At 65.0% G+C, this 55099-nt stretch carries 60 protein-coding genes, 3 tRNA genes and 1 pseudogene (2 of these 64 running past the window's edge); 44 read left to right on the top strand and 20 right to left on the bottom strand.

All coding sequences use genetic code 11. From position 1 onward, the window contains the following. The 6 genes in view from ACQE2J_RS11670 to ACQE2J_RS11645 are tightly spaced (each overlapping or abutting the next) and all read left to right on the top strand, a layout consistent with a single transcriptional unit that may run on beyond the window. On the top strand, window positions 1-602 hold the 3' portion of the coding sequence (locus tag ACQE2J_RS11670) for a DUF4040 family protein (protein WP_135538533.1). The gene continues 2431 nt to the left of window position 1, outside the view; 602 of the gene's 3033 nt are visible here — the last part of the coding sequence; its start codon lies beyond the left edge, outside the window; its stop codon occupies window positions 600-602. Next, entirely contained in the window at window positions 599-931 is a 333-nt protein-coding gene (locus ACQE2J_RS11665; RefSeq protein ID WP_135538531.1) for a sodium:proton antiporter, read from the top strand. Before ACQE2J_RS11670 ends, ACQE2J_RS11665 begins: the two co-directional genes overlap by 4 nt. After that, complete coding sequence (locus ACQE2J_RS11660) at window positions 928-2445, top strand: monovalent cation/H+ antiporter subunit D family protein (protein ID WP_135538528.1); 1518 nt, start codon at window positions 928-930, stop codon at window positions 2443-2445. Before ACQE2J_RS11665 ends, ACQE2J_RS11660 begins: the two co-directional genes overlap by 4 nt. Continuing rightward, the gene (locus ACQE2J_RS11655; RefSeq protein WP_346763078.1) at window positions 2442-2813 is read left to right on the top strand and encodes a Na+/H+ antiporter subunit E; all 372 of its coding nucleotides are present in this window, start codon (window positions 2442-2444) and stop codon (window positions 2811-2813) included. Before ACQE2J_RS11660 ends, ACQE2J_RS11655 begins: the two co-directional genes overlap by 4 nt. Then, complete coding sequence (locus tag ACQE2J_RS11650) at window positions 2810-3070, top strand: monovalent cation/H+ antiporter complex subunit F (RefSeq protein ID WP_135538526.1); 261 nt, start codon at window positions 2810-2812, stop codon at window positions 3068-3070. The genes ACQE2J_RS11655 and ACQE2J_RS11650 overlap by 4 nt, the downstream gene beginning before the upstream one ends. Then, window positions 3070-3453 carry a cation:proton antiporter gene (locus ACQE2J_RS11645; protein ID WP_135538524.1) on the top strand — a complete coding sequence of 128 codons (384 nt, stop codon included), beginning with the start codon at window positions 3070-3072 and terminating at the stop codon, window positions 3451-3453. The genes ACQE2J_RS11650 and ACQE2J_RS11645 overlap by 1 nt, the downstream gene beginning before the upstream one ends. Before the next feature lie 12 nt (window positions 3454-3465). Here ACQE2J_RS11645 and ACQE2J_RS11640 read toward each other — a convergent pair whose 3' ends face one another. Continuing rightward, window positions 3466-4188: an alpha-ketoglutarate-dependent dioxygenase AlkB family protein gene (locus ACQE2J_RS11640; protein ID WP_135538522.1), complete on the bottom strand. Its 723-nt coding sequence runs from the start codon at window positions 4186-4188 to the stop codon at window positions 3466-3468. A gap of 54 nt (window positions 4189-4242) precedes the next feature. Further along, window positions 4243-5454 (bottom strand): NAD(P)/FAD-dependent oxidoreductase, encoded by a 1212-nt coding sequence (locus ACQE2J_RS11635; RefSeq protein ID WP_135538520.1) that lies wholly within the window; start codon window positions 5452-5454, stop codon window positions 4243-4245. 151 nt (window positions 5455-5605) lie between these two features. On the opposite strand from ACQE2J_RS11635, the gene ACQE2J_RS11630 reads away from it, so the two are divergent. The 4 genes from ACQE2J_RS11630 (at window position 5606) to ACQE2J_RS11615 (ending at window position 8801) form a co-directional block, all read left to right on the top strand. Then, a tRNA-Ala gene (locus ACQE2J_RS11630) sits at window positions 5606-5678 on the top strand. A 38-nt stretch (window positions 5679-5716) separates the two neighbouring features. Further along, entirely contained in the window at window positions 5717-6070 is a 354-nt protein-coding gene (locus ACQE2J_RS11625) for a DoxX family protein (protein WP_135538518.1), read from the top strand. A gap of 92 nt (window positions 6071-6162) precedes the next feature. After that, entirely contained in the window at window positions 6163-7515 is a 1353-nt protein-coding gene (locus tag ACQE2J_RS11620; RefSeq protein ID WP_205683316.1) for a glycoside hydrolase family 1 protein, read from the top strand. Then, the gene (locus tag ACQE2J_RS11615) at window positions 7512-8801 is read left to right on the top strand and encodes an MFS transporter (RefSeq protein ID WP_240689650.1); all 1290 of its coding nucleotides are present in this window, start codon (window positions 7512-7514) and stop codon (window positions 8799-8801) included. The genes ACQE2J_RS11620 and ACQE2J_RS11615 overlap by 4 nt, the downstream gene beginning before the upstream one ends. Before the next feature lie 14 nt (window positions 8802-8815). Here ACQE2J_RS11615 and ACQE2J_RS11610 read toward each other — a convergent pair whose 3' ends face one another. The 4 genes from ACQE2J_RS11610 to ACQE2J_RS11595 all read right to left on the bottom strand — a co-directional run bounded on the left by ACQE2J_RS11610 (window position 8816) and on the right by ACQE2J_RS11595 (window position 12814). Then, the gene (locus ACQE2J_RS11610) at window positions 8816-9364 is read right to left on the bottom strand and encodes a YdeI/OmpD-associated family protein (protein ID WP_135538517.1); all 549 of its coding nucleotides are present in this window, start codon (window positions 9362-9364) and stop codon (window positions 8816-8818) included. Between the two features lie 128 nt (window positions 9365-9492). Continuing rightward, the gene (locus ACQE2J_RS11605; protein ID WP_135538515.1) at window positions 9493-11013 is read right to left on the bottom strand and encodes a 3-hydroxyacyl-CoA dehydrogenase NAD-binding domain-containing protein; all 1521 of its coding nucleotides are present in this window, start codon (window positions 11011-11013) and stop codon (window positions 9493-9495) included. Next, complete coding sequence (locus ACQE2J_RS11600; protein WP_135538513.1) at window positions 11010-11921, bottom strand: 3-keto-5-aminohexanoate cleavage protein; 912 nt, start codon at window positions 11919-11921, stop codon at window positions 11010-11012. The genes ACQE2J_RS11605 and ACQE2J_RS11600 overlap by 4 nt, the downstream gene beginning before the upstream one ends. After that, window positions 11918-12814 (bottom strand): TetR family transcriptional regulator, encoded by an 897-nt coding sequence (locus ACQE2J_RS11595; protein ID WP_135538511.1) that lies wholly within the window; start codon window positions 12812-12814, stop codon window positions 11918-11920. Before ACQE2J_RS11595 ends, ACQE2J_RS11600 begins: the two co-directional genes overlap by 4 nt. Window positions 12815-12975: 161 nt before the next feature. Between ACQE2J_RS11595 and ACQE2J_RS11590 the strand changes: the two genes are divergently transcribed. Continuing rightward, entirely contained in the window at window positions 12976-14349 is a 1374-nt protein-coding gene (locus ACQE2J_RS11590; protein ID WP_135538509.1) for a pyridoxal phosphate-dependent decarboxylase family protein, read from the top strand. 79 nt (window positions 14350-14428) lie between these two features. Here ACQE2J_RS11590 and ACQE2J_RS11585 read toward each other — a convergent pair whose 3' ends face one another. Continuing rightward, the gene (locus ACQE2J_RS11585) at window positions 14429-15094 is read right to left on the bottom strand and encodes a YczE/YyaS/YitT family protein (RefSeq protein WP_135538507.1); all 666 of its coding nucleotides are present in this window, start codon (window positions 15092-15094) and stop codon (window positions 14429-14431) included. A 156-nt stretch (window positions 15095-15250) separates the two neighbouring features. Between ACQE2J_RS11585 and ACQE2J_RS11580 the strand changes: the two genes are divergently transcribed. From ACQE2J_RS11580 to ACQE2J_RS11565, 4 genes are all read left to right on the top strand, one after another. Continuing rightward, window positions 15251-16030, top strand: a complete 780-nt coding sequence (locus ACQE2J_RS11580; protein ID WP_135538505.1) for a YggS family pyridoxal phosphate-dependent enzyme — start codon at window positions 15251-15253, stop codon at window positions 16028-16030. A gap of 14 nt (window positions 16031-16044) precedes the next feature. Further along, window positions 16045-17004 (top strand): arsenic resistance protein, encoded by a 960-nt coding sequence (locus ACQE2J_RS11575; protein ID WP_167854368.1) that lies wholly within the window; start codon window positions 16045-16047, stop codon window positions 17002-17004. Between the two features lie 32 nt (window positions 17005-17036). Then, window positions 17037-18488, top strand: a complete 1452-nt coding sequence (locus tag ACQE2J_RS11570) for an AlkA N-terminal domain-containing protein (RefSeq protein ID WP_135538501.1) — start codon at window positions 17037-17039, stop codon at window positions 18486-18488. An 82-nt stretch (window positions 18489-18570) separates the two neighbouring features. After that, on the top strand, window positions 18571-19179 hold the full coding sequence (locus tag ACQE2J_RS11565; RefSeq protein WP_240689648.1) for a methylated-DNA--[protein]-cysteine S-methyltransferase: 609 nt from the start codon (window positions 18571-18573) through the stop codon (window positions 19177-19179). A gap of 116 nt (window positions 19180-19295) precedes the next feature. On the opposite strand, the gene ACQE2J_RS11560 is transcribed toward ACQE2J_RS11565, so the two are convergent. Beyond that, a tRNA-Ala gene (locus ACQE2J_RS11560) sits at window positions 19296-19368 on the bottom strand. A 114-nt stretch (window positions 19369-19482) separates the two neighbouring features. After that, complete coding sequence (locus tag ACQE2J_RS11555; protein WP_135538499.1) at window positions 19483-19710, bottom strand: hypothetical protein; 228 nt, start codon at window positions 19708-19710, stop codon at window positions 19483-19485. Window positions 19711-20521: 811 nt separating this feature from the next. On the opposite strand from ACQE2J_RS11555, the gene ACQE2J_RS11550 reads away from it, so the two are divergent. Both ACQE2J_RS11550 and ACQE2J_RS11545 read left to right on the top strand, forming a co-directional pair. Next, a complete protein-coding gene (locus ACQE2J_RS11550; protein WP_135538497.1) occupies window positions 20522-21418 on the top strand; it encodes a universal stress protein in 897 nt (298 codons plus the stop codon). After that, window positions 21415-22284, top strand: a complete 870-nt coding sequence (locus ACQE2J_RS11545; protein WP_240689646.1) for an alpha/beta fold hydrolase — start codon at window positions 21415-21417, stop codon at window positions 22282-22284. Before ACQE2J_RS11550 ends, ACQE2J_RS11545 begins: the two co-directional genes overlap by 4 nt. A gap of 121 nt (window positions 22285-22405) precedes the next feature. Here ACQE2J_RS11545 and ACQE2J_RS11540 read toward each other — a convergent pair whose 3' ends face one another. Beyond that, a complete protein-coding gene (locus ACQE2J_RS11540; RefSeq protein ID WP_135538495.1) occupies window positions 22406-22636 on the bottom strand; it encodes a hypothetical protein in 231 nt (76 codons plus the stop codon). A 73-nt stretch (window positions 22637-22709) separates the two neighbouring features. After that, window positions 22710-23129, bottom strand: a complete 420-nt coding sequence (locus tag ACQE2J_RS11535) for a phage holin family protein (protein WP_135538493.1) — start codon at window positions 23127-23129, stop codon at window positions 22710-22712. Window positions 23130-23372: 243 nt separating this feature from the next. Here ACQE2J_RS11535 and ACQE2J_RS11530 point away from each other — a divergent pair, with 243 nt between their 5' ends. Both ACQE2J_RS11530 and ACQE2J_RS11525 read left to right on the top strand, forming a co-directional pair. Further along, entirely contained in the window at window positions 23373-24671 is a 1299-nt protein-coding gene (locus tag ACQE2J_RS11530; RefSeq protein WP_135538491.1) for an MFS transporter, read from the top strand. Window positions 24672-24818: 147 nt separating this feature from the next. After that, the gene (locus ACQE2J_RS11525; protein WP_135538489.1) at window positions 24819-26288 is read left to right on the top strand and encodes a peptide MFS transporter; all 1470 of its coding nucleotides are present in this window, start codon (window positions 24819-24821) and stop codon (window positions 26286-26288) included. 148 nt (window positions 26289-26436) lie between these two features. On the opposite strand, the gene ACQE2J_RS11520 is transcribed toward ACQE2J_RS11525, so the two are convergent. Then, the gene (locus tag ACQE2J_RS11520; protein WP_240689644.1) at window positions 26437-27285 is read right to left on the bottom strand and encodes a CPBP family intramembrane glutamic endopeptidase; all 849 of its coding nucleotides are present in this window, start codon (window positions 27283-27285) and stop codon (window positions 26437-26439) included. A gap of 68 nt (window positions 27286-27353) precedes the next feature. Here ACQE2J_RS11520 and ACQE2J_RS11515 point away from each other — a divergent pair, with 68 nt between their 5' ends. Further along, window positions 27354-28577: a molybdopterin molybdotransferase MoeA gene (locus ACQE2J_RS11515; protein WP_426936381.1), complete on the top strand. Its 1224-nt coding sequence runs from the start codon at window positions 27354-27356 to the stop codon at window positions 28575-28577. Between the two features lie 83 nt (window positions 28578-28660). Further along, window positions 28661-29821 (top strand): ThiF family adenylyltransferase, encoded by a 1161-nt coding sequence (locus ACQE2J_RS11510; RefSeq protein ID WP_135538484.1) that lies wholly within the window; start codon window positions 28661-28663, stop codon window positions 29819-29821. 18 nt (window positions 29822-29839) lie between these two features. Here ACQE2J_RS11510 and ACQE2J_RS11505 read toward each other — a convergent pair whose 3' ends face one another. Further along, complete coding sequence (locus ACQE2J_RS11505) at window positions 29840-30085, bottom strand: MoaD/ThiS family protein (RefSeq protein WP_135538482.1); 246 nt, start codon at window positions 30083-30085, stop codon at window positions 29840-29842. After that, window positions 30086-31174 carry a GTP 3',8-cyclase MoaA gene (moaA, locus tag ACQE2J_RS11500; protein ID WP_135538480.1) on the bottom strand — a complete coding sequence of 363 codons (1089 nt, stop codon included), beginning with the start codon at window positions 31172-31174 and terminating at the stop codon, window positions 30086-30088. A gap of 40 nt (window positions 31175-31214) precedes the next feature. On the opposite strand from moaA, the gene ACQE2J_RS11495 reads away from it, so the two are divergent. From ACQE2J_RS11495 to gluQRS, 13 genes are all read left to right on the top strand, one after another. Then, window positions 31215-32528 (top strand): molybdopterin molybdotransferase MoeA, encoded by a 1314-nt coding sequence (locus ACQE2J_RS11495; RefSeq protein WP_426936380.1) that lies wholly within the window; start codon window positions 31215-31217, stop codon window positions 32526-32528. Further along, a complete protein-coding gene (gene moaC, locus ACQE2J_RS11490; RefSeq protein ID WP_426937515.1) occupies window positions 32525-32995 on the top strand; it encodes a cyclic pyranopterin monophosphate synthase MoaC in 471 nt (156 codons plus the stop codon). The genes ACQE2J_RS11495 and moaC overlap by 4 nt, the downstream gene beginning before the upstream one ends. Then, entirely contained in the window at window positions 32977-33426 is a 450-nt protein-coding gene (locus ACQE2J_RS11485) for a molybdenum cofactor biosynthesis protein MoaE (protein ID WP_426936379.1), read from the top strand. The genes moaC and ACQE2J_RS11485 overlap by 19 nt, the downstream gene beginning before the upstream one ends. Further along, complete coding sequence (locus tag ACQE2J_RS11480; RefSeq protein WP_426936378.1) at window positions 33423-33824, top strand: TOBE domain-containing protein; 402 nt, start codon at window positions 33423-33425, stop codon at window positions 33822-33824. The genes ACQE2J_RS11485 and ACQE2J_RS11480 overlap by 4 nt, the downstream gene beginning before the upstream one ends. Window positions 33825-33941: 117 nt before the next feature. Then, window positions 33942-34706, top strand: coding sequence for a molybdate ABC transporter substrate-binding protein (modA, locus tag ACQE2J_RS11475; protein ID WP_426936377.1), 765 nt, complete (start codon window positions 33942-33944; stop codon window positions 34704-34706). Window position 34707: 1 nt separating this feature from the next. Next, window positions 34708-36450: an ABC transporter permease gene (locus tag ACQE2J_RS11470; protein WP_426936376.1), complete on the top strand. Its 1743-nt coding sequence runs from the start codon at window positions 34708-34710 to the stop codon at window positions 36448-36450. 29 nt (window positions 36451-36479) lie between these two features. Next, entirely contained in the window at window positions 36480-38168 is a 1689-nt protein-coding gene (locus tag ACQE2J_RS11465; RefSeq protein ID WP_426936375.1) for an AMP-binding protein, read from the top strand. 124 nt (window positions 38169-38292) lie between these two features. Then, window positions 38293-39042, top strand: a complete 750-nt coding sequence (locus ACQE2J_RS11460; RefSeq protein WP_426936374.1) for an amino acid ABC transporter ATP-binding protein — start codon at window positions 38293-38295, stop codon at window positions 39040-39042. A gap of 44 nt (window positions 39043-39086) precedes the next feature. Further along, window positions 39087-39986 carry a transporter substrate-binding domain-containing protein gene (locus tag ACQE2J_RS11455; protein ID WP_426936373.1) on the top strand — a complete coding sequence of 300 codons (900 nt, stop codon included), beginning with the start codon at window positions 39087-39089 and terminating at the stop codon, window positions 39984-39986. 70 nt (window positions 39987-40056) lie between these two features. Then, entirely contained in the window at window positions 40057-40719 is a 663-nt protein-coding gene (locus ACQE2J_RS11450; protein ID WP_135809182.1) for an amino acid ABC transporter permease, read from the top strand. Beyond that, complete coding sequence (locus ACQE2J_RS11445) at window positions 40716-41558, top strand: amino acid ABC transporter permease (RefSeq protein WP_426936372.1); 843 nt, start codon at window positions 40716-40718, stop codon at window positions 41556-41558. Before ACQE2J_RS11450 ends, ACQE2J_RS11445 begins: the two co-directional genes overlap by 4 nt. Before the next feature lie 84 nt (window positions 41559-41642). After that, window positions 41643-41963, top strand: coding sequence for a GNAT family N-acetyltransferase (locus tag ACQE2J_RS11440; protein ID WP_426936371.1), 321 nt, complete (start codon window positions 41643-41645; stop codon window positions 41961-41963). Next, window positions 41960-42898: a tRNA glutamyl-Q(34) synthetase GluQRS gene (gene gluQRS / locus ACQE2J_RS11435; protein ID WP_426936370.1), complete on the top strand. Its 939-nt coding sequence runs from the start codon at window positions 41960-41962 to the stop codon at window positions 42896-42898. Before ACQE2J_RS11440 ends, gluQRS begins: the two co-directional genes overlap by 4 nt. 13 nt (window positions 42899-42911) lie before the next feature. Here gluQRS and ACQE2J_RS11430 read toward each other — a convergent pair whose 3' ends face one another. Next, on the bottom strand, window positions 42912-44081 hold the full coding sequence (locus tag ACQE2J_RS11430) for a glycosyltransferase (protein WP_426937514.1): 1170 nt from the start codon (window positions 44079-44081) through the stop codon (window positions 42912-42914). Between the two features lie 42 nt (window positions 44082-44123). Next, window positions 44124-45035, bottom strand: coding sequence for a DMT family transporter (locus ACQE2J_RS11425; RefSeq protein WP_240688654.1), 912 nt, complete (start codon window positions 45033-45035; stop codon window positions 44124-44126). A gap of 271 nt (window positions 45036-45306) precedes the next feature. Here ACQE2J_RS11425 and ACQE2J_RS11420 point away from each other — a divergent pair. Continuing rightward, window positions 45307-45379 (top strand) — tRNA-Asn (locus ACQE2J_RS11420). Between the two features lie 419 nt (window positions 45380-45798). After that, complete coding sequence (locus tag ACQE2J_RS11415) at window positions 45799-46053, top strand: LLM class flavin-dependent oxidoreductase (protein ID WP_426936369.1); 255 nt, start codon at window positions 45799-45801, stop codon at window positions 46051-46053. Between the two features lie 143 nt (window positions 46054-46196). Here ACQE2J_RS11415 and ACQE2J_RS11410 read toward each other — a convergent pair whose 3' ends face one another. From ACQE2J_RS11410 to ACQE2J_RS11400, 3 genes are read right to left on the bottom strand one after another with little or no spacing between them, the layout of a single operon-like run. Beyond that, entirely contained in the window at window positions 46197-46817 is a 621-nt protein-coding gene (locus ACQE2J_RS11410; RefSeq protein WP_426936368.1) for a dihydrofolate reductase family protein, read from the bottom strand. Then, window positions 46817-47326: an SRPBCC family protein gene (locus ACQE2J_RS11405; protein WP_426936367.1), complete on the bottom strand. Its 510-nt coding sequence runs from the start codon at window positions 47324-47326 to the stop codon at window positions 46817-46819. The genes ACQE2J_RS11410 and ACQE2J_RS11405 overlap by 1 nt, the downstream gene beginning before the upstream one ends. Beyond that, window positions 47327-47668, bottom strand: a complete 342-nt coding sequence (locus ACQE2J_RS11400) for an ArsR/SmtB family transcription factor (protein ID WP_426936366.1) — start codon at window positions 47666-47668, stop codon at window positions 47327-47329. Window positions 47669-47822: 154 nt separating this feature from the next. On the opposite strand from ACQE2J_RS11400, the gene ACQE2J_RS11395 reads away from it, so the two are divergent. The 5 genes and pseudogenes from ACQE2J_RS11395 to ACQE2J_RS11375 all read left to right on the top strand — a co-directional run. Next, window positions 47823-49232: a recombinase family protein gene (locus ACQE2J_RS11395; RefSeq protein ID WP_426936365.1), complete on the top strand. Its 1410-nt coding sequence runs from the start codon at window positions 47823-47825 to the stop codon at window positions 49230-49232. A 397-nt stretch (window positions 49233-49629) separates the two neighbouring features. After that, the gene (locus tag ACQE2J_RS11390) at window positions 49630-49887 is read left to right on the top strand and encodes a hypothetical protein (RefSeq protein ID WP_426936364.1); all 258 of its coding nucleotides are present in this window, start codon (window positions 49630-49632) and stop codon (window positions 49885-49887) included. A 318-nt stretch (window positions 49888-50205) separates the two neighbouring features. Continuing rightward, on the top strand, window positions 50206-51630 hold the full coding sequence (locus tag ACQE2J_RS11385; protein ID WP_426937513.1) for a Rep family protein: 1425 nt from the start codon (window positions 50206-50208) through the stop codon (window positions 51628-51630). Continuing rightward, a complete protein-coding gene (locus ACQE2J_RS11380; protein ID WP_426936363.1) occupies window positions 51627-52157 on the top strand; it encodes a plasmid mobilization protein in 531 nt (176 codons plus the stop codon). Before ACQE2J_RS11385 ends, ACQE2J_RS11380 begins: the two co-directional genes overlap by 4 nt. Continuing rightward, window positions 52154-52573, top strand: a pseudogene (locus ACQE2J_RS11375) (relaxase/mobilization nuclease domain-containing protein); the annotation flags it as partial. The gene ACQE2J_RS11380 and the pseudogene ACQE2J_RS11375, both read left to right, overlap by 4 nt. A 186-nt stretch (window positions 52574-52759) precedes the next feature. Here the strand turns inward: ACQE2J_RS11375 and ACQE2J_RS11370 are convergent. Beyond that, a complete protein-coding gene (locus tag ACQE2J_RS11370) occupies window positions 52760-52981 on the bottom strand; it encodes a hypothetical protein (RefSeq protein ID WP_426937539.1) in 222 nt (73 codons plus the stop codon). On the opposite strand from ACQE2J_RS11370, the gene ACQE2J_RS11365 reads away from it, so the two are divergent. From ACQE2J_RS11365 to ACQE2J_RS11355, 3 genes are all read left to right on the top strand, one after another. After that, entirely contained in the window at window positions 52974-53834 is an 861-nt protein-coding gene (locus ACQE2J_RS11365) for a hypothetical protein (RefSeq protein ID WP_426936362.1), read from the top strand. The genes ACQE2J_RS11370 and ACQE2J_RS11365 overlap by 8 nt on opposite strands. A gap of 184 nt (window positions 53835-54018) precedes the next feature. Further along, complete coding sequence (locus ACQE2J_RS11360; RefSeq protein ID WP_426936361.1) at window positions 54019-54690, top strand: polysaccharide deacetylase family protein; 672 nt, start codon at window positions 54019-54021, stop codon at window positions 54688-54690. Beyond that, window positions 54687-55099 carry the 5' portion of a TetR/AcrR family transcriptional regulator gene (locus ACQE2J_RS11355; protein ID WP_426936360.1) on the top strand. 142 nt of this gene lie beyond the right edge of the window, so 413 of the gene's 555 nt are visible here — the first part of the coding sequence; the start codon lies at window positions 54687-54689; its stop codon lies beyond the right edge, outside the window. Before ACQE2J_RS11360 ends, ACQE2J_RS11355 begins: the two co-directional genes overlap by 4 nt.

Genomic DNA, 55099 nt, shown 5'->3' with positions numbered 1-55099 from the left:
CTCTGCTGGCGGTGACGTCGCTGGTCGTGTTCTGGCGCGGACACAATTCGCCCGGCGGCGGGTTCATCGCCGCGCTCATCGGTGCGGCTGTCATCGGCTTGGCCTACCTGTCCACACCGAAGGACCGGCCGATCGGTCCGCCGCGCGCACCCCTCTACCTCATCGGTTCCGGCGTCGGCGTCGCCGTGGTCACCGGCATCATCGGTCTGCTCTTCGCCGGATCGTTCCTCAAGCCCATGCACACCGAATTCGCCGGACAGCATTGGACGACGTCGATGCTCTTCGACCTCGGCGTCTACCTCGCGGTGCTCGGACTCATGCTGCTGTCGTTCAACCTCCTCGGCGTCTCGGACTCCGCTGCGACGCCGGCCGGCGATGATGTGCTCACCAACGGCATCATCCGCCGCGACGTCGAACGCACCCGCGAACGCGCCGACGAGCTGCTCTACGGTGAGCTCAGCGGGCCGATGGAAGCCATCCGCGGGGAGCGGCCCGACCGCAGCCGCCGCAGTGTGGAGACCGCGCAGGAGAAGAAGGTGCGCGCCACCTCGACGCATATCCTCCACGGGGACCCACCCGTCGACGGAGAGGAGGAAGCATGATTCTGGCACTGACGATCGGCGTCCTCACCACCGGCGGCGTCTACCTCATGATGCAGCGGTCGATGGTCCGGGGAGTCTTCGGGCTCACCCTCATCTCGCATGCCGCGAACTTCATTCTGCTCTCGGCCGGAGTCGGAGCATGGCGAGGCGAACCGCTCGCCGGCCGCAGCGGCCTGGCGGAAGCGGCCGACCCTCTGCCCCAGGCCTTCGTCCTCACCGCCATCGTCATCACCTTGGCGGTGACGATCTTCATGCTCGCCCTGGCCGTGCTCGGTCATGACGACGATCAGAAACGCAGCCCCGAGACAGGGGAGGAGCGCGACTCATGAACTCCGCCCTGCTTCTCCTCCTCATCGGGGTGCCGCTGCTCGCCTCGGCGCTGAGCGTGCTCATCACCTCACGCACCTTCGACCGGCTGCTGCTCCTGGCGGTTCCGGCCTTCGTGGGCATCAGCGGCATCGTGCTGCTCGGCCTCCACCGGTCCACCCCGGTGCTCGCGCATTCGGTGGGCGACTATGTGCCCGGCCTGGCGATCGTGTTCGTCTCGGACACCTTCACCGCGCTCATGCTCGCGCTCACCTCCCTGGTCGCGTTCATCAGCTGTCTGTTCCTCATCACCACGGGAGAGGACCAGTATCGGTTCGTTCCCGCGCTCATCCTCATGATGCTCACCGGTGTCTATGGGGCCCTGCTGACGGGGGACCTGTTCAACTTCTTCGTCTTCGTCGAAGTGATGATGCTGCCGGCCTACGCCCTCATCGCCGTGACCGGCACCTGGCGCAGGCTCGGCATCGGTCGGCTCTATGTCATGGTCAACCTGCTCACCTCCACGATGCTGCTCATCGGAGTCGGCTTCGTCTACGGTGCCACCGGTACGGTCAACCTCGCGGTCCTCGCCGACCAGGGCAGACCGACCGGTCAGGCGGGAATCGCCCTCGGAGTGGTGCTGCTGTCGCTGCTCATCAAAGCCGGTGGCGCGCCCTTCCACGGTTGGCTGGTCCGCACCTACCCGAACACCTCGGCGGGGATGATGTCCCTCTTCTCCGGCCTGCATTCGAAGGTCGGACTCTACGCCGTCTACCGCATCTACACCACGGTCTACGGTGAACCCGCCCCGTGGGTGAACGTGCTGCTCGTCGTCGCCGTGGTCAGCATCCTCATCGGTGCGCTCTCCGGATTCGGGCAGGCGCGCGTGCGCAACGTCCTCGGGTTCCAGATGACCGCGGGCGTCGGGCACATCCTTCTCGGCGTGACCCTGCTGAGTTCAGCGGCACTCGGGGCCGGTGCCTTCTACATGATCCATCACATGATCACGATGTCCGGGCTGCTGCTCATCATGGGGGCGGTCGAACAGACGTACGGAACGGGGTCCTTCCGGAAGCTCTCCGGGCTGGCGTCCCGTGAGAGGTGGGCCACCGTGCTCATGATCCTCGGCCTGTTCTCCCTCGTCGGTCTTCCGCCGACATCGGGGCTGTGGGGCAAGGTCGGGCTCATCACCGCGGCCACGGATTTCGGCGGGGGAATCGGCTGGGTCCTCGTCGCTGCGATCGTCATCGGTGCTCTGATCAGTCTCCTGGCGCTGCAGCGGACCTGGCGCAACACCTTCTGGGGACCGCCGATGCAGACCTATCGGCCCGACTCGGCCGAGACCGGCCGTGCCCCGGCCGAACCGATCCTGCGCAGCGTGCGCATCCCTGCTCGGCTGCTCGCGCCCGCCACGGTGATGATCGGCGTCTCCGTCGCCCTGTTCGCCTATCCGGAGCCTCTGCTCGACCTCACGCATCGGGCGGCGACCGGACTGCTCGACCACAGTGACTACATCCAGGCGGTGCTGACACCATGATGCGTCTCGTCCACGGAGTGTTCTACCTCGGCTTCATCGTCTGGGCCATCATCACGGGTTCGCTCACCATCGTCGCCCGGCTCTTCCGTGCCGACTATGCGGAACCGATGATCGTCGAACTGCCGATGCGCTGCGCCACCGACCTCGAAGTCACCCTCTTCGCCTCATCGATCACGATCACTCCGGGCACCCTGGTCGCCGCGATCGCGGCCGGTACCAGTACGACACCTCCCGCGATCTTCGTCCACGCTCTGTTCGAGGATTCCGAAGAGGATGCCCTGGCCGGTCTGGTCGATATGGAATCACGTCTGCTCGCCATGACCCGGGGCCGGGCGCCGCGGGCCGAGCCGGAAGGAGACCTGTCGTGATCGTCGTCGTCGGCATCTGCGCCGTCATCTTGGCCGCCGCCATCATCATCGGCCTGATCCGGGTGCTCACCGCCCGCGATCAGGGTTCACGGGCAGTGGTCTCCGACCTCATCTACTTCTCCGCCATCGCGATCGTCACGATGCTCGGCATCGCCGTGTCGTCCTCGGTCGTCCTCGACGTGGTCTTTCTGGCTTCCATGGTCGGCATCCTCGCGACCATCGCCCTGTCGCGCATCCTCACGAGGGGGCACCGCTGATGAACGAAACTCTGGCCACCTCCCTCGTCGGGATCTTCGGCATCACCGGGTCGCTGCTGCTGCTCGGCTCCGCCCTGGCGATGTTCCGCGTCCGTGACGCTCTGTCCCGGATCAACGTGTTCTCACCGGCTACAGGGCTGGGTATGCCGCTCATCGTCGCCGCCGCCTACGTCTTCGACCTGCATTCCGCAGGCTTCTCCTGGTCATCCCTGCTCATGGCCGTCGTTGCCGTGCTGTGCCTGATCATCGTGTCCTCGGTGGCGAGCAATACGCTTGCCCGGTCGACCGTGCTGTCGGGGCAGCCCGTGTTCCGCAAGACCTCTCCGAACCGGTTGGCCTTCCCACCGGAAGGCGTGATCGACGTCGACTCCGAAGAGGGGTGAAGCCGGTCGTCGTCAGTCTCGACCGGTCGTGCGCATGGTGATGTTGATTCTGCCCCCGCCGAGGTGGTCCAACCGTCCGTGGTCCGGCGCGGTTGCCGCACGGATCGACTGCACCCCATGGAAGGCGAAGCGGGCCGGCCCGCCGAAGACGAACGCATCGCCGGACGCTAAGCGCAGGTCTGTGAACGGGCGGTTGCGGGTCTCCGAGTTGCCGAACCTGAACAGGCAGGTGTCGCCGAGGGACAGAGAAACGACCGGGGCGGGATCGATTTCGTCCTTGTCCTGGTGCATGCCCATCTTCGCGTGCGCATCGTAGTAGTTCACAAGCGCCACATCCGGGTGGTAATCCTCGGGAACGAACCCCCAGACCCCGGCCGCATCCGGCCCGAATCCCGCGCTGTCGTCGACGACCTCCGTCGCCGCCTGCAGCACCTGACGGCCCAGCCGCTTCATCCAGTCGGGAAACGGCAGCACGAATTCTCTGTTGACATCGTCGGCCCGGCGATCGTAGCGTCCCGGCCGCCAGTGCCAGCCCAGTCCGATCGTCTGCACACTCATCGGGTGACCGGCGATCACCGTGGCATGCGGCGGGACCGGACCGGCCTGCCACTCGGCGTAGCGGGCGATGATCCATGACTGCGCCTCGGGACCGAGGAAACCCGGCAGCCAGACCGCTCCGGGGGCGACGATCTCGGGCCGGCGGTCGAAGGCCTCATCGGCGAAGAGCGATTCCATGCCTACCAGGATGCCAGAGGCAGCTCCAGGGCGTGTTCCTCCGGCAGGGACGGTTCACAGCTCGCCGACCGGCACCTGCTCATCGGCCAGGCGTTCGGCTGAGACCTCCTTGCCGATGAGAGCCCGCAGCTCATCACCGAAGTCCCAGATGTTGACATTCATCGCCGCCGAGACGCGGCCGTCGCGGAGCCAGAACACGATGAATTCTCCGCCGGCCCGGTCACCGCGGATGACGACTTCGTCATCGGCGCCGCCCCGACCCACGTATTCCATGCCGAGGTCGAACTGGTCGGTGTAGAAATACGGCTGCCAATCATAGGCCTTGGATCCGCCGGTGATCGTCGAGGCCGCGACCTCGGCCTGCCGCACCGCGTTGTCCCAGTGCTCGATCCGCAGTCGCTCTTCGCGGAGAACATTGTGCGCATTCGCGATGTCGCCGATGGCCAGGATGCTGCCGTCGGAGGTGCGCATGTGTTCGTCGACGATCACCCCGTCGTCGACCGTCAACCCCGCCGAGGCGGCCGGACCGGTGGCCGGATCCGCACCGATGCCGACGACAACGAGGTCGGCAGGGACGCTGCCCGCGCTCGTCTCGACGACTTCGACGGAATCGGAACCGGTGAAGGCGGTCGTCTCCGCCTCCTTGATGAACTTCACCCCGTTCTTCCGGTGCAGCTGTTCGAAGTGCTCACCGATCTCATGGCCGAGAACCGAAGACAGCGGGGGAGCGTCGGTGTGGAGGATGACGGTGACGTCGCAGCCCCGGGTCTTCGCCGCGGCCGCGACCTCGAGGCCGATCCACCCTCCGCCGATGACGGCGACTCTCTTGCCCTCGCCGAACTGGGAGCGGATGGCCACGGCATCGCCGGCGTCGCGGAGTGTGTGGATATTGCCGAGCTGGGTCCCCGGAACGTCGAGTGTGCGCGGTGTCGATCCAGTGGCGAGGATCGCCTGCCCGTACTTCAGTTCTTCACCGGAGTCCAGAGTCACCGTCTGTCCGGTGGGGTCGAGTGCGGCGACGGGGGAGCCGAAGAATGTCGACACATCATGTGCTGCGTACCAGTCGTCGCCGCGCAGTGCGGACTCGGCTGGGTCCGAGTTTTCGAGCATGACTTTCTTCGACAGGTCAGGACGGTAGTAGGGAGCGGCGGGATCGGCTCCTACCAGAGCGACGGACCCTGCGTATCCGGAGTCTCGCAGCGACTCGACGACGGTTCCTCCGCCGATGCCTGCGCCGATGACGACGGTTCCGAATTCCTCTGCCATAACACGTCCTTTCATAGAGGGGACCTGCTCACGACTGTACTCGTCTCACCGAGCAGTCTCCAGGGATCCGTGCCCAGGTGAGGCGGTGTTCGAACAAGACAGTCGTCGTTTTGATCTGCGGCGGGCAGGAGGCGTAAGCTGAAGAGCGCAAGGGGCTATAGCTCAGTTGGTAGAGCGCTTCGTTCGCAATGAAGAGGTCAGGGGTTCGAATCCCCTTAGCTCCACTCGTCGTCCCGACACCAGCCGCAGAGGTGGCCCATCAGTGAAGATCCAGACAGCGATCATGGCAGGGCTCCTCGGCACGGCGGGAATCATCCATTTCGCCCGGCCGAAGCCTTTCGACGCCATCGTTCCGCCCCGGCTGGGCAATCCGCGATTCTGGACCTATGCCAGCGGTGTCGCCGAACTCGGATGTGCCGGACTCCTGGCCGTTCCGTCTACGCGGCGCCTCGGCGGTGCCGCGTCCGCAGCGCTCATGATCGGTGTGTTCCCCGCCAACATCTACACCGTGGTCAAACATCGGGACGAGCCGAAAGCCCGCGCGATCGCACTCGCGCGCCTGCCGCTGCAGATCCCGTTGGTCTGGATGTCGAAGGGCATTGCAGCCGGCTCCTGAGCACTCCGTCTCAGCGCATATCGGCGGCGCTGACCGGTGCTCACCCTGGTGAAGGCATTGCGGCAGTGATGCGTCCGTGACATATTCTGGTTATGGAAGACATGGATGTCGCTGGTGCGGCTGTGCACGGTCTGCGGTTCTCGGCGGCCACTGCCGCCTTCCAGATCGAAGGCGCCAGATGCGAAGACGGTCGCGGACGATCGATCTGGGATGACTTCGTCGATAAACCCGGCGCGGTGATCGACGGCAGCAGCGCAGAACCGGGACCCGACAGCTATCACCGCAGTTCAGAGGACGTCGGACTGCTGGCCGGACTCGGCGTCGACCGATACAGATTCTCGATCTCCTGGCCTCGCATCATCCCCGACGGCGGGCCCCACACCGCGGTCAACCGACCCGGACTCGACTACTACGATCAACTCGTCGACGAACTGCTCGATGCCGGGATCACCCCGGAGCCGACCCTCTACCATTGGGATCTTCCCTCGCCCCTCGAAGCCGCAGGCGGGTGGCTCAACCGGGATACGGCCGACCGGTTCGGCGAGTATGTCACCGCCGTCGCCGATCGTCTCGATGATCGGGTCCGACATTGGTACACGATCAACGAACCCGCCTCGACCTCTCTGCAGGGCTATGCCCTCGGCGAACTCGCTCCCGGGCATACGATGCTCTTCGACGCCTTGCCGACGGTCCACCATCAGCTGCTCGCCCACGGACTCGCCGCAGCGATCCTGCGCGAACGCGGTGCAGTGCAGGCCGCGCCGACCATCAACCACAGCCTCATCCTCCCGGAGACTGACGCCGATGCCGACCTCGAGGCAGCCGGGATCCTCGATGTCATCATGAACCGGCTCTTCGCCGAACCGCTGCTGCTGGGCGCGTATCCCGATCTCGGCGCCTTCGGCGTCGACATGCCCATCCGGGACGGGGATATGGATGTGATCTCGGCGCACAACGAGATCTACGGATTCAACTATTACAATCCGATCACCGTCCGCGCCGCCTCCGCAGGTCCGCTGCCCTTCGACATGGTGCCCACGCCCGGGGCCCCGACCACGGGGTTCGGCCCGCAGTGGCCGATCCGGCCCGACACCATGCGCGACTTCCTCATCGATCTGCGCAACCGGTACGGTCAGGCGCTGCCGCCGATCGTCATCGCCGAGAACGGTGCCTCCTTCCCAGAACCGGACTCCGCTGCCGGGCAGATCGAGGATCGAGAGCGCATCGCCTATCTGCGTGACCACCTCGGCGCCGTCGCCGAGGCACGAGCCGCGGGAGTCCGGATCGACCAATACACCGTCTGGTCGCTGCTCGACAATTTCGAATGGGCCGACGGGTGGACCCAGCGCTTCGGCCTCGTCCATGTCGACATGCACACCGCCCGACGCAGTCCGAAAGCCTCCTACGACTGGTATCGCGAACTCATCGCTGCCGCTCGATCATGAGCTTCGGGATCGAGTCGAGTCCCGCCTCCGGTGATGGGACCGCGAAACGGGTCGGACCCGGGTGGATGGCATGGTTCACGCTGGCGTGGCTGGCGATCTGGACTGTGCAGCTCACCCCGGTCCAACTGCTCCTGCCGATGCAGCTCGATACTCAGAGTGGTCACTGGATCGACGGCGTCGTCTGGTCCGGACTCGTCCTCTCCGCCGGCGGGCTGGCCGGAATCGTCATCGCCCCGATCGCCGGTCGGTTCTCCGACCGCACGCGTTCTCGTCTCGGTCGCCGGCGACCGTGGGCGATCGGCGGTTCGCTGTGTGCCGCTCTCGGCCTCGTCCTCACCGGCGTCGCCGAGGGCCCGGTCAACGTCGGCGGCGCCTGGGTGATCACCTCTGTGGGCATTTCGACTGCGTCTGCGGCGCTGACGGCACTCATCGCCGATCAGCTCGACGCTCAACGGGGTGCAGCCTCGGCGGCGGCCAGCTCGGCCCAGGCCATCGGCATAGTCGTCGGCGTCGGCGCTGTCGTCCTGCTCGGCCTCGGTCTCGGCACAGCCTATGTCGTGCTCGCCGGCCTCATCGCCGTGATCGGGGTGGGCACGGCACTGCTGCTGCCCGATCCGCCGCCGCTGCACCCGGCAGTGCAGGCGCTGCATGAGCGGACATCGCTGACGCGGGCGCGGGTGTCCTCGCTCCTCGACCCGAACTTCACGAGACTGCTCGTCAGCCGCTTCATCGTCAATGTGGGCAATGCCTGCGGCACATCGCTGCTGCTGTTCTTCCTGCTCTACGGCATCGGGGTGCCGTCGGCGACGGCCGAGGACAAGCTGCTGGTGCTCATCGTCATCTACACGGTCTTCGTCGTCATCGCCTCGATCATCGTCGGGATGATCTCCGACCGCAGCGGGAACCGACGGCTGTGGACGGTGACGACCGCCCTGATCCAGGCTTCATCGGGCGTCATCATCCTCATCAGTCCGAGCTACCCGGTGACCGCGGTCGCGGCCGCCTTCATGGGGACCGGCTACGGCGCGTACATGGCCGTGAGCCTCGCATTCGCCACCGATCTGCTGCTCGATCCCGAGGACCACGCCCGCGATCTCAGCCTCGTCAACAGCGCAGCGAACCTCGGACAGCTGGTCGGACCCCTGCTGGGGGCAGGACTCGTGGCCCTCGTCGGGGGCTTCTGGCTGCTGTTCGCCTCAGCAGCTGTCGTCTCAGTCGTCGGCGCCCTGCTCACGCTCACCGTCCGCCCGAAGCAGTCGGTGCTCCGCGACCCCGCACCCGAATGAGGTCGGAGACCGGTTCAGGACTGCCCGAGCAGCTTTCCGCTCTTCGACACCTCGGGGTCCGTGCACGATGACCTGTCGAAGCAGCAGGGTCGACGCAGGCCCGACTCGAGCTTCGAGAGAGTGACTTCGACGCGGCGGGCCCGAGTGGCTGCGTTCTTCGTGGACTTCACCCAGCGCACCCACTCCCAATGGGCCATCGGGGTGAGTTCCTGCCAGACCTCGGCCAGCGCAGGAGCATCGGCGAGCGCCGATTGCATATCAGCGGGGACGACGACCTCGGGCCACCGGCTCTGCGGAGTCAGTGTCGCGGCGACCTCGTCACCGGGGGAGAGGCCGAGCCGGTTCCACAGTTCCTCGTCGAGGCCGATCCAATGACCGCGCAGGCCATCGGGCTCGACGACGGTGGAGAACTCGACTGCGTTGAGCGATCCCTGCACCGCGACCTGACCGCGTGAGGGAAGCTGCCCGCTGGCATCGGCGGGCAGACGCAGGATCGGGCGCTCGTTGAGCAGCTCGGCGACGGCTGTGAATGCGATCTCGGTGGTGGCTGTCGTGGTGGACATGGTCTCTCCTCTGCGGGCCTGGCCCCGTGAGTGCGGGACCGGTGTGAGCACCAGGATAACTCCGTCGAGACGCCGCGACTTCTCGAATCCTGATGACTGTGCACCTGATGTCTGCGGTCCACGGGGTCTCAGCCGATGTGGCGCCCTGACCAGTCCGGTTGGGACCGCTTCACCTCGTCGATGCGATCGAGGATCGTGTCCGGGAAGGCCACAGCACCTCCTGCCTGTTGGTCGACGTGAAGGGCGACGATCTCCTCGGTGGCCACCAGGCGCTGGTCCACGTGCATCTCGTACGCCAGGTGCAGCTTCTTCTCACCGGCACTGACCAGCTGGGGTGTCACGGTCAGCTGGGCGCCGAGAGCCACCTCGTCGAGGTATCGGATATGGGATTCGACGGTGTACAGCGAGGCGTTCGCCGTGTTTCGGTAGCCCGCGTCGAGCCCGAGCTCATCCATCACCTGATCGGTGGCGAAGCCGAAGACGAGGACATAGAACGCCTCAGACATATGCCCGTTGTAGTCGATCCACTCCGGTGCCACTTCCGTGGTGTAGCGCGCGAGGCAGGGGGAGGGCTCGGCGCTTCGAGCGCTCGATTCGGTTGCCGAACCGTTCGCCTCTGCCGTATCCGCTGCGGTGGCCGACCCGGTCCCTGAGGTGGGGTCAGTGCCGACGGTCTCGGTTCCGGCCGTCGACAGTTGGGCGGTGAGCCGGCGCAGAGCGATGATCCCGGCATCGCGGTGTGCGACGAGATCGGCGATGGTGCGCGGGCCGGCCTCGACTTCGCAGCCGGCCACGACATCGTCGCGCAGAGCCTGGCTGAGCTCCGGAGCGGTCAGCCGCGTCCACGGCGACTTCAGCGAGGGCCCGAAGTGATCGAGCATATGCGCCATTCCACCCTCACCTCCGGCCAGATGGAAGGTGAGCATCGGCCCCTGGAAAGGCCAGCGCAGCCCCGGCCCGTCGGTGATCGAGCGGTCGATCTGCTCGACCGTGGCCTCTCCCTGCTCGACCATGTGCAGTGCCTCCCGCCACTGGGCCTCCTGGAGGCGGTTGGCGATGAAGCCCGGCACCTCACGGTCCATCCGGATCACGGACTTGCCGATGCGAGTGTAGAAGTCGCCGGCCCAGTCGACGGTCGCCGGCGAACTCTGCTCGCCGCCGACGACCTCGACGAGTGGGATGAGATAGGGCGGATTGAACGGATGCCCGACGACGAGACGTTCGGGGTGGACCGCCTCGGTGGCCATTTCGGTCATGCTGTATCCCGAGGTCGACGATCCGATGACGATCTCCGGGGCACACACGGCATCGATCCGGGACAGCAGACCCCGTTTGAGGGACAGGTCCTCCGGCGCAGACTCCTGGACGAATCCGGTGCCCGCGACCGCCTCGGCGAGGTCGGTGTGAACCGACCAGGCATCACGGTCGGCGTCGGGGGCCATATCGAGTTCGGTCAGAGCCGGCCAGGCGGCGTCGAGGAGGCGGGTGAACTTCTCTGCGGCGTCGGGGGCGGGGTCCCAGATCTTCACCCGGAATCCCTGGGCAAGGAAGTAGGCGGCCCAACCGCCGCCGATGGTTCCGGCTCCGACGCAGGTGACGGTGTCGATCGACGCGAAGTCGGGGAAGGCAGGTGCGATGGAATCGTTCACAGATCGCCTCCGGTGATGGTCGGGGTCTGGACGCGCAGGTTGAGGATCTCGCGGGCTTCGTCCGGTGTGGCCACGGCCGCGCCGAGGCTGCTGATGATCTCGACGGCGCGGGAGGTGAGGTCGGCGTTCGTGGCTTTGACGCCCTTGGACAGGTAGAGGTTGTCTTCGAGCCCGACGCGGGCGTGACCGCCGGCGAGCACGGACTGGGCGACCCACGGCAGCTGGTTCGCGCCGATGGCGAAGGACGTGAACTGTGCGCCCTTGGGCAGCATATTCACCATCGCAGCGAGCAGACCGGGGTCCGCGGGGGCGCCGTAGGGGATGCCCATGCACAGCTGGTAGAGCGGCGGGGCGTCGATGAGGCCCTCTTCGACGAGCACATTGGAGAACCACAGGTTGCCGGTGTCGAAGATCTCAAGCTCGGGACGCACGCCGAGGGTCTGGATCCGCTTCGACCCCTCACGGAGCATGTCCGGAGTCGAGACGTAGATGTTCGAACCCTCGCCGAAGTTGAGAGTCCCGCAGTCGATCGTGCAGATCTCGGGCAGCAGCTCCTCGACGTGGGGGAGACGGTCGAGGGCGTTGATGAGGTCCGTGCCCGGCATCGTGGTCAGCGGGTCCTGCGGGTCGACGACGAGGTCGCCGCCCATCCCCGCAGTGAGGTTGATGACCGGGTCGACGTCGGAGGCGCGGATGCGGCGGACGACCTCACGGTAGTACGCGACCTCACGGGAACTCTGCTTCGTCTCGAGGTCGCGGACGTGGATGTGGACGATCGAGGCGCCGGCTCGGGCGGCGGCGATCGCGTCGTTCGCGATCTCTTCGGGGGTGACGGGAACGTGTTCGCTCTTGCCCGTGGTGTCTCCGGCTCCGGTGACGGCACAGGTGAGGATGACCTTGCGATTCATGATGACTCCTTCTTCGAATCGGTGCTTCTGTCGTGATCGGTGGTGTCGTTGGTGTGCATGATGGAACGGTCGAGGTAGGACCGCAGGCGCAGGGTGAAGGTCTCGGCATCCATCACCCCGGTGAGGACTTTGATGCCGAGCCCGTCGAGCAGCGAAGTGAGCTCATCGGCCATGGCACGGGCATCGCCGGGTCGGAAGCACCCGGTGCGCTGACCGTCTTCGAGCGTGGTCTGCACGGTTCGCGACCAGCGTTCGTAGCTGAGGGGATAGTCCTCCAGCGCTGCGTCTTCGAGGGCCAGGCGCGCCCAGGTCTGCAGCCAGATCGACCACTCTCCGCGTTCGGTGCGGCCCAGCGGCGATTGCAGCGCAAGGAGCCGTTCGAGCCGCAGAGAGGGGTCGTCGATGTCGGCGAGCCAGGCGATCTGCCGGTCGAAGGCGAGCTTGACCGAATAGTCGAGAGCGGCGTCGAAGAGCTCTGCCTTGTTCGCGAAGTAGTAGTGGATGCTCGGAGTCGAGACCCCGGTCGCCTCGGCGATGTCGGCGATGCGCACGGCATCGAAGCCATGACGGCCGAACAGAGTCCACGCCGCCTCAGCGATCGTGCGCCTCGGGGTCGCTTCTTCGGGTGCGGCGGCTGCGTCGGTCGACGAGTTCGGCGGCAGGGCCGAGACCTGGGATTCGTCGCCGAGGATCCACCGCACGGTCACGCCCGTGGCGGTGGCCAGGCCGAGGAGCTCCTCGGCGGTGAATCGGCGGCGCCCCGCCAGGGCTTTGGACAGTTTCGTCTCGTCGATGCCGATCGCCTCGGCGACGCGTCGTTGAGACAGGCCGCTCCAGCCGATGGCTTCCCTCGCCCGAGCCGCTGTCACTTCGGGAGGCTGATCACCACTCATGGGGCGAACCTACCTCAGATCCGACAGTGATCGCAAGTAAAAATGACTGAAAATCAAAACTTGCGATCAGCCCGTGGTTCCACCCAAAATCCCGCGCATGACGTTAGTCTCATAGACGGTGGGAGACCCCCACCATCATCGAGCCCGACGAGGAGCCACCCATGACCGACAGTCTTCATTCCCGCATGCACGTCGTCTCCGACGAAACCCGCAACCTCGTGAATCTCGTCCTGGAATACTCCCGCCGTCGCACCTTGGCCGAGGACACTCCGCTCGACCACCCGACCTCGGAAGCCGAGCTGCGACGTCTGGCCGGTCCCACCGTCACCGAGGAGGGGCTCGGGTCGGCGCGGGCGCTGGCGATCTTCGAGCACATCTTCGCTCCCGCCTGCATCTCGACCGACCATCCGAAGTACCTGTCCTTCATCCCCAGCGCCCCGACGAAAGCGGCCGTTGCGTTCGACCTCGTCGTCTCCGCCAGCGCCCTCTACGGCGGATCATGGCTCGAAGGCGCCGGTGTCGTCCATGCGGAGAACGAAGTGCTGCGCTGGCTGGCCGGGGAGTTCGGTCTGCCCGAGACCGCCGGGGGAGTGTTCGTCCAGGGAGGGACCATCGGCAACCTCTCGGCCCTCGTGGCCGCACGCAATGCGCAGAAGGAGAAGCTGGGTGACAAGCGCCCCGGACGCTGGGTCATCGTGTGCAGTGCCGAAGCCCACTCGTCGATCGCCTCGGCGGCCGAGGTCATGGACGTCGATGTCGCCCCCGTGCCCACAGGTGAGGACGGGATCCTCCGGCCGGCAGGAGTGAAGGAGGCGCTGCAGGAGCACGGTGATGCCGTGATCGCGGTGGTGGCCACCTCGGGGACGACGAATTTCGGCACCATCGATGACATCGCCGGCATCGCGGCGCTCAAGGAGGAGTTCGACTTCTGGCTGCACATCGACGGCGCCTACGGACTGGCCGCGATGCTCTCACCGCAGGCACGGCACAAGTTCGCCGGCGTCGAGGAGGCCGATTCCCTCATCGTCGATCCCCACAAATGGCTCTTCGCTCCCTTCGATGCCTGCGCGCTGATCTACCGGGACCCGAACTCCGGCAGGCGAGCGCACACGCAGAAGGCGGAGTACCTCGACACGCTCACCGACGCCCAGGAGTGGAGCCCGTCGGATTTCGCCATCCAACTGACCAGACGACCTCGCGGACTGCCGCTGTGGTACTCCGTGGCCAGCTACGGGGTCGAGGCCTACAGAGAGGCGATCGGGCACTCGATCGATTTGGCGCGGCAGATCGCCACGGAGATCCGACGGCGGGAGAACCTGCGTCTGGTGCGCGAACCCGAACTCTCCGTCGTCGTCTTCGAACGCGATGGGTGGCAGCGTGGGGACTACGATGCGTGGTCGGATCGACTGCTCGAGGACCAGCGGGCGTTCGTCGTGCCCAGCTCCCATGCGGGGCGTCCGAACGCCCGGTTCGCGATCGTCAACCCGCTCACCACATTCGAGGACCTTGTCGACATCCTCGACACCATGGAGTGAACCGAGGCGGGCGGTTCTCGTCCCCTCCGGCGCAGGCCGGGATCAGCGCCTCTTCAGGAGTCAGCGCCTCTTCTGGGCTTCAGCGCTTCTGTCGGGGGCGGAGTTCGACGGTGAAGGTCGGCAGCAGCGCCTGGGTGATCGGGCCGATCCCCACCGCATAGAGAACGGTGCCGATGCCGACGACTCCGCCCAGCGGCCAGCCGATCGCGACGACAGTGACTTCGATGAGGGTGCGCACGAGCCGGATCGACCGTCCGGTGACTCGGGCGAGTCCGGTCATCAGTCCATCACGCGGACCGGGGCCGAACTGGGAGCCGATGTACATCGCCGAGGCGAGCCCGTTGAGGGCGACACCTGCGAGCATGAGCGGAATCTGCCACCCGAGGTGATCGGGTTCGGGCAGGAACAGTTGGGTCAGGTCGAGCGCGGGCCCGATGAGCAGTGCATTGAGGACCGTGCCGATGCCCGGCTGCTGTCGCAGCGGGATCCAGATGAGGAGCACGACGAAGGAGAGCAGGGTGACGACGGTGCCGAAGGTCACCGGCACATGTCGGAGGATGCCGGCATTGAGAACGTCCCACGGCATCATGCCCAGACCCGCATTGACCATCATCGCCATGGAGGCCCCGAACAGGTAGAGGCCGATGAGCAGCTGGGGGATGCGTCGCCACAGCCGGCCCCCGCGCAGCTGTTCGATGGGGCCGACATTGGCCAGCTGGCGTTTCGGCGTGGGTGTCGATGTCATTCGGCGGCTTTCTCATTCCTCAAGAGTCTCCCTCGTGACCCATTGTGGCCGAGATCCTCCGTGCGTGCACCGTCTGTCCGCCGGAATCGTGGACGCAGGCGTATCAGCATGCGCCGTGAGCCGGTGGCTGCTGCGCCGCCTGCCTATCATGAGGACATGGGAGACAACAGCGGACTCAGCCATGACGAACAGTATTCGACGGCCGTGAGCGTCGAGGACTTCCGGTCCAATATCGCCGAGGTCGAGCAGCGGATCGCTGCGGCCGCGAAGCGGGCGGGCCGGGATCGATACGAGATCGAACTGCTGCCGGTGAGCAAGACCGTGCCGCAGGAGCGCATCCGGGCCGCTGCAGCGGCCGGCTGCCACAAGCTCGGTGAGAACAAGGTCCAGGAAGCCCACCGGAAGTCCGAGGAGATGGCCGATCTCGACATCGACTGGGCGGTCATCGGGCACCTGCAGTCGAACAAAGCGAAGTTCGTCGCCCAGTTCGCCGCCGAATTCCAGGCCCTTGACCGCATCAAGGTCGCTCGTGCCCTCGATCGTCGGCTGCAGAGCGAGGGCCGCAGCCTCGACGTCTACGTCCAGGTCAACACCTCTGCGGAGGATTCGAAGTTCGGGATGCCCCCGGAGGAGCTGAGCGGGTTCCTCAGGCAGCTGCGCGAATTCGACACTCTCAAGGTGCAGGGACTGATGACATTGGCGATATTCTCCTCAGACGTCGAACGCGTCCGCCCCTGTTTCCAGATGCTGCGCGAGCTGCGTGACCGCGCGCGGGACACCGATCCCGAGCTCATCGGGCCGGGGCATCTGTCGATGGGCATGTCCGGGGACTTCGAGGTCGCCATCGAAGAGGGCGCGAACTGTGTGCGAGTCGGCCAGGCGATCTTCGGCAGGCGTTCCGTTCCCGATTCCCACTACTGGCCGGAGAACGGCTGAGAGCCGCGACCGGTTTGTCGACATCGGTCCAGGCCGTCTGGTGGGTGGGTGGACTCGCCCTCGGTGTTCTGCTCGGGGCGGGACTTCCCGCTCTCGGCCACGCCGCCGGGTGGGCGGTGACACCGTGTCTCATCGTGCTTCTCTTCCTCACCTTCCTCGAACTTCCGTTCGAAAGGGCGGCGAAAGCCTTCGAGGATGTCCGGTTCCTGGCAACCGTGGCGGTCCTCAACTTCCTCGTCGTCCCGGTCCTCGTGGCCGGTTTCGTCGCTGTCTTCGACATCGACGAGCCCATGCTGCTGGCCACGCTCGTCGTCCTGCTGTGTCCGTGCATCGACTACGTCATCGTCTTCACTCGCGCCGCCGGCGGTGCGTACGAGCATCTCCTCGTGCTCACCCCGGTGCTCACGGTCGCTCAGCTCCTCCTCCTGCCCGTGAGCCTGTGGGCCATCACCGGCGGTGATCTGAGCGCCGACCTGCCGGTGCGCGCACTGGTCTCGGCGCTGTTTCTGTTCATCCTCGTCCCTCTCACCGCAGCGATCATCGTCCGTTCGATCTCGCGACGCGCACTGCGCGTGAAACGACTCGTGAAGGCCTCCTCGTCGCTGATGACCCCGGTGATGACTCTGACGCTTCTGGTCATCACCGCCTCATCGACACCGCTGATCGTCGGCGCGATCGCTCAGCTGACCACCGTGGCCATCGCCTTCGCAGTCTTCGCACTCGTCATCGGTGCTCTCGCATGGGCCGTGACTCGTGCGTTGGGCTTCGGGGCCCGACAGGCGCGTTCGGTCGTGCTGTCGGCGGTGACGAGGAACTCACTCGTCATGCTCCCGATCGTGCGAGCGGCCACCGGCGACGGCATCGGACCGGCGACTGTGGTCACGCAGACTCTCATCGAACTGCTGTTCCTCCTCCTGCTCGTCCGCGTGCTGCCGAGGCTCATCCCCGACACTGCCATGTCTGAAATCCGCTAGTATTTGTCACCTGCGGCGACCAGAATGGGAGCATGCTCACCACCGATCAGTGCTATCAGGCGGTCACTTCCCGTGACAGACGCTTCGACGGCATGTTCTTCACCGCGGTGCACACCACCGGGATCTTCTGCCGACCGTCGTGCCCGGCCAGAACCCCGAGACGGGAGAATGTCGACTTCTTCATCAGCGCCGCGGCCGCCGCCGAAGCGGGCTTTCGCGCCTGCAAACGGTGTCGACCCGATGCCAGCCCGAATTCCCCCGAATGGGACACACGCGGTGATGTCGTCGCCCGGGCCGTGCGCCTCATCCGCGAAGGCATCATCGACTGCGGGGGAGTCGAGGCCCTGGCCGCGGAACTCGGCTACAGTTCCCGACAGCTGTCTCGCCTCATGCACGAGGAGCTCGGCGCCGGACCGCTGGCGCTGGCCCGGACCGAACGGGTGCGCACGGCCAGGACCCTCATCGAAGCCACGGCGCTGCCGATGAGCGAGATCGCCTTCGCCGCGGGATTCGCCAGCATCCGTCAGTTCAACGACACCTTCCGAGACATGTATTCGATCAGCCCGCGAGAGCTGCGCACCACAGGATCTGACCGTGCCGTCGCCGACCAGCTGGTCCTCCGCCTCGCCTACCGTCCGCCCTTCGACTTCGAGTACCTCCTGGCCTACCACTCCGTGCGTGCCGTGCCGGGAATCGAGACCGTTGCCGACGGCGCCTACTCCCGATCCATGCGCCTGGCACACGGCCCGGCGGTCATCACGCTGAGACAGGCAGCCGGAGACTTCGTCGAGTGTCGACTGCGACTGGCGGACACCCGTGATCTCGGCAGTGCCGTGGCCAGGGCCAGGCGGATCCTCGATCTCGATGCGGATCCCGTGGCGGTCGCCCAGACTCTGCGCGCGGCAGGACTCGGAACTCTCATCGACCGGCATCCGGGGATGCGTTCGCCCGGACACTGCGATTCCGTCGAACTGGCCGTGCGCACGGTCCTCGGCCAGCAGATCTCTTTGGCCGCGGCACGCACTCATCTTCAGCGGCTCGTCGCAGGGGCGGGGGAGCCCCTTCCCGAGGAGCTGCGGACCGACTGTGTCGATCGACTCTTCCCCACAGCCGAGGCGATTGCCGCGGTCCCCGCCGACGACTGGGCGCTTCCGGCCTCGCGCATCCGCACGATCCACGCCCTCGCGACAGCCCTGGCCGAGGGGCGCCTCGACCTCGGCGCCGGCAGCGATCGGGAAGCGGCGAGCCGGGATCTGCTCGCCCTGCCGGGGATCGGACCGTGGAGCAACGGGTACATCCGGATGCGCGCACTCGGAGATCCCGATGTCTTCCTCGGCTCCGACCTCGGAGTGAAGAAGTCCGTGGCCGAGCTCACCGAATCGGCTCCGGCAGGCGATTGGGCGGACGTCGTCGCCGCCTGCAGCCCATGGCGCTCCTACCTCACTCATCTCCTGTGGGCAGGACACGCCCAGGCGCAACACTGACATCGCAGACGACCGGATCGAAATGACAGACGACGAGACCGACTCGACTCGCCCACCATCCTTGAAGAAGGGACGAGAGACCATGACTTCTCAACACACGATTCAGCAGCAGACCACGACCAAGTCGACGACGACCACCGGGCCGGACCAGACAGCCTCGATCAGCGGTCCACTCGAGCTGCCGATCGCCTCGGTGCCGGTGTATTCGACGGTGCTCGACTCGGAGCTCGGACCGATGCTGGCCACCTCGGACGGCATCCACCTCACGGGCGTCTACCTCGATGTCTCCGAAGCGACCATCCAGCGCCTGTGCAAAGCCTTCGGAGTCGAGCCGACTCCGAACGACGAACTCGAGATCTTCACCCGCACGGCCACCCAGCTGGGGGAGTACTTCGCCGGCGAGCGGACACAGTTCGACCTGATGCTGGCCGCTCGGGGCACCGAATTCCAACGCTCGGTGTGGCAGGCACTGACCGAGATCCCCTACGGCCGGACCGTCGGGTACGGGCAGCTGGCAGCGATGCTGGGCAGACCGAGCGCGGCCCGGGCGGTCGGCGCGGCGAACGGGAAGAATCCCATCAGCATCATCGTGCCGTGCCACCGTGTGATCGGTGCCGATGGTTCACTCACCGGCTACGCCTGGGGCGAGGTGAAGAAGCGACACCTTCTCACCCTAGAAACCCCCACCTAATTGCTACCTGGCGGGGTCCCAGCCACCTGGCGCCAAGTTGCTGGGACCCCGCCAGGTAGCAATTAGGTGGGGACGACAAAGGGCCGAGACCCTTTCGGATCTCGGCCCTTCTGCGGTGGAGGTAAGGGGATTCGAACCCCTGACCTTCTCCATGCCATGGAGACGCGCTACCAACTGCGCCATACCCCCGCTTGCCTGAACAATATTACCCAGATGTGGGTGTCAGGCCAAATCGAGAGAAGGTGACGCTGCCCACACTCCGGTGCAGGCGGCTCGAGTCCGGTGGGCTCGAGCCGCCTGCTCTCAGATGTAGGGCTTGACCTGGCTGAGGTAGCGAACGATGTCACGCTCGCGCAGTTCGCGGATTCGTTGGTCGCGAGCGTGCGCCTTGAGACGTGCGGCCTGTTTGCGAGCGGACCTCTCTGCACGAGTCTCAGCGGTGACGGCTGGACGACGTGCCCAGCGGATGAGTTTCATCCCAGTGCTCAGTGCCCAGCGGCGCGGATAGGTGGACGGAAATGCGGTCGACACAATTCTTCCTCTGTGATTTCAGACAGGGATATCTGCAAAAAGGCAGGAGGTATCCCGAAATGGCGATCAATGAATGCATTCGCAAAAGGCGTCGCTGATCGGGTCACGCTAATCGAGCTGCGCTATTCGCAATGAATGCGATGAATGCGGACTGTTCGGTCGCAAGGGGGACGTGTTCCAGGATTCCGATTGAGCATGCTCACGACCGCAGAGCAATCGTGAGCCCACGACGGTCTTGGACGAAATACGGCCAGGGTCGTCAAGCGGCAGCGAAGGCCAGGCGTGGGAATACTGAAACGGCGGCGGGCAGATCATGTGGATCTGCGAACAGGCCGTAGTGGCTCAATGCCGGATTCCAGGCAACCGGTCGGCTCAGTGAGCGCCGGTGGTCAGAAGCCAACCGGTGGCAAAGACGCGAAAGACGGCTGGGGTCAGCCGACGAGTCCTTGTCCGCCAATCGGGCAGGCAGCATTGACAAATCCATGCCGTCGAAGTCCGGGGCCTGCGATTGTTGTCATCATCATCGAAACTGCGCTCCTCTCATTGGTCGTGGATCTCGCGTGAACTGCGTCAGCGTTCACAATGGTCAGTGTGCAATCAAGGTTTTGTCTGCGAATCCGTAATTGCACTGTCGAATTTATCACAGCAGTGAATGCCTGTGGAAGTTTTGTTCATTATTTTCTCCGACAATTTTTCATTCGGAAATCGGTGACGGCGGATTTCGAAGTCGATGCTGTCGAACCCGGCGACGTAGAATCGAACCAGACGTGCATCCGCATCCGTGCATCACGCATCTTCAAGGGAGTTGAGAATGTCAGAGACCGCCACCAAGAGACGGCTCGTCGTCGGCTACATCGCAACGGATCGGGGCCGAGATGCCATCGCTCTCGCCATCTCGATCGCCCGGTCGATCGACATCGAACTGGTCGTCACCATCGTGCGACCGGAGTCCTCGACGATCATGGCCGGCAGTGCAGTGCCGCAGGACGGCGCCGGCATCGTCGCACAGCAGATCGACGACTGGCTCGACGAAGCCATGTCACTCATCCCTGACGACGTCTCAGCCAAGGGCGTCATCCGCGTCGCCTCGAATGAGTCGAAGGGCCTCATGGAGGTCGCCGAAGCCGAGGAAGCTCTGGGCATCGTCATCGGTGCCCGGGCGGCCACCCTGATGCGACAGCTGCGGATCGGCACAGTCGCCTCCGCGCTGCTGCATTCCTCGACCGTGCCGGTCGTCCTCGCTCCGCCGGAGAAGTCAGATATCGGCCCGATCTCCCGGGTCACCGCGCTCTTCGGTGCCCGCCCCGGCGCTTCGTCCCTCATCGGTGCCGCTGTCCAATCGGCGAGCAGCCTCAACGTGGACCTGCGCCTGCTCTCGCTCATCGCAGACGACGGGCTGGTTGACGATGAAGTCGCCGAGGTGGCGGAATTCGCCGAACAGTACGGGGGAGCGGTCCTCGCCGAACGTGCCTCGGAGATGTTCGAGGCGGGGCGGGCGACGGTGAAGGCCCGTGCCGGTGCCGATATCGAGGAGGCCGCCGAGGGCATCGAATGGCTCCCCGGAGAGCTCGCGTTCATCGGTTCGAGCCGACTCGGGCACGGCGGCAGAGTCGCGATCGGTGCACGCGCCCGACGCCTGCTGCGAGTCCTGCCGGTCCCGGTGGTCGTCGTGCCACGGGGAGCAGTCAGCCCGGTCCGACCGCATTGAGACTGCGCGAGTCCCGGCGTCTGAGCCTCAACGCTGACGGCCACGAGACGGCAGCGTGGATCTACGGCGGGGACGAACAGGAACGACCGCTGCTGATGATCCACGGGTTCCGCGGGGACCACCACGGCATGGATCTCATCGCCGGAGAGATCCGAGACCGGCCGGTCATCGTCCCCGACCTGCCGGGGTTCGGTGAGACCCTGCCGCTGGAGAACGGGTTGGGGCTGCAGTCGTACGTCGACTTCCTGTCCGCACTCGTCGCCGAGGTGGTCCGCACCGGTGGACGGGCGCCCATCGTGCTCGGGCACTCCTTCGGGTCGATCCTCGTCAGTCACCTGGCCGCTCAGCAGCCTGAAGCGACACCGGAACTCATCCTCATCAACCCGATCACGACCCCGGCGCTCGAAGGATCGGCACGGTTCGCCACCGCGCTGACCAGGGCCTATTACCGCCTCGGTGCGAAACTGCCGCAGCGGGCCGGGCGGGCGCTGCTGTCCAGTCCGGTCATCGTACGAGTGATGAGCGAAGTCATGGCCACCACGGACGATCCGGGGCTGCGCTCTTATATCCATGATCAGCACGCAAAGTACTTCTCGGCCTTCTCCGACCGCGCCTCACTGGCCGAAGCCTTTGACACCTCGGTGTCCCACACCGTCACCGAGGTGGCCGATGCGCTGACGATGCCGACGCTCGTCATCGCCGGAGACAGCGACGCGATCGCCCCCATCGACGCCACCCGATCCTTCGCCGCGGACCTGCGGGACCCGAGCTTCGTCGAACTGGTCGGGGTCGGTCACCTCGTGCATTACGAGCGCTCGGAAGCGGCCGCCTCGGCGATTGCGGATTTCGTGCGCAGCCGCGCATGAGTCTGACGGCCATCTGCGGAGGGAAGCGCCGGACGGCTCGCGAGACCTCAGCCCGCCCGAGACACAGAAGAAGGGCCGCTGCGTGCGTACGCAACGGCCCCTTTCGGGTGTCAGTCGGAGATCAGGGGCGTGGGTCGCGCACCCAGTGATAGACCATCGGAATGATGAAGGCGAAGCTCGACGCCAGCAGACCGCCCCAGAAGACCCAGAATTCGGTGCCCTCAGGGGCAGAGAAGGCCGCACCGAAGAGGTAGAGGCCGAACAGGAAGACAGCGAACGAGATGACGAAGACGATGACATCGGCAAACGATGCTGAGTTGCGGGTTCGCTTCGGGGCGGCAATATTGGACATGGTCTCCTCCGGCAAAGTTTCTGGTGGTCAAGCTGACGCTTGGCTCCAGTCTACATCGCGTAGAGAACTTTGCTCATCTCCGTTCGCGTTCGGCGCTTCGGTCCGGGACCAACCAGCCCAAGAGAGCCGAGACGATCGAGACGATGATCGCGGCGAAGATGGCGGAGAAGAAGAACGAATCGATGGTGAACACGAAGGGTGTGAATCCGGAGAGCCAACTCGTCAGCGCCAGAATGAGCGCATTGATCACGATCGAGAAGAGTCCGAGGGTCAGACAGGTGATCGGGGCGGAGACGAAGCTGAGGATCGGTTTGATGAAGGCGTTGGCCAGTCCGAAGATGAGTCCGATGACGAGATAGGAGATGATCATGGCCGGGATCGTCCCGGTCTGTTCCTCGACGAGGCGGTTCCCTGTGATCGTCACTCCCGGCAGAATCCAGGCCGCCACCCAGATCGCGCAAGCGTTGACGATGACGCGAGAGAAGAAATTCATAATCGTCATCCTGTCAGACCGATCTGCGTTCTTTCTGAGTCGCGGATGGGAAAGACGTCTGTGCCGTGGTGATGCAGTTCAAACGCTGAGATCGGCGATCTGCTCGAATCGGAAGTCGAAACCCAGTAGCCTGAAGGCCGGGCCCTCTGGTCCGCAGACCTCAGTGCATCTACCGAGTGATTTGATCCAGGTCACCACGGCGGCACGGCCTCTCGGCCAGCCGAGAGGAGAAACTGGATTGGTATGACTCACAGCAATACACCGGCACCTGCTCCCGAACAGTCCGCGCCGACCCTGTTCTCGGTGGTCGGGCGCAGCTATTTCCCGATCGCCTTCGTCGCGCGGATGCCGTTCGCGATGATCGTCGTCGGCGTTCTCACCCTCGTCGTCGCCGGCCGCGGATCGCTCAGCCTCGGCGGCATCAATTCGGCCATGGTCGGTCTGGGCACCGCGCTGTTCGGATCCTTCATCGGTGCGGCGGGCGACCGATGGGGACAGCGCTACGTCCTGCTCGTCGTCGGCTTCCTCAACTGCATCGCGCTGACATTCATGGCTTGGGTCGTGTTCAGTCCCTTGCCCGACGTCGTCGTCTTCATCGCGGCCTTCGCGATCGGCGCGACCTCGCCGCAGGTGGCGCCCATGTCTCGCTCACGCGTCGTCGACATCATCATGACGGCGCTGCCGCTCTCACGCCGGCCGAAGGTGCTCAACGGCACCATGGCGTACGAATCCGCTGCCGACGAGATCATCTTCGTCTTCGGCCCCTTCCTCGTCGGCCTCCTCGCCACCCTGTTCGATCCGGTCGCTCCCATCATCGGGGCGATCGTGATGACGCTCGTGTTCGTCTCCGCCTTCGCCCTGCACCCGACGGGCCGGGCCCGGTCGTCTGCGATGAGCTCGGAGGCGGCGAAGCGTGCTCCGGCGAAGGACATGTTCACTGCGGGAGTCTTCGTCGTCGTGCTCGGTGTCTTCGGTGTCGGGATGGTGTTCGGGTCGACTCTCACGGCGCTGACAGCGCTGACCAACGACATCGGACGCCCGGAAGAAGCCGGGCTCGTCTACGGAGTGCTGGGAATCGGTTCGGCGATCCTCGCGATCTCGGTGGCGGCCTTCCCGACCTCATTCGCCCTCTGGGCCAGGCTGCTGTGCTTCGCTCCGATCCTGCTCACCGGTTCGGTCGTGCTCGCCTCGACCGAGTCGATGCCGATCATCGTCCTCGCGCTGCTGCTCATGGGCTCGGCGATCGGGCCGAGCCTCGTCACGCTGTTCAGCCTCGCCGCCGAGCGTGCACCGCGGGGACGGTCGGCTACCGTGATGTCCATGGCCGGGTCGGCGATCATCGTCGGCCAGTCGGTCGCCTCGGCGATCAACGGCATCCTCGCCGAGGAGCAGGGCACCGCGACGGCGATGGCTGTGCCCGTGGCCGCCTCGGCGATCGTCCTCCTCGCCGGGACACTCAATCTCGCTATCCGTCTCAGGGCTCGGCGCAAGGGCTCTGGGTCCGGACGCAGGGTCGTCTTCGACGGTGAGAACGAGACCTGAGTCACTCGTCCTTTCCGCTTTTTGGGACGCTGTGTCCCAGTGTCTGCCAGGTGTGACCGGTGGTTCGGCGGAGAGTAATATGACCGCTGGTCCACCGTGAAACGCACCACGGAACGTGGCGTCTCACACCACTACGGAAAGCACACAATGTCTTCAACCACCTCGTCGACCGAGGTCGTCCGCAGCGATACCCGCTTCTTCGGACACCCCCTGCCGCTCATGCAGCTGTTCAGCCTGGAACTGTGGGAACGGTTCTCCTACTACGGTATGAACGGCATCCTCGCCATCTACCTCTACTTCACTGTCACAGAGGGCGGACTCGGCCTGGACAAGGGCACAGCGGTCGGCATCGTCGGCGCCTACGGCGGTGCGGTCTTCCTCGCTACGATCCTCGGTGCCTGGATCGCCGATCGTCTGGCCGGAGCCGAGAAGGTCCTCTTCTACTCGGCGATCATCATCATGACCGGGCACATCTGCCTTGCGCTCATTCCCGGGTTCGGGGGAGTCGCACTGGGACTCATCCTCGTGGCCCTGGGCTCCGGTGGACTCAAGGCCAATGCCTCAGCGCTGGTCGGTGAGCTCTACGAAGAGAAGGACCCCAAACGCGACGCCGGGTTCACCATCTTCTACATGGGCGTGAACATCGGTGCGATGCTCGGACCCCTGCTCACGGGCATTCTGCAGAAACAGATCGGCTTCCACTACGGATTCGGTGCCGCCGCAGTCGGCATGGCGCTGGGTCTGATCATCTACGTCACCGGTCGGAAGAACCTTCCTCCCGAGTCCCGGGTCGCGGTCAACCCGCTGCCGAAGTCGAAGCTCTACCTCTTCATCAGCGCCGTCGTGGCCGTCGTCATCGTCGCAGTCGTGCTGTGGACGACCGGTCTGGTCAACGCCGAGAACATCGACTGGTGGATCGCCGGCATCTCCGCCGGAGCGGCCGCCTGCTACGTCATCGTCATGTACACCTCGCCGCAGACGAATCCTGATGAGCGGTCCCGCGTCATCGCATTCATCCCGTTCTTCCTCACCAGCGTGATCTTCTGGTCGATGTACCAGCAGATCTTCGGTGTGCTCACCGTCTACTCGGACACCCAGCTCAACCGGTCGATCTTCGGTTGGGAGATGCCGATCAACTGGATCCAGCTGATTCCCGCACTCTTCGTCATCATCTTCGCCCCGCTGTTCGCGATCATGTGGACGAAGCTCGGACCGAAGCAGATCTCGACCCCGGTCAAGGCCGGACTCTCGCTGGTGTTCATCGGAGTCGGCTTCCTCATGTTCCTGCCCTACGCCGAGGCCGGACCCAATGAGACTCCTCTGCTGTGGGTTGCGCTGACGCTGGCGGTGTTCGTCTTCGGTGAACTGCTCATCTCGCCGGTGGGCATGTCGTTCTCGACGAAGGTGGCGCCGAAGGTGTTCCAGTCGCAGATGATCGCCGTGTTCTTCCTCTCCTCCGGTGTGGGTACGGCGCTGTCGGGTGTGCTCGGCGGATACTTCTCGGTTGACAACCAGACCCCGTACTGGCTGTCGATCGGCGGCGCCTCGATCGTGCTCGGTCTGCTGGCCCTGACCCTGACCAAGCCGATGCTCAAGCTGCTGCGCGGCATCCGCTGACAATTGTCCGATTCGAAGGCTCCTCGCGCCGCTGGGTGCGAGGGGCCTTCGGCGTTCCCGGGGGTCATCAGTCACCGGGTGCAGCACAACCGCGTGGTCCTGCAGGGGGTTGTCACGCGAACGGTGATGGATGCCGTGGCCCCGGGGCTCACACTCCGATGAAGATCGGCAGCGCCTGCGGATGGTGGGCGTGGACGATCGTGAGGAAGACGAGAGCGTCGAAGAGCAGATGCACCGTCACGGTGTAGGGCAGTGACTTCGTGCGGGTGAAGATGAATGCCTGAACGAGGGCGAAGGGGATCGTGAGCAGCGGTCCGATCGACCGGTAGCCGAGCTCCCAGAGAAACGAGACGAAGATGATCGTGGTGAAGACGTTCGCCGTCCAGAACGAGAAATGCTTGCGCAGCAGTGCGAAGACCGTGCAGATGAAGAACAGCTCATCCCAGATGCCGACGGCGTTGACACCGAAGAACAGCCGCAGAATCTCCGACCAGCCATCAAGCGGCGGCCAGTTGAGGTAGACGCCGGTGCGCATGAAGTACTGCGGCAGCACCGTCCAGGCCACCACGACGACGAAGGCCAGCCACGCCCACTCGAACCGCGACCACGGTCGGCCGCGACGCCTGGGGAACTGGATCGTCCGATCATCGAAGACATACCGGGTCACGAGCCACGGCCCGACGACGACAGCGGAGAGGACGACACCCATCCGCGCGATGTTCGTCCACGAGATGTCGGCCTCGACGGAGATCGCGGAGATCAGCGCGAGACAGGCGGTGATGATGCTGTGATCACGGGCAAAACGGCGGTTCGCCGACCACGCGATGACGACTCCCGCCACCATCGGCACATAACCGAACGCTCGGACCTGCGGAAAGGTGGTGCCCAGCCCGAAGAGCACGACCGCGGCGAGCGCGAGAAGCGCGGTCGCAGCCGCCTCCCAGCTGAGGAGGCCACGGCGTGCGGTCTCGACGGAATCTGCATGCTCGGTGTCCACGGTCCACACTGTAGACGAAACCGCAGACGAACCTGCCCCGATCTCATCCGACCACTGTCGACGAGTCGGTGAGCCAGCCGCGTAGGATCGTCAGCGAAGGAAGGACACCATTGGACCCCGAGGACTACTCCGAACTCATCGCCGAACTCGCCCCCAGCGTGCACTCCGAGACCGTGGCCGTGCACGAGGCGATCGGCCGCACCCTTCGTGCCGACCTCGTCGCCGATCGGGCGGTGCCGGCCTTTCCCACCTCGGCGATGGACGGATTCGCCCTCGACGGACCGGCTCTGCAGGAGGCACAGCGCGGCACGGCCATCCGCGTCAGCGGCGACACCCCCGCCGGTCACGAAGCCGCGCTGCTGCGCCCAGGCGCTGCGGTGCGTGTGATGACCGGAGCTCCGATCCCCACCGGCGCCGAGGCGGTCGTTCCCGTCGAACTCACCGATGCTGACCAGACCGGCGCGGCCCCGCAGACGATCCGCATCTCCTCCCTGCCCCAGCAGGTCGCGAACGGCTGGAACATCCGCGCGGTGGGCGAGGATATCGCGGCCGGTGACGTCATCCTCCCGGCCGGATCCCGTCTGACCGCGGCCGGCGTCGGCACGCTCGCGATGCTCGGCATCGATGAGATCGACGTCGACGGGCGGCCTCGCATCGGCGTGATCGTCACCGGAGACGAACTGCGCGACACCGCCGCCGAGGCGGCCGGAGCCCTGATCCTCAACTCGAATTTGCCGATGCTCGCCTCCGCGATCCGCTCGACCGGAGCCGAAGCCATCGAAGCGACATGCAGCGATGATCCGAATGCACTGCGGGCCGTCTTCGACGAACTGGCACCTATGGCAGATCTCGTCATCACCACGGGTGGGATCAGCGCCGGAGCCTTCGAAGTCGTGCGGCAGACTTTGGAAGGCGAGCATTCGACCTTTCTGCGTCTGGGCATGCGACCGGGTTCACCGCAGGGACACGGTCGTCTCGGACGTCTGCCCCTGCTGCACCTCCCGGGGACTCCGCAGGGAGCGTTCGTCGCCTTCCACCTCTTCGCCCGATCGCTGTTGGAAGGTCGGCCGCTGCGCGCCAGGTGGAAGAAGGGCCTCTACACCGGGTCCGAACTCGGCCAGCATCCGCATGCGGTCAAGGTTCGTCCCGGTGCCTTCACGGCCACCGGTGAGATCCGCGCCGTGGACGGAGCCCGACTGCCGAACTTCGCCGCGGCAGAAGTGATCATTCGCATTCCCCGCGGCACCGGACGACTGCTCCCGGGTGCGATCGTCGACTATCTCGAGTGCTGAAACCAGATCCTTGGTGAATGCCGAAGACGGGTTCGGCCGGTCGACGCAGGACCGTCGGGTCTCGGGGAATTAGGATGGAAGACATGTCACAACCTCGTCTCGATCCCGCCGCTCGGGCCCGCTATGCCCGGCAGATCCGCCTATCCGGGTTCGGCGAAGCCGCGCAGGAGGCCCTGCTCGACTCGCACGTCCTCGTCATCGGCGCCGGCGGACTCGGTGCCCCCGTACTCAGCTACCTCGCCGCCGTGGGCATCGGCACGATCTCCGTCATCGACCCCGATATCGTCGAACTGAGCAACCTCCATCGGCAGATCATCCACACCGAGGCGGCCATCGGCACCCGCAAGATCGAGTCCGCACGCGAGCGGATGGCAGGAATCAACTCGTCGATCGACCTCCGCACCCACGCGGTCCTTCTCACCCCGGACAATGCCCTCGACCTGCTGACCGGTGTCGATGTCGTCATCGACGGCAGCGACAACTTCGCCACCCGGTACCTGGCCAACGACGCCTGCGAGATCCTCGGCATTCCGCTCGTGTGGGGGACCATCCTCGGATTCGACGGTCAGGTCGCCGTCTTCGACGCCGGCCAGGGCGCTACTCTGCGTGACCTCTACCCGGAGGTGCCGGCACCCGGCAGTGTGCCCGACTGCTCGGTGGCCGGTGTCCTGGGGCCGTTGTGCGGGAGCATCGGTTCTGCCATGGCGATGGAGACGATCAAGATCCTCACCGGGATCGGCACTCCGCTGGTGAACGCGGTGGCCGTCCACAGCAGCCTTGACGCAGGGTGGGAGACCGTCCCCGTCTCCAGGATTCCCGGCAGGCAGCCGATCACGGACCTTGACTCCCATCGCGGCGACTACGCGCAGCACACCGTCGACATGGGAGCGGCCGCGCTCGGCTGGTCCGAACTGGCCCGGGACGCGATCCTCGTCGACATCCGTGACGATGACGAGGTCACCGCGGGAATGGTGCCCGGCGCCATCCACATCCCGATGGACGAACTCATCGCCGACCCGAGTCGACTGCCTACCGGATCTGGGACCGAGGAATCGTCCGATGCGAAGCAATCGCCTCAGTCCGGACGGCAGCACGCACGACAGACAGGCGTCGCCCTGTACTGCAGGTCGGGGATGCGGTCGGCAAAAACCGTCGCCCAGCTGCGGGCACAGGGACTGCCCGTGACGTCGGTCAACGGCGGTTATCTCGCCTACCTGTCACAGCCCGCAGCTCAGCAGGACTGACGACGGAACCCGCCCGTCTCAGCCTCCGGCGAACGGCGGGAGGACGTCGACGGTGTCCCCGTCGGACAGAGGCGCAGACCGATCGGTCGCGGCCACGGAGTTGACGAGGAAGGACGAGCGCGACAGCACGGTCGCCGCTTGGGGATCGGCCGCCTCGGCGAGGGCGGAGACGAGTTCGTCGACGGATCCGGCACTGAGGCGGGCCTCGCGAGCTCCGAAGGCTTCACGGGCGGCGGCGAAGAACCGAACGGTGATGGTGGGCACTTATCCTCCGATGGCGCTCATGGGGCGTTGGGGCTGTTCGAACTCATCGGTGTCCATGCCGTGGCCGGCGAGCTTCTTCCAATGAGCGCCCTTCCACAGATCCGCGATCGACTCATCATCGGCGCCGTTGCGCATCGCAGTGAGAAGATCGACCTCGGTGCGGGAGAACAGACAGGTGCGCACACGCCCTTCCGCGGTCAGGCGGGTGCGCGTGCAGTCGGCGCAGAACGGACGGGTCACCGACGCGATGACGCCGACGGTTCCGAGCACGGTGTCCGGATCCTTCCGGTCGGCGACGAGGAACTTCTCGGCCGGGGCACCGTTTCGCGGAGCCGAATCGGGGGTGAGCACGAACCGGGGCTCGAGCAGGGCGAAGATATCGGCGGCGGTGATCATCGCTCCCCGATCCCAGGAATGGCCGGCGTCCAAGGGCATCTGTTCGATGAACCGCAGACTCAGGCCCTCGCCGAGGCACCACTGGAGCAGATCGGGCGCGTGCGCATCGTTGATTCCGGGCAGGAGGACCGCGTTGATCTTCACCGGGTCGAGGCCGGCGGCCTTCGCCCCGTCGATGCCCTCGAGCACACGATGGAGGAAGGGACGTCTGGCCATGGTCTCGAAGGTGTCAGGGTCGATGGTGTCCAGCGAGACGTTGATCCGATCGAGACCGGCGGCTTTGAGCCCGGCTGCCCTCTTGTCGAGGCCGATTGCGTTCGTCGTCAATGCGATGTTCGGTCGCGGCTCCAGCGCCGCGACCCCAGCGATGATCTCGTTGATGTCCTTGCGCGTCAGGGGCTCGCCGCCGGTGAACCGGACTTGGTCGACGCCGAACTTCTCAACCCCGATGCGGACGAACCGGATGATCTCGTCGCGCGACATTGCGGCATCACGAGACATGAACTCCACACCTTCGGCGGGCATGCAGTACGTACAGCGCAGATTGCAGAAGTCTGTGAGTGAGATGCGCAGGTCCCTGGCTCGACGACCATAGGTGTCGAGCAGCGAATCCTCGCTGTGTCCGGTGAACTCCTCGCCGGGATCGACAGTCGGAGTTCTCAGCACCGGCATCGGCAGGCCGATCTTCTCCATTTCGTCATCCTCCTTGAAAGCGTGTCGTTATCATCGTCCCATGACTACTGCGAAGATGCATCGTGTACGGGTATTCGAGACGATCGCTCCACTGACCGAAACGCAGACGCTGCCGCTGAGCGAACTTCTCGACGCCCCGCGCCGGCTTGCCGCCGATGTGGCCTCACCGATCGACGTCCCCGGCTTCGACAACTCGAGCATGGACGGATACGCCGTGGCCGCCGAGACACTGGCAGCGGCGTCCACGGCTGCGTCCGCCTCCATGGCGGCCTCAGCAGGCACCGCCACCGCCGACAGTTCCTCCGTCGGATCCACTCGACTCGGACCGATCCCCGTACGCGGTCGGGTCGCCGCCGGAGCACGCGGCGACAAGGTCGAACCCGGCACCGCCGTCGAGATCATGACCGGAGCCCCACTTCCCGAAGGCACCGATACGGTGATCAGGATCGAAGACACCGCACCAGGAACCTTCGGCGCCGCAGCCATCACGATCGACCGCCCGGCCGAGACACCGGCGCCCGGGACCCCGGCGGGCCCACCTGGACCCGGGGCGTTCGTGCGCACCCGCGGCAGCGACGTCCGCACCGGACAGATCGTGCTCACCGCGGGCACCATGCTCAGCCCGGCCCACCTCGGCGTGGCCGCCGCCTGCGGAGTGGGCGCTCTGCCTGTCCTCTCCCTGCCGCGGGTGCTCATCGTGAGCACGGGCGACGAGATCGCCGCCGAGGCGGCCGCCGGGATCAACGACGCGAACTCCGTGACGCTCTCGGCCGGACTGCGCCGGCTCGGGGTGGAGACAGAGGTCGCCTTCGTTCCCGATGATCCGCAGCTGCTCCTCGACCGGGTGCGGGGGAGTGAGGCAGACCTCGTCATCTCCACCGGCGGGATCTCGAAGGGTGCCCATGAAGTGGTCAAACTCGCCGCCGAACTCGACCCGGACTCCGACGTCGTGTTCGAACCCATCGCCATGCAGCCCGGCGGTCCGCAGGGATGCGGGCGGCTGGCCGACCACGCGTGGGTGGCGCTGCCGGGCAACCCGGTGAGCACCCTCATCAGCTTCGAGATGTTCATCCGTCCCGCCCTGCTCGGCCTGGCCGGCGACGAGGCACCCCGCGAGGTCGCCCACCACCGTCTGGCACACGGATTCGACGAGCGGCCACCGGTCGGCAAGCTCCAGATCCGTCGCGCCCGGCTGACCGAGGCCGGCCTCGAATTCGTCGGAGACTCGCGCTCCCACCTGCTCCACAGCTATGCCGAGGCGACCCATCTCGTCTTCGTCTCACCGGACGAGCCCGGAGCTGACAATCCGTTCTCAGCCGTGGACGATAGGCTGATGACGTGGAAGATCGCATGAAGCTCTCGCACGTCGACGAGTCCGGAACCGCCCAGATGGTCGACGTCGGCGACAAAGACGTGACCAAACGACGCGCCGTCGCGGCCGGAGTCATCACCACCCGCAGCGACGTCATCGACCTGATCGCCGAGGCGGGGCTGCCCAAGGGCGATGCCCTGCCTGTGGCGCGCATCGCCGCTGTGATGGGGGCCAAACGCACCAGCGACCTCATCCCCTTGTGCCATCCGCTGCCGCTGACCGGAATCGATGTCGAATTCGAACTCGGTGCCGAGTCGGTGACCATCACCGCCGCAGTGAAGACCGTGTCGAAGACCGGGGTCGAGATGGAGGCCCTGACCGCCGTGACCACTGCGGCACTGACGATCTTCGACATGATCAAGGCCGTGGACAATCAGGCCGTGATCGGCGATATCAAGGTCATCGCGAAGTCAGGCGGAAGGAGCGGAGATTGGACGAGGCAGGCATGAGCACCCCCGGCACGGTCATCACCACCGGGGTCGTCGAGACCGAGATCTCCACCGCCGCGCTCGAACCCGAAGTCCTCACCGACACCTGCGGGGCCGTCGTGAGCTTCTCCGGAGTCATCCGCGACCACGACGAAGGACGCGGCGTGGCGTCCCTGCACTATGAGGCCCACCCCGTCGCGTCGGAACAGATCGCCGAGGTGGCCGCCGACATCGCCGCCCGCCACCCGCACGTCCGCCTCTCCGTGATCCACCGCGTCGGCGACCTCACCATCGGAGATGTGGCCCTGGCCGCCGTCGTCGCCTCCGCCCACCGCAAGGACTCATTCCTCGCCTGTTCCGATCTCATCGACGAGGTCAAGGCACGGGTGGCGATCTGGAAGCACCAGCACTTCGCCGACGGCAGCGACGAGTGGGTCGGAGCCCTCGAATGACGCAGCTGCGCATCAGCGACGCCGCACGATTCCTCGGTGTCAGCGACGACACGGTCCGCCGGTGGGTCGCCGACGGCCGTCTCACTCAGCTCAAGGACGCCTCCAATCGTGCCGTGGTCTCAGGCAGCGAACTCGCGGCGCTGGCACAATCGTCCGCAGCTGCCCTGCCCGACCCCAGCGGAGTCATGAGCTCGTCACGGAACCGGTTCGCCGGACTCGTCACCGATGTCGTCATCGACGGCGTCATGGCTCAGGTGAGCCTGCAGTGCGGGCCCTTCCGGGTGGTTTCCCTGATGTCGGCGGAGGCGTGCCGCCAGCTCGAACTCGAACCGGGCAGCCTTGCGACCGCCTCGGTGAAGGCGACGATGGTCTCCATCGACACGGTCCCCGACAGCTGATCAACGTCGCCCCGAGACCACGACTGGAAGCCGCATTTCGGGAAAAGAATTGAAAAACATGTCTCACTCTCGCCTCTCAGATCGACATAATGCCGCAGATGCGGTTTCAATGGGTGTATGAAGAAAACCCTGCTCGGGTTCGGCATCGTCGCTGCCCTGACCCTTTCCGCCTGCTCCTCCGGTTCCGATCCGCAGTCCGCATCGGGCACCCCGAGCGAGATCACCGTCTTCGCAGCAGCGTCACTGACCGAGGTGTTCGAAGACATCGCCGATGAGTTCCAGAACTCTGACCCGGACGCGCCGGAAGTGAAGTTCTCCTTCGGAGGCTCCTCGGACCTCGTCTCCCAGATCACCGAGGGCGCTCCCGCCGACGTCATCGCCACCGCCGACGAGAAGACCATGGGCACGTTGGAAGGCGACGACCTGCTCGCCGGAGCCCCTTCGATGTTCGCCTCGAACACGCTGACCCTGGCCGTGGCTGAGGGCAACCCGAAGTCGATCGAGGGCTCGACGGACTTCCCCGGGCTCGACCTCGTCGTCTGCGCGCCCCAAGTTCCCTGTGGTGCCGCCACCCAGAAGTGGGCAGAGCTCAACGAGGTCGAACTCGACCCGGTCAGCGAAGAGAATTCCGTGACCGATGTCCTCGGCAAGGTCAGTGCGGGTCAGGCCGACGCCGGAATCGTCTACGTCACCGACATCGCCCGTGCCGACGGCCAGGTCGAGCAGGTCGACCTCGACGGCGCGGACAAGGTCATCAACAAGTACCCGGCCGCCACCGTCAGAGCCAGCGAGCATCAAGAGCAGGCCGACTCGTTCGTGAAGTTCCTCGGCTCCGACAGCGCCCAGAAGCTGCTGCGCGACGCCGGATTCGCCGCTGCCTGATATGGCTGCCGAGCATTCCGGGGGAGGGCATACGACGATTCCCGGGTGGCTGTGGGTTCCCGCAGCAGTTGGGATCGTCTTCCTCCTCGTGCCGATCATCGGGATGATCACCCGCGTCGATCCGCAGGGGCTGCTCGACGTCGTCCTCGCGAAGGAATCTCTCCTGGCGATGCGGCTGTCTCTGCTGACATCGGTGATCTCGGCGTTCGTCAGCGTTCTCCTCGGGCTCCCGCTGGGTTACCTGCTCGCGACCAGACGGTTCCCCGGGCAGCGAATCGTGCGTACCCTCATCCTCCTGCCGCTCGTGCTTCCGCCGGTGGTCAGCGGCCTCGCGCTGCTCTACACCTGGGGGCGTTCGGCAGCGCTGGGCGAGAGCCTGGAAGCACTCGGTCTCAGCCTGGCCTACACCACCTCGGCGGTGATCATGGCGCAGATCTTCGTCTCGCTGCCGTTCATGGTGATGTCGGTCGAGACCGCCGCCACGGCCCTGGGACGCCGGTTCGAACTCACCGCCGCCGAACTCGGCGCGAGACCGAACCGCGTGTTCTTCACGGTGACGCTGCCGCTGCTGCGGCATGGGATCACGACCGGAGCCGTCCTCTGCTTCGCTCGCTCGCTCGGCGAATTCGGTGCGACCCTGACCTTCGCCGGGTCCCTGTCCGGAGTGACCCGCACGATGCCGCTGCAGATCTACCTCGTCCGCGAATCCGACCCACAGGCGGCGATCGGTCTGTCCCTGCTGCTCGTCGTCATCGCCGTGATCATCATCGTCCTCGCCTATCGGTCGCCGCATGCACCCCGCCTCAATCTCGGACGTCGGCCCGGTCGATCCGACCTCTCCGAGGACGTCCCCACCACCGAGGCGGACGCCAGCGGCCCGGTCCACGACCGCGCCGCGCGGGAAGCACTCAAGCACACCGGCATCGAGGCGGAGCCCCCGGCAACAGGTCACGTCCGGGGCCTCGACGATCGGGCCCCGGCAGAACCGGGGGAGGGCGGAGGCCTGAACGGGTCGATTCGTCTGGCCGAGCGCGGAATCGCCCTCGACTTCACCGTCCCCTCCCGCGCAACCACCGCCATCATCGGGCGCAACGGTGCAGGAAAATCAAGCCTGTTTCAGACACTCACCGGTGCGATACGGCCCGATTCCGGCAGCCTGCGCATCGACGACGACACGATCTTCGACCTCGACGCCGGACACTGGCCGCCCGTCCACGCCCGCGGCATCGTCCACCTCGCGCAGAACCCGCTGCTGTTCCCTCATCTGAACGTCGTCGACAACGTGGCCTTCGGACTGCGCTCCCATGGCATGGCCCACCGCCCCGCCCGACGACGCGCGCAGTCCATGCTCGACCGCCTCGGCGTCGGTCATTGCGCGAAGCGACGGCCCGAAGCCGTCTCCGGGGGACAGGCGGCGCGCATCGCCTTGGCCCGTGCGCTCCTCGTCGATCCGAAGCTGCTCCTGCTCGATGAGCCCCTGGCCGCACTCGACGTGGACGTCCGCGTCGAGACCCGACAGGTGGTCGCGGAGCTCCTCGCCGGTCGCAGCGCCCTGCTCATCACCCATGACATCGACGACGTCGTGTCATTGGCCGACGAGCTCGTCCTCATTGACAACGGGGCCGTGGCATTGTCCTCCCAGGTGGGGCGGGTCGATCCCGGGGAAGCAGGTGCGGGGCAGAGCTTCCTGCGCAGCTTTTGCATAATGGACCGTGACGGAATAGTGTGCAGTCAGTCACATTGAGTCACTGACATTTCAAGGAGCACAACGCCGTGGCCGAACTGTCCTATTCTTCGGGTACATCGACAGAACCCCTGCTCGGGATCACCATCGGAGAGCACTTCAAGCAGATCGCAGAGGCGAACCCCGATGCCCTGGCTCTCGTCGACCGGCACTCGAGCCGACGGTGGACGTACGCCGAGTTCGATGCCGACACCGATGCGCTGGCCATCGGTCTGATCCGGCGCGGAGTGAAGAAGGGCGATCGAGTCGGAATCTGGGCGCAGAACGTCGCCGAATGGGCCCTCGTCCAGTACGCCACCGCGAAGATGGGCGCCATCCTCGTCAACGTCAATCCCGCCTACCGCAGCCATGAACTCGAATACGTCGTCGAACAGTCCGGGATGACGCTGCTCATCTCGCAGGTCGTGGCACCCCCGCATTCGGATTTCCACGCCATCGCCACCGAGGTCGCTGCGAAGGTCCCCGCCCTCGACCTCGTGTTCCTCGACTCCGTGCCCGACGACCTCATCGGGGCTGCGAAGATCGACGAACGCGAATCCTTTGCCCACCTCATGGGGCAGGGGCGGCAGCTGCTGGAGGATGCGGATGCGAAGTACGGAGTGCGACTGCAGCAGGTGCTCGACGACCTTTCGGCAGACGAGCCGATCAACATCCAATACACCTCCGGCACCACGGGGTTCCCGAAGGGCGTGACACTCAGCCACCACAACATCCTCAACAACGGGTACTTCATCGGCGAAATGCTCTCCTACACGTCTGCCGACACCGTCGTCGTTCCCGTTCCCTACTACCACTGCTTCGGCATGGTCATCGGCAACCTCGCCGCACTCAGCCATGGATCGGCCGTGGTGCTGCCGTCTCCCGGATTCGACCCCTTGGCGACGATGTCCGCCGTGACCGAGGAGAAGGCCACCTCGCTGTACGGAGTGCCGACGATGTTCATCGCCGAACTCGAACACCCGCGGTTCTCCGAATTCGACTTCTCGAGCCTGCGCACCGGGGTCATGGCAGGATCGCCCTGCCCGGTGAACACGATGCGCCGAGTCATCGATGACATGAACATGTCGGAGGTCGCCATCTGCTACGGCATGACTGAAACGGCGCCGGTGTCGATGATGACCCGAGTCGATGACTCTCTGGAGAAGCGCACGCAGACGGTGGGCCGCGTGATGCCCCACCTTGAGATCAAGATTGCCGACCCCGTCACGGGACAGGCTGTCCCGCGGGGGCAGAAGGGCGAGTTCTGCACCCGCGGCTACGCGGTCATGCTCGGATACTGGGAACAGCCGGACAAGACAGCGGAGACGATCGACGCGGCTCGGTGGATCCACACCGGTGACCTGGCCATCATGGACGACGACGGCTATGTCGACATCTCCGGCCGAATCAAGGACATGGTCATCCGCGGCGGCGAGAACGTCTACCCGCGAGAGGTCGAGGAATTCCTCTACCACCACCCGGCCATCCGCGACGTCCAGGTCGTCGGTGTCTCCGATGAGAAATACGGCGAGGAGCTCATGGCCTGGGTGATCCTCAAGGACGGCTTCGACTCGCTGAGTGCCGACGAAGTCCGCGAATTCTGCTCCGGCAAGCTCGCCCACTTCAAGATTCCCCGCTATGTCGAGGTCCGCGATTCCTTCCCGATGACCGTGTCCGGAAAGATCCGCAAGGTCGACCTCCGGGAAGAGGGCGAGAAGATCGCGCACGCCGCCGTCTGAGCACCGAATGGGATCCGGTATGAGCTGCAGCCGGATCGCACTGGAGATCACAAGTCGGTTGCAGTTCAACCCGGACCGGGCATGAGTTTCGTTTGTGTGCCCGCATTCACTAGGATCACATCACATGAGAGCTGAATCACAACCGCTGGTGTCGGTGTCGAACGTCGAGAAGCACTACGGCGATTTCCATGCCCTGAAGAACGTCAACCTCGATATCGCCGAGCGGGAAGTCGTCGTCGTCATCGGCCCCTCGGGATCGGGCAAATCGACTCTGTGCCGGACGATCAACCGGCTGGAGACCATCACCTCGGGCAGCATCACCATCGACGGCAAGGATCTGCCGGCCGAGGGGGCTGCCCTGGCGCAGCTGCGCTCGGACGTCGGGATGGTCTTCCAGGCGTTCAACCTCTTCGCTCACAAGACGATCCTCGAGAACGTCACCCTGGGACCGATCAAGGTGCGCAGGCTCTCGAAGTCCGAGGCGGACAAACAGGCCATGGCGCTGCTCGAACGAGTCGGGGTCGCACACCAGGCAGACAAATATCCGGCTCAGCTCTCCGGCGGCCAGCAGCAGCGTGTGGCCATCGCCCGGGCACTGGCGATGAAGCCGAAGGTGATGCTCTTCGACGAGCCCACCTCGGCGCTGGACCCGGAGATGATCAACGAAGTCCTCGACGTCATGGTCGGACTCGCCGAGGAGGGTATGACGATGGTCGTCGTCACCCACGAGATGGGCTTCGCCCGCAAGGCCGCGCACCGCGTGGTGTTCATGGCCGACGGCGAGATCGTCGAGGTCGCCGAACCCGAGGAGTTCTTCACCAATCCCCAGAGCACCCGAGCCAAGGACTTCCTGTCGAAGATCCTGACGAACTGAATCCACCCGATCACTCAGCACCAACTCACTCACAAGGAGAGACAATGAAGAAGCTCAGACTGGCAGTCGCCTCCGCGGCGATCGGCATCCTCGCGCTCAGCGGCTGCGGCCAGGGCGGAACTCCCGATGCACCGGCCGACGGCGATGGGGCCCAGGCCGAGGCTCCGGAGTACGAGGTCAACGACAGCGCGGACATCGCCGACTCGAAGACGTGGAAAGCCGCACAAGACGCCGGTGAGATCACCATCGGGGTGAAGAAGGACCAGCCGGGCCTCGGAAACGTCTCGGCAGGCTCGGAAGAGCCCGAGGGCTTCGACATCGAGATCGCGAAGATGGTCGCCGCGCAGCTCGGTTTCGAACCCGACCAGATCAAGTACACAGAGACCGTCTCGGCCAACCGTGAGCCCTTCCTGCAGCAGGGCACCGTCGACATGGTCGTGGCCACCTATACGATCAACGACGAGCGCAAGAAGGTCGTCGACTTCGCCGGACCGTACTACGTGGCAGGCCAGGATCTGCTCGTGGCCGAGGATTCGGACATTGCCGGGCCCGAGGACCTCGACGGGAAGAAGGTCTGCTCCGTCGACGGTTCGACCCCGGCGCAGAACATCGAGGAGAAGTACACGAAGGCCGAACTCGTCACCTATGACGCGTACTCGAAGTGCGTGACCGACCTCCAGTCCGGATCCGTCGACGCCGTGACCACTGACGATGCGATTCTGCGCGGATATGCCAAGCAGTATGAAGGCGAGTTCAAGGTCGTCGGCAAACCCTTCACCGAGGAGCCCTACGGCGTCGGCCTGCCGAAGGACGATGACGCGCTGCGCGATGCCGTGAACGACGCACTCGAGCAGGGCATGGACGACGGCGATTGGGAGAAGGCATTCGAATACACCCTCGGATCCACCGATGATGTCGACATGCCCGACGTCGACCGCTACTGACCCCGTCCACAGATTGACATGATGCGAGGGCGCCGATCCCGGTGCCCTCGCATCGATTAAGGAATCTGATATGGATTTCCTGGAGCTTCTCCAGCTGTTCCTCTCCGGTGCGTGGGGAACGATCAAGCTCTTCACCGTCGCCCTGGTCGGGTCCATGATCCTCGGCACGGTGCTCGCCGCCATGCGGGTGTCTCCGACCCCGGTGCTGCGCGGGGCGGCTTCGACCTACATCAACGTCGTCCGGAACACGCCGCTGACCCTGGTGATGTTCTTCTGTGCGTTCGGGCTGCCGTTCCTCGACATCCGGTTCGGCTCGACGAGCTCATTCAACTCGTTCGTCTACGCCACGATCGCGCTCACCGTGTACACCGCCTGTTTTGTGGCCGAGACCCTGAAGTCGGGTATCGCCACGATCCCGGTCGGTCAGGCCGAAGCCGCACGGGCCGTGGGCCTGAGCTTCGGACAGACCCTCGGCGAGGTGGTCCTGCCGCAGGCGTTCCGCACAGTGATCCCGCCCCTGGGCAGTGTCATCATCGCAATGCTGAAGAACACCTCGATCGCTTCGGCGTTCAACAACCGAGAGCTCATCTCGGCGATGCGCAATGCCATCGAGATCCGCGGGGACCTGGTCATCCCGCTGCTGTTCGGCACCGCGCTGGCCTACCTCATCCTGGCTCTGCTGCTCGGACGAGTCTTCGACTACCTGGAGAAGAAGCTGGTGATCCTGCGATGAGGCCACCCACTCAAGTGCTGTTCGACGAACCCGGTCCGAAATCGCGCCGGAACAACATCATCCTCTCCGTGATCTCGACGCTCGTGCTGTTGGCGATCGCGGCCTTCGTGGTCTGGAAGTTCGCCGACGCCGGCCAACTCGATCCGGCGAAGTGGTATCCATTCACCTTTGCGCAGATCCAGACGGTGCTGCTCCAAGGGATGCTCGCCACGCTCAAGGTGGCCGTCGTCGCCTCCGTGCTGGCGATGGTCGTCGGCATCGTCTTCGCTCTGCTGCGTCTGTCCAACCGAAAGGTCATCTCCGTCCCCGGCACGATCGTGCTCGAGTTCTTCCGGGGCGTGCCAGTCTTGCTGCTGATCTTCGCGATGTTCCTCATGTTCGGCAACGAGATCGGTTCGTTCTGGTCCGTGGTCTTCGGCCTCACCCTCTACAACGGAATGGTGCTGGCCGAGATCATCCGGGCCGGCGTCCTCGCCGTCCCCACAGGGCAGCGCGAGGCCGCAATGGCCATCGGGCTGCGTTCCGGCCAGGTCATGAGCCTCGTGCTCTTGCCGCAGGCTCTGCGGGCCATGATGCCGACGATCATCGCCCAGATCGTCGTCCTCCTCAAGGACTCCGCTCTGGGTTTCATCGTCACATACCAGGATCTGCTGTACCAGGTGAACCTCATCGGACGCGAATACAACAACCTGCTGCCGACTTTCATCGTCGGAGCGATCCTGTTCATCATCATCAACATGCTCGTCGCCGGTTTCGCCCGATGGCTCGAGTCACGGCTCCAACGGAAGACCACCGCCGACACCGAGGCGGGCGGCCTGACCACCAAGATCGTCGACTGATGCCGCGGGGCCCGGTTGTTCCCGACCGGGCCACGCGACACCATGTATCGTTCACTTAGGAGTCGGCCATGAAGGAGCGCACCAATGCCAGAGCCTCAGCTCAGCCCCACACCGGTGAGGGTCGTGAAGAACCTCGACCGTGAACGGTACGAACTGTTCACCGATGAGACCCCGGGGGAGTTCATCGGGTTCCTCGCCTACCAGGTCATCGATGACCGCACCGTGGAGCTGCAGCACACGATCATCTCCGAAGGCTTCTCCCGGCGCGGCTTCGCCCGCACCCTCGTCACTGAAGTGCTCGAACGGGTCAGAGCAGATGGGTCCTCAATCGTACCGACCTGTTCCTATGTGCAGGACTACCTCGAGCGGTTCCCGCAGTACGGCGATCTCGTGGCTCGTCAGTGACCAGGTCCGACCCGGCTGTCGGAGCTGGTCGTTTCGCTCCGAGTCCGAGCGGTGACCTCCACATCGGCAACATCCGCTCCGGTCTGCTCAGCTATGTGCGGGCTCGGCAGACCGGCCGACGGTTCCTGTGGCGGATCGAGGATCTCGACCGGGTGCGGGCCGGTGCGGCAGACTCGCAGCTCGAAGTCTTCGCCGAACTCGGGGTCACACCTGATGAGCCGCCTATCATCCAATCTGAACGTACCGAGGAGTACTCGGCCGCGATTGCGAAACTGGCGGCGGACGGTCTCGTCTACGAATGCTATTGCTCTCGCAAGGACATTGCCCAAGCGCCGAGCGCACCGCACGCGCCACCCGGGGCGTATCCCGGGACCTGCCGCAGCCTCGGCGAGGGGGAGCGCGAATCCCACCGGCGGAGACTGGAGGCGGAGAACCGTTCGCCGGCGCTGCGTCTGCGCACGGACAATCGAGAGCACCAGATCGACGATGTGCTGCTGGGCCGGGTGGACGCCATCGTCGACGATCTCGTGCTGCGGCGAGGTGACGGCGTCTTCGCTTACAATCTCACCGTCGTCGTCGACGACGCAGCGAGCGGAATCGACGAGATCCTGCGCGGGGACGACCTCGCCTCCTCAGCACCTCGCCAGGCGTATCTGGCCAGGCTGTTGGGAGTGCCCGAACCCCGCTGGCTGCATGTGCCGCTGGTGCTCAACGAGAGCGGACAGCGGCTGGCCAAACGCGATGGAGCGGTGACCTGCCAGCAGCTGCGCGGCCTCGGGTGGACCGCCCCTGACTTCTTTGTCTGGATGCAGCAGTCACTCGGCTTCGGCGACATCGGTGGTCGGTGGAGGTCCGTCGACGACATGATCTCCGGAGTCGACTTCACTCAGATGTCGACAGAACCGACGATCTTCGTCCCGCCGGCGGGTCCCTGAGGCCGATCAGCCCTCACGCCGCGGGCGAGTCGACGGCGTCTCGGACGACTCCGTCGTAGATCGCTTCGAACGTATCGAGGGTGTACTCGATGTCGTGTTTGGCCACGACGTCGAGAGACGCCTTCGACATGTCATCGAGTTCGACGTCGGGCATCCGGCAGATGCGCGTGAACCGATCGGCCAACGCATCGATATCCCGCGGCGGGAACAGATACCCGTTGATGCCGTCGCGGACGAGATGCGGCAGCGCGACCGCGTCGGCAAGCACCACGGGTTTACGGGAGGCCAATGCCTCGAGCGTGGCGATGGACTGCAGTTCGGCGGTCGAGGGCATGCAGAAGAAGGTGCAGCGCTGGTACGCCTCCATGAGTGCCTTGTCGCTGATCTTGCCGAGTACATTCACACGGTCGGCGATGCCGAGTTCCGACGCCAGCTGCTTCAGCGGCTCCTCCTGGTCGCCGCCGCCGACGATATCGGCTTCGAGACCCAGCTCCGGATCGGTCTTCGCCACGGCCTCGACGATGTCTGCGGCATGTTTTTCCGAGGAGAGGCGACCGACGAAGAGGACGCGAGGGGGAATGGCCCGCGGAGCAGCCGAGTCGAGCTCACGCAGATGAGCGAAGCGCTGCAGGTCGATCCCGCAGGAGACCGCGCGGATGGGGGAGGAGAAACCGTTCTCGGTGAGCAGGTCGGCAGCCAGCTGTGTGGGAACCGTGATGAAATCGGCGGACTGGAATTTTCGGCGCAGATCCCACCAGGCGATGGCGGTGCCGCCGTTGAGAACGGCCTTCGGAGCCCGGAGGTAGGGGCGGACATTGTCGGGCATGAAATGATTCGTGGCCACGACAGGGATTCCGCGCCGAATCGATTCGGAGAACGCGTAGCGGCCGATGACGAAATGAGCCTGAGTGTGGACGACATCAGGGCGGATGCTGTCGAGCAGTCGTGAGAGCTCGGGCTTCGTCTCCCACGGCATGCAGATCATCCATGTCGGGTGCAGTGGCCATCGATGGGCAGTGAGCCGGTGAACGGTGACTCCGTTCTCGACGCTGACCGAAGGCTTGCCCGTCGCTGAGGGACAGGCCACATGGACATCATTTCCGCGGTCCGCGAGACCTTCGGCCAACCGTTCGGCGAATTTCGCGGCACCATTGACTTCGGGGGCGTAGGTCTCTGCCGGAATGAGGATCCGACGTTTCTGAGTGGGACGGTGCGCAGACAGGATTCAGCTCTCCTCGGTGTCGGTCATGGTGTCGGAACGCCGGGCGTCCCTGCGCTGAGCTTCTCGATCTCTGACATCGGGATGATACCGCGACAATACAACGACGGCCGCACAGGCGACCAATCCGGTGAGACCGATGAGCACGACCAGCCAGACGGGTGAATGTGCCGCCTCGCCGAGGACGATGGTGCCCAGGATCACGGCACCGATCGGGTCGATGACGGTCAGCCCGGCGATGACCATCTCAGGAGGTCCTGCCGCGTAGGAATTCTGGACGAACCAGGATCCCAGCGCCACGGCCGCCAACAGTGCGGCGACGTTGATCCAGGTGACCTGCTCGAGCCCGGCCTGGAGGAACTGGACGCTGACCAGATGGGCATTCGTGGCCACACAGGCGAAGAGCAGCCCGGCCGCAGTGATGAGCACGAGCTGAGGGGCATGGCGGAAGACCAGCATGATCACGAGGCCGACGATGACGGCGATGGAGGTGATCCAGAACAGCGGCATCGCATCGGCGCCGAGGTGGACCTCCGACTGCGCAGTCGTGGCCGAAAGCGCGACGAAGAGCGTCACCCCGACAGTGCACCAGACGACCGACTGGACGAGCCGCCTGTTGACTTTGAGCCCGCGGTGACGGACGCCGAGCAGCACGGAGACGATGAGTGAGAACGCCCCGATCGGCTGAACCACCATCACCGGTGCCAACGCCAGGGCCACGAAGTTTCCTGCCGTTCCCAAGCCGAGGATGATCAGCCCGAGGAGCCACCGGCGGTTGTGCAGCAGTTCGGTGAAATGCGCCCAGCTGAGTCCATTGTGCGAGTCATCCTGCCCCGCAACAGCGTCGTGCTGGTACAGGGCGCCGAAAGCCAGTGCCACAGCTGCCAGGACGGCGAAGGCGATTGCCACAATGGTCACGATGACTCTTCCGGTTTCGACGGGGCAGATTTCGATGGGGCAGATGCGGGGAGCGGATCGCTTCGAGTCTATCGCGCGGGACGGTCGTGCAGACGGCTGTGAACTGTGTTTGTCCTGACTGTGAGGCAACCCTGCGCTGACACTGTCAGGGAACCCGCGGCGGCGGGTGGGGAAACCCCGATTCCTGTGAGGTAAAGCACTCTGTCCGGTTTTGTTCGCGGGCTGTGGGGTTTGCTAAGGTGGACAGCACGTCCGCAGGATACTGCGGCATTCCTCCGTAGCTCAGTTGGCAGAGCATTCGACTGTTAATCGAAGGGTCGCTGGTTCGAGCCCAGCCGGGGGAGCAGCCAAGGCCCCGTCCGAGTGGACGGGGCCTTCGTCGTCTCCGGGTCCACGTGCGGGCTGTCCCTTGCTGAGGTCCACCTGCGGGTTGACCTTTGCTGAGGTCCGCGTGCGGGCTGGCCTGGTTATAGGGTTATAGGCCGCCCGTTGAGCCGGACCTTTCGGCTCCGACTCGCTCCTGGCGGATGTGCCCCTTCCGACCGGCCTGAATGGTTCCCGACTGCTCTGACACGCTGCCGGACGGAAATTTCGCCCGATATCCCGTCATTCAAGCCGCAGCGCGTCTGTCGACCCGTGCGCCAGTCGATTTAGGCTCTTCGCCTTGATCGAGGCTGTGTCCGACGACCGGCGTCATCGATGTGTGGGTGGGAACCGGCACGCTGGTGGGAATAGAAGGGTGACGGGTCCCGGTTCAACCTCTATGAAGTCTTTCGGATTCCTCAGTTTCGGCCATTACGGTTCCGACCTCGATGCCAGGCAGATGCTGCGCGACGCGTTGCAGATCTCCGTCGGTGTCGACGAACTCGGCATCAACGGCGCCTATTTCCGCGTCCACCATTTCGCGACTCAGGCGGCCTCTCCGTTTCCGCTGCTGTCGACGATCGCCGCAAAGACCCGCACAATCGAAGTGGGCACCGGGGTCATCGATATGCGCTATCGTATATCGAGGTTGTGACACCCGCGTGGTTGACAACGGCGCTTAGGTTGGAGACAGGAGCCTACCTGCACCTGCCCCACTTCTGGTACATCGATGATGCCCCGGACTTTGTGGTCCGGGGCATCATCGATGTACCAGGCCGGGCCGTGATTGTGGGCCGACTAGCGCTCCTGAACTGTGTAGGTGAGATGGGTTGTCCTTGGCGACGATTCCGAAGCCACCTGCTTTAAGGCCACGCGGGACCCGTCAACACCCTCGAACAGCCGGATGCCTGAGCCGAACAGAACGGGTGAAAGAGCAATCGAGAACTCGTCAACCAGTCCAGCGTTGAGGTATTCCAGTATCGTCTCGCCGCCACCTGCAACTCGGACGTCCCGTTCACCCGCGGCCTCTCGTGCCCTGCTTAGTGCAGACTCAATGCCGTCGTCGACGAAATGGAAGGTAGTTCCACCGAGTCTCTCCCACGGGTCACGCTTCTCGTGGGTCACGACGAAGACCGGTGTGTGGAACGGGGCGTCTTCGGGCCAGGCGTTCTCACCGGCTTCGAACATTCGCTTGCCCATCACGCTCGCACCAGTTCTCTCGAACGTCTCGGACGCGATGTCGTTATCTCGTCCCTCTTCGCCGCCCTCACCAAGCTGGAGGTTCTCCCGGGTGAAACGCAGAGGGAACATCCACGCCTGCAGCTCCATCCATTGCTGCCCCATCAGCTCATCGGGGGACTCCGGCGCGATGAACCCATCCAGGGACATCGACACGCTGAAAAACACTTTGCCGGCCATCAGCCCTCAGCTCCTTTCCGCGCGTTCTCGGTGACGTATGCAGCCAGGTTGCCCAGAGTCTGCTGCGCACCCTCGATCGCGCCATGCTTCTCGATTGCCTCGTCACGCTGCTCCTTAGTCGGGAAGACTGTGAGCATCTCGATTGTGGTCGCGTCTCCGGCGGCAGTGAACGTGAGGATCGACTCGAAGGAATTCGGATCGTCGCGATGCTCGCCATGGAGCATCGCTATCCGTTCCGGCGGGGCGATTTCGGTCCAGGTAATCCATTCCGGATAGTCGGTGCCGTCTGGGCCGTGCATGGTGAAGTCCCACACCCCGTCAACACAAAATTTGAACGCCTTTGTGGTCGTCGTAAATCCCTCCGGCCCCCACCACTGCGATAGGTGGCGCACCTCGGTGAATGCTTCAAAGACCAGCTCCCGTGGGGCCTCGATCGTTCGGGAGATGACGATCTCGCGGTCGGCTGTCGTGGACTGCCCCGGAGCTCCTTGTTCCGTTCTGCTCATCATCTATCCTTTCTGATTCTCCTGCTTCATCTCCTGCACGTACGCGTCCAGCCGGTCGAAGCTCTCGTTCCAGAACTGTTCGAATCCGCCGGTCCACTCGTGGATTGGCTGCAGCCCTCGGGCGTCAAGGCCATAGAGGCGCTGCTTGCCATATTGGCGGTCCCGCACCAGCCCGACCTCGCGGAGCACTCGCAGGTGCTTCGATGTGCCCGGCTGCGGCAGGTCCAGTTCGTGAGCTAGGTCGGTCACCGCGCGCTCACCGGCACGTAGCAGCATCAGGATCTGCCGGCGTTGGGGCTCGGCGATTGCGTTGAAGACGTCTGATGTTGTTGCTGCTCGTGCCATGTACACGATCATATTCCCATATGGGCATGTGTCAAGAGGCAGAACTGCCTGGCCGACCGATGGCGATTCAGCCAGCGATCCTCGCGCGCCGGCGTCTTCGCTCACTTGCGCCAGCGAGCTGACTAGTACATCTCTGGGTTGTAGCGTTGGCGATATGTCTAGAGTTGCGGCGTACGTCAGGGCCTCCGTCGATTTCACCGGTGAGCGCTGGTCGGTTGGCACTCAGAAGGAGGTCATCGCACGTCGAGCCGAGGAACGTGGTTGGAAGATCGTCGACGTCTATGAGGACAGTGGAGTGTCCGCGTCCAAGGCCCGTGGTCCCAAGACTGACTGGGCGAGAATGCTCCGCGACGCCGATGCGGGCCACATCGACATGGTCGTCGCAGTGGACGTGGATCGACTGCTTCGGAGCACGAAGGATCTCAACACCCTGATCGACCACGGGCTCAAGATCGTCACGCTGGACGGCGAAATCGACCTGTCCACGGCTGACGGCGAGTTCAGGGCGACGATGCTGGCGTCCATCGCGAGGTTCGAGACAAGGCGGAAGTCCGAGCGCCAGCTCAGGTCGAATGCCCGTCGACGGGCAGAGGGCCTGCCTGCCTCGGCCTGGACACCGTTCGGCTGGACGAAGGATGGCAAGGTCGTGCCCGACCAGGCGGAGGCGGTCCGCAGTGCGTTCGATTCCTTTCTCGGCGAGCCGTCGCTGTCCATCCGCCGCATCCGCGAGGATCTCAACGCGGCTGGTCACCGTACTGCCCGCGGGTCTGTGTTCTCCACCGACGCCGTACGCTATCTGCTCGGAAACCCGCTTTACGCTGGCTTCATCAAGAAGTACTCCACGGGCGAGCTGTACCCCGTCACGGATGGCCGGTTCCCGCCCATCGTCGCCGAGCAGACATGGCGGGCAGCGGTGGCGAAACTGGAGGATAACGTGAGGCGTGCGGCCAGGCAGGGCAATCAGCCGAAGTACCTGCTGTCATCGGTTGGGCTGTGCGGGAAGTGCGACGCAACGCTCGTCTCCGGCACCAACAGTCAAGGTGTAGGCACCTACCGGTGCGGCGACCACTTCCACCTCTCGCGCCAGCGCGCGCCCGTCGATGCGATGGTGACCGAAGCCGTCCTCACCAGAATATCTGCGGGGGACGTGCACGACCTGGTCGTACCCAAGGAGGACGTCGGGGTCGACCGCGAGGCACTACTGACGGAGCGCAACGCCCTGGTCGAACGCGTGAACGAGCTGAGCCCCCTGCTGAGCGACGTCAGTCAGCCCGTTATCGAGATCACGCAAGCGATCAACGATGTGAAGGCCCGTATCGTCGAGATCGACGCCGAACTGCATGATCGGTCAGTGTCGCAGACGGCGGACTTCATGGTCGACATCGACGATCCCGTTGGCACCGTGCAGCGCCGCGAAGCTGTAGATCGAAAGTGGGATGCATGGGACATGGACCGTCGCCGGTTACTCGTGGACGAGCTGGTGACGGTGACCATCGAGCCGATCAGCCCAGGTCACGTGAAGTTCGACCCTGACCTCATTCGGATCGATCCGCGTCGCAACTGACTCACGAGTCGACTCGTCATTGCAATGGTGAGTCGAGTCGTGGGAGAATGGTTGCAGACATAGAGAATCCCCCGGGGTCCGAGGTAGTAACTCGGCACGAGCCCCCGATAATTAGCCGGTAAACACAGTCGTAAGCGCTCGACGGGATCCGGAAGAACTCATTCGTGAGGTTTTCCGTCATGTCTTCTGTCGTTCTCGACGACGCTTGCACCAGCGATCTGTTTCCTCCCCTGACCCCAGTGGGGTCTAAGGGGTTCCCTTCCCGCGATGATGGTGACGATCCCGTCGTTGCCGTTGCCCGTGCCGCTGGCCATCGTGCCGGTAAACGCCTGGCTAAGACCCCATTGACCCCTCGACAGAGGGCTGTCGTCGCTTCCCTGGTCGGGGGTGGTCGGCCATGAGCGCCAACGCCTCCGCATTCGACCACGTCCTTGGTTTCCGTTGGCGTCAGGGCGATTCGTCCCTTGCCGACAGTGAGGCCCGGCTCCACGACCTCGGAGTGCTCCGCTCCGTCCTCGAAGAGGTCGTGGAGCTGTCGGTCGCTGACGCCCGTGCAGACGGGGTCACCTGGGCGAGGATCGGTGATGCCCTGGACGTTACCCACCAGGCCGTCATCAAGCGCTACGGGAAGCGTTCTGGGGGTGATCGCCGATGAGCGCCGACCCCCACCCTCGTTCCATCGCTCTCGCCGACCTGACCTCGCCCGGAGGGCCTGACCTGGCACCCGCCGCAGGCGGGCTGCCCGCTGATGTTTCAGCCTCCAAGAGTTTCGGGAGCTCTACTTGTTCCTACGGGCGCGGCAAGGGCTTGTCGATTGCCGCGCTTTGCAACGAACTGCCTGGTCAGAGGGCTGTTCCCATGTTCCGCCTCCCCGAGAATCCGCGGGGTCATTTGGGGTCTCATTTGGGGGTCAATAGGGGGTCAATTAGGCGCCTTGCTCTCAAAGTACCTAGTTGTGCAGCCCTGGTCGGGGGTGGTCGCCGTGGCTAAGCAGGAGAACAATCCCACGAGCATCGGCGTCACCCAGTACCTCGATCGGGAGTACTGGACCTGGGCGTTGAACGATTCGAACGGCGCTGCATTGCTCCAGCAGGATGCCGGGGCGATCCTCGCCTACCTCGTGCAGCGGTTGGAGGCTAACGGGGGCGAGGTCGTCGAGGCCTACGGGATCATCCACGACAAGGACGAGCGCGAGGTCTGGAGCGAAGCTCAGCAGGCACTCGTGATGGAGCCGAAGCCCGCGCACCTGCATGCAGTCATCAAGTTCAAGAACCGCGCGAAGAGTGCGCCGATCGCTCGGCTTGCCGATCTGCTCGGAGTCGAGCCGCAGTATGTCGAGAAGCCGAAGGCCGGGCGGTACGCGCATGACAACATGCTGAGCTACCTCACGCATGCGAAGTACGCGGACAAGCACCAGTACGCGCCCGCCGAGGTCGCCACGGTGCGCGGGCCTGACTACCTCGGGATCGACGCCCAGCGCCGTGAAGCATGGCTGAAGGGCCGTGCCCACCTGAAGAAGAAGCGCGTGGCCGAGGACTTCGAGGACATGCGCGATCGGGTGCTCCAGGGCGAGATCACGCGTGATCAGATCATGCTCACCGATGAGCTGTTCGACATCTACTCGCGGCATCAGCGAGAGATCGACGATGCCCTCTCGGCCTACGGCCAGCGCCGGGCGTACCGGGCGGCAGCGAATCTTCGGGCCGGTGCCTTCTCGACGCACGTCGTGTTCGTTCACGGGGACGCCGGGATTGGTAAGACCCGGTTCGCCACGGACTTCATCACGGCCTCGATCAATGCCGCGAATGCCCACGGCGAGCGGTGGCAGGTCTACCGCGCCGCGACCGGGAATCCCCTCGATGACTGGCATGGGGAGGAGGTCCTGCTGCTCGACGATCTGCGCGCTTCAGCTATGGACGCGAACGACTGGTTGCTGCTGCTCGATCCGTACAACGCGTCACCCGCGAAGGCGCGTTACAGGAACAAGGGCGAGGTGGCACCGCGCCTGATCGTCATCACGGCGACGATCGAGCCGGTCGAGTTCTTCTACTATGCCCGCCAGAAGGGCAACGTGGACGAGGCGCTGGACCAGTTCATCCGCCGACTGGCCTCGGTCGTGAAGGTCTTCCGTGCCGACGACATCAACCGCTATCTCGTGCAGCACATCGGGAAGGTCGAGCCCTACGAGTGGCATCAGTGCAGCCTCCCGACTGCCGCGCATTCGCCGGGCGTGCACGGCAACATGTACCACCAGAGAGTTGGCTCGCGCGAGCTGACCTACGGCCCAGAGTCTTCTGCCGAGCACGACGCAGAGAACGCGGTCGTCGAGCTGCTTAGCGGACTCGCGGTGCGTAGCCCCGACGTGCCGTTGGCGATGGCCGCGGGAGGTGCGTCATGAGCACGTTCCATGTCCTCGATGAGGGCCGGCTCTCCCCTCCGCCCGCAGGGAGCGAAGCGACCGAGGACGGATGCCAGCGGTACTTGGACGACGAGAGCGCCAGCGATTTGTCGGACAAGTACCCTGCTGGCCCTGACCGTACGGCTCCCAACACCGATGATGGTCACGGAGTCGATGAGCCCCAGGCGAATCGCGATGTGAGCGTCGACGTGCGGGTCACGAAGGCGGAGCGCGAAGCGGTTCGTCGACGTGCTCGCACGCTCGGCGTGAAGCCGAGCAAGTGGGCGCGCACGGTCATTCTCGATGCCTTGGACTCTCGCAGAGACGGTCTCGGGCAGATGGAGGCTGTCGCAACCTCAGCGCCGTCGCCGGAGCTCGGCCAGGTGGTCGAGCAGGTGCGCCGGGTCGGGGTCAACTTGAACCAAGCGGTGCGTCGCGGTGGTGCCGTCGACGACGATCTGCTGCGCGAGGTCATGGTCTCGATGGATGCTGTGCGAGCACAGCTCGGAGATCGGACGGTGCTATGAGTACGGTCAATGTGAAGCCGTCACGGTCCGCCGGCGACTCGGTCGGGTACGCGCTGTACGGCAACGACAAGGACAAGCGTGCCGAGCACGTCCAGAATGGCACCGATCGAGCCGCGGCGGTGTCGTGCACCGTCGAGACACCAGAGGCGTTCGTAGCCCGTGCTGAGGTGCTGACCAAGGCTCACGGGCGGAAGAACGAGCTGTACTCGTACACGCAGAATTTCTCGCCTGACGAGTTCGACAAGAACGACCGGGGGCACGTGCAGCGGGTCAATGAGCTGGGCGTGAAGCTCGCGGAGCGGATGCACTCGGCTGATCACCTCGTGGTCACCCACGCCGACTCGGCCGGCGGGCACCTTCACAACCACATCTACGTCATCAACCACGACAACCTCACCGGGAAGTCGCTGCAGCGGAACACGTCGTGGAAGAACGGTCTGCGCCAGGCCAACGACGAGCTGATGCGCGACGAGGGCTGTCAGGTCCTCCCATCGCCGGAGCAGGCCAGGCCGGACTGGTCGCAGCGCCGGGAGGACTTCGCGTCGGGCGGATTCGAGCGCATCCTCGGCGACAAGGTCGCCGCCTCGCTGCGGGACAAGCGGTCAGTGGACCGGACGGGATTCACCGAGGTACTCGAAGAGCATGGCGTCGCTCTCGCAGAGACCCAGCGTGACGGCTGGACGTACAAGATGCGCCGGGCCGACAACGGCAAGCTCGGCCGGAAGAAAGCCTCCGGGCTGACGCCCGAGTTCATCGCTGAGGGTGCACAGCAGGTTTTTGATTTCCATGAGAGCAATCGCCAGAAGGAGCAGGACAGTGAGCATTCTCGACGAGATGAGGAACGAGCAGCAGGAGACCGAGCCGAGCTCGACGGCGTCGAGTCTGTCGGAGCCTACGAACGCCCACGTCATCGCCGCAGTCAACAGGCATACGAAGGCCGTGAACGGACTGAAGTCGTATCTGCGGATCGCGATCGAGGAAACCGTCAAGGAGGAGCTGAAGGCCCTGCCGTCGACCTCGCAGCCGTCCGTCAACAGGTCACCGCAGATCGAGAGCGTCGAGAGCAGGCTGACCGAGATCGAGCAGACGCTCAGCGAGTTCGTGCAGAGTCTCGACGGGAAGCGGCTGCGCGCCGCCTCGCAGAGTTTGATCGCCGAGGCGCAGAAGGTTCACGCGGCTACGGCCTCGGCGATTGAGGGGCTCAAGGCGCAGGCTGACGAGAACAGGGCACTGGTGAGCAAGGTCGGCGGAGCGATGCAGCGGATCGAGAGGCGTACCGACGAGCGGGTCGAGAAGGCCGTCGAGCAGGTCGCCGGGGAGGCCTCGGCCACGATGACGGCGAACCTCGACGCCTCGAACGATCGGGCCGAGCGGATCATCGCCGCCACGGCGAAGCTGGAGGCACGTCAGCTCTGGTCGGCCGCGGCCGCGATGTGCCTCGTCCTCCTGCCGGTGGTCGTGGTCGTCGCCGGGCTCTGGATGAGCATCGCCGGTCTCATCACGGGCGCTCAGTGGGCGCTGGACGTGGACGGGAACGTGTGGCTGGGCATCGGGCGGTGGCTCGTGGTCGCCGTGGGCCTCGCCGGGGCCGGCTACGGTCTCTTCGCGTCCATCCGGTGGGCCGCCGGCCTCGTGGAGACCTGGAAGGGCCGCGGGATGCCGAAGTGGCGGAACTGAGCCATGTCACTGAGGGCTGAAGCCAATCGGCCCACGTCGTCGGTGGTCCTAAAGGGTTGAGGTTTGACTTGAGGGTGCAACGCACCTTTCAATAGATACTATGTCTCAAAACTCTAGTGGCACGCAATATCCGAGCCGACGAAAACGACGCCGCAAGAAACTCGTAGTCGCCGTCGCAGTCATCGTGGTCCTCCTGCTGGTATTCAGCTACGGCACCAAGCGTGTCATCCAGACGCGCTCATGGCAGATCGCCGGCGAACTCGTCAGTCGAGTGGAGACAGACGAGAAGGTCGTGGCGCTCACCTTCGACGACGGCCCCACGGATGCAGACGCCGACGCCGTTCTCGACGTGCTCGAGGACCGCGACGTGCCAGCGACCTTCTACGTCAACGGCAAGGACGTCGAGGGCAACCCAACGACCATGCAGCGCATCATCGACGACGGGCACGAGATCGGCAATCACACGTGGAGCCATCGGTCCATGGCCTTCGTCTCGCCGGAGACGGTCGCCGAAGAGATCGAGCCGACCGACGAGGCGATCCGCGCCACTGGGTACGACGGCCCGCTGACCTTCCGACCCCCGCACGGCAAGAAGCTCCTGGCCCTGCCGCTCTATCTGGCAGAGCACGATCGCCTCACCGTCACATGGGACGTCGCCTACGAAGACTGGTCCGGCGATCCGCAGAGCACCGGGGATCTCGTCAGTGCCACGGTCGAGAACACGCGCCCGGGGTCGATCATCCTGCTCCATCCCTGGTTCGGCCGGACGGCAACACAGGAGGCTATCGGCCCCGTCATCGATCAGCTGAAGGAGCAGGGCTACCGGTTCGTTACCGTCTCGGAGCTCATCGGATGAGACCGCGGGTTACCAGTCGAGACCAGATCGACCGAATCGCTCTCGAACTCTTCCTTGCTCACGGCTACGCCGAGGTCACGACCGACGAGCTGATCCAGGCATGCGGAGTCTCTCGGCCGACGTTCTTCCGCTACGTGGCCTCCCGCGACTCCCTCGTGCTCGACCACATCGCACAGTTCGGCCAAGGCGTGGCAGCGATGGTGCGCGAACGGGTCGAGGCGTCGGCCTGGGTCGCGCTGCGCGAAGCCATGTGTGACGCTGTCGAGATGCTCGATCCGGGCTCGCGCGAAGGGATGGCGTTCCGAATCCTGCAGTCCTCGCCCGGGATCCGTTCGTCAGCGCTCGAACTCACTCGAACCTGGCGGGGACAGCTCACGGAATCACTCGTGGCGGGTGAGTACTTCGCCGG

Source organism: Brevibacterium sp. LE-L, from assembly GCF_050214925.1.
In the GTDB taxonomy this organism is placed as follows: Bacteria; Actinomycetota; Actinomycetes; order Actinomycetales; family Brevibacteriaceae; genus Brevibacterium.
This window is presented reverse-complemented; position numbering and strand designations above follow the sequence as displayed.

Bases quoted from the DNA above. Each gene is read 5' to 3' on its own strand.
- ACQE2J_RS11380 (WP_426936363.1), top strand. From the start codon at position 51,627: ATGAGCACGTTCCATGTCCTCGATGAGGGCCGGCTCTCCCCTCCGCCC.
- ACQE2J_RS11640 (WP_135538522.1), bottom strand. From the start codon at position 4,188: ATGGAATCGCTCTTCGCCGATGAGGCCTTCGACCGCCGGCCCGAGATC.
- ACQE2J_RS11450 (WP_135809182.1), top strand. From the start codon at position 40,057: ATGGATTTCCTGGAGCTTCTCCAGCTGTTCCTCTCCGGTGCGTGGGGA.
- ACQE2J_RS11400 (WP_426936366.1), bottom strand. From the start codon at position 47,668: ATGGCACGAGCAGCAACAACATCAGACGTCTTCAACGCAATCGCCGAG.
- ACQE2J_RS11410 (WP_426936368.1), bottom strand. From the start codon at position 46,817: ATGGCCGGCAAAGTGTTTTTCAGCGTGTCGATGTCCCTGGATGGGTTC.
- modA (WP_426936377.1), top strand. From the start codon at position 33,942: ATGAAGAAAACCCTGCTCGGGTTCGGCATCGTCGCTGCCCTGACCCTT.
- ACQE2J_RS11615 (WP_240689650.1), top strand. From the start codon at position 7,512: ATGAGCTTCGGGATCGAGTCGAGTCCCGCCTCCGGTGATGGGACCGCG.
- ACQE2J_RS11415 (WP_426936369.1), top strand. From the start codon at position 45,799: ATGAAGTCTTTCGGATTCCTCAGTTTCGGCCATTACGGTTCCGACCTC.
- ACQE2J_RS11370 (WP_426937539.1), bottom strand. From the start codon at position 52,981: ATGCTCACTGTCCTGCTCCTTCTGGCGATTGCTCTCATGGAAATCAAA.
- ACQE2J_RS11610 (WP_135538517.1), bottom strand. From the start codon at position 9,364: ATGTCCACCACGACAGCCACCACCGAGATCGCATTCACAGCCGTCGCC.
- ACQE2J_RS11445 (WP_426936372.1), top strand. From the start codon at position 40,716: ATGAGGCCACCCACTCAAGTGCTGTTCGACGAACCCGGTCCGAAATCG.
- ACQE2J_RS11455 (WP_426936373.1), top strand. From the start codon at position 39,087: ATGAAGAAGCTCAGACTGGCAGTCGCCTCCGCGGCGATCGGCATCCTC.
- moaA (WP_135538480.1), bottom strand. From the start codon at position 31,174: ATGGAGAAGATCGGCCTGCCGATGCCGGTGCTGAGAACTCCGACTGTC.
- ACQE2J_RS11530 (WP_135538491.1), top strand. From the start codon at position 23,373: ATGACTCACAGCAATACACCGGCACCTGCTCCCGAACAGTCCGCGCCG.
- ACQE2J_RS11655 (WP_346763078.1), top strand. From the start codon at position 2,442: ATGATGCGTCTCGTCCACGGAGTGTTCTACCTCGGCTTCATCGTCTGG.
- ACQE2J_RS11470 (WP_426936376.1), top strand. From the start codon at position 34,708: ATGGCTGCCGAGCATTCCGGGGGAGGGCATACGACGATTCCCGGGTGG.
- ACQE2J_RS11495 (WP_426936380.1), top strand. From the start codon at position 31,215: ATGACTACTGCGAAGATGCATCGTGTACGGGTATTCGAGACGATCGCT.
- ACQE2J_RS11620 (WP_205683316.1), top strand. From the start codon at position 6,163: ATGGAAGACATGGATGTCGCTGGTGCGGCTGTGCACGGTCTGCGGTTC.
- moaC (WP_426937515.1), top strand. From the start codon at position 32,525: ATGAAGCTCTCGCACGTCGACGAGTCCGGAACCGCCCAGATGGTCGAC.
- ACQE2J_RS11535 (WP_135538493.1), bottom strand. From the start codon at position 23,129: ATGAATTTCTTCTCTCGCGTCATCGTCAACGCTTGCGCGATCTGGGTG.
- ACQE2J_RS11590 (WP_135538509.1), top strand. From the start codon at position 12,976: ATGACCGACAGTCTTCATTCCCGCATGCACGTCGTCTCCGACGAAACC.
- ACQE2J_RS11645 (WP_135538524.1), top strand. From the start codon at position 3,070: ATGAACGAAACTCTGGCCACCTCCCTCGTCGGGATCTTCGGCATCACC.
- ACQE2J_RS11480 (WP_426936378.1), top strand. From the start codon at position 33,423: ATGACGCAGCTGCGCATCAGCGACGCCGCACGATTCCTCGGTGTCAGC.
- ACQE2J_RS11510 (WP_135538484.1), top strand. From the start codon at position 28,661: ATGTCACAACCTCGTCTCGATCCCGCCGCTCGGGCCCGCTATGCCCGG.
- ACQE2J_RS11570 (WP_135538501.1), top strand. From the start codon at position 17,037: ATGCTCACCACCGATCAGTGCTATCAGGCGGTCACTTCCCGTGACAGA.
- ACQE2J_RS11595 (WP_135538511.1), bottom strand. From the start codon at position 12,814: ATGAGTGGTGATCAGCCTCCCGAAGTGACAGCGGCTCGGGCGAGGGAA.
- ACQE2J_RS11550 (WP_135538497.1), top strand. From the start codon at position 20,522: ATGTCAGAGACCGCCACCAAGAGACGGCTCGTCGTCGGCTACATCGCA.
- ACQE2J_RS11635 (WP_135538520.1), bottom strand. From the start codon at position 5,454: ATGGCAGAGGAATTCGGAACCGTCGTCATCGGCGCAGGCATCGGCGGA.
- ACQE2J_RS11600 (WP_135538513.1), bottom strand. From the start codon at position 11,921: ATGAATCGCAAGGTCATCCTCACCTGTGCCGTCACCGGAGCCGGAGAC.
- ACQE2J_RS11390 (WP_426936364.1), top strand. From the start codon at position 49,630: ATGAGCGCCAACGCCTCCGCATTCGACCACGTCCTTGGTTTCCGTTGG.
- ACQE2J_RS11395 (WP_426936365.1), top strand. From the start codon at position 47,823: ATGTCTAGAGTTGCGGCGTACGTCAGGGCCTCCGTCGATTTCACCGGT.
- ACQE2J_RS11665 (WP_135538531.1), top strand. From the start codon at position 599: ATGATTCTGGCACTGACGATCGGCGTCCTCACCACCGGCGGCGTCTAC.
- ACQE2J_RS11540 (WP_135538495.1), bottom strand. From the start codon at position 22,636: ATGTCCAATATTGCCGCCCCGAAGCGAACCCGCAACTCAGCATCGTTT.
- ACQE2J_RS11440 (WP_426936371.1), top strand. From the start codon at position 41,643: ATGCCAGAGCCTCAGCTCAGCCCCACACCGGTGAGGGTCGTGAAGAAC.
- ACQE2J_RS11525 (WP_135538489.1), top strand. From the start codon at position 24,819: ATGTCTTCAACCACCTCGTCGACCGAGGTCGTCCGCAGCGATACCCGC.
- ACQE2J_RS11585 (WP_135538507.1), bottom strand. From the start codon at position 15,094: ATGACATCGACACCCACGCCGAAACGCCAGCTGGCCAATGTCGGCCCC.
- ACQE2J_RS11460 (WP_426936374.1), top strand. From the start codon at position 38,293: ATGAGAGCTGAATCACAACCGCTGGTGTCGGTGTCGAACGTCGAGAAG.
- ACQE2J_RS11405 (WP_426936367.1), bottom strand. From the start codon at position 47,326: ATGATGAGCAGAACGGAACAAGGAGCTCCGGGGCAGTCCACGACAGCC.
- ACQE2J_RS11580 (WP_135538505.1), top strand. From the start codon at position 15,251: ATGGGAGACAACAGCGGACTCAGCCATGACGAACAGTATTCGACGGCC.
- ACQE2J_RS11565 (WP_240689648.1), top strand. From the start codon at position 18,571: ATGACTTCTCAACACACGATTCAGCAGCAGACCACGACCAAGTCGACG.
- ACQE2J_RS11660 (WP_135538528.1), top strand. From the start codon at position 928: ATGAACTCCGCCCTGCTTCTCCTCCTCATCGGGGTGCCGCTGCTCGCC.